The following is a 57671-nucleotide window of genomic DNA, read 5'->3' on the forward strand; positions in this document are numbered from 1 at the left end:
TCCTTGCATTTCCAAATACTCTAAATTGTTAAGCGTAAAAACTTGAGTAGAATCTAGCTGACTTTGTCCGCTAATACATGCAAAGCTCAACACTAAAAAAGAAAATAAAAAATGCTTCATTATATTAAATTTTATGATTATCAAATTCTAACAAAAAAACTACAACTTAGAAAATTTTATTGTGATCTAAATTCCACTAGTTTCTATGTAAATATATTTAACATAAAGCTAATAACAAATCTATTTCGTTCAAAATACTTGTAAAAAACACACATTACAACAATTGTATTATTGCACGCTTCATCATTTATACTAGTTTATTTTGTATTGGATTATTTTTACACTGAAATACGACAGTTACTTCTTTACCCATAATTGATTTTTTTTGAAAAAGAACAAATGATATAAGCTTTACTCGAACCATTAATTAGTTAATTCTTTAAAAACAAAATGAATATAAATCAGAAAATATCATTAAAAGAGAAAATCGGCTACGCGTTAGGTGATGGAGCTGCAAATATTGCTTGGAGAGGTGTAGCTACCTTCTTATTTATATTCTATACTGATGTTTTTGGTCTAAGCCCAGTTACGGTTGGTGTTCTATTTCTAGTAGCCAGATTTAGTGATGGAATCAGTGATATCTTAATGGGTGTTATAGGAGACAGAACCAAATCTAAATATGGTAAATTCAGACCTTGGATATTATGGACAGCTATACCTTTGGCTGTGATACTCTCGCTATTATTTACAAGCCCAGACTTAAGTGCTTCTGGTAAAATTGCTTACGCCTATATTACCTATATCTTTTTCACGTTACTATACACAGCCAACAACATCCCATATGGAGCTCTTATGGCAGTAATGACCGGAGATGATAAAGTGAGAACAACGTTAGGTTCTTATAGAATGGTAGGAGCATTTGCAGGAGGTATGCTTGTTCAAGGTGCCTTATTGTTTTTAGTAGCTCATTTTGGGAATGTGAACCCAGACATTGAAATTCATAAATTAGCTGATGAAAAGTTTAAAGTAGAAGTTTCTACATCGAGAGATGTAGAGAGTGTCAACATCAAAACAGAAGACGGTATCGCAACATTTGTTTGGGAAGATGCGAATATGGATTCTACAGAAAATATTCCAACCCATGGAAAGAGTTTTGCTATGCAAGCTGATAAAAAGTACGCATTTATTGTATCAGGAGAAGAAAATATTACCAAAAGTACTATTTCAATTATTGATCAAAAGAAAGGGTATAGTAATTCCATGTATGTAATGTCTGCTTTCCTAGCACTATTCATGTTCATTACATTTTATACCACAAGAGAAAGAGTACAACCTCCTAAAGCTCAAAAAAATAATTTAAAACAAGATTTAAAAGACCTTATTTCTAATAAACCTTGGGTTGTGCTGTTGGTTATCGGACTCTTATTCAATGTTTACAATTCCATAAAACAAGGTATTGTTGTTATCTATTTTACACATTATTTAAATGATCAATTATTAGCGGCTTCGTATTTGGTTGGACTCATGTTAGCCTCTGTGGCTGGTGCCATGCTTACTTCTCCTTTAGGAAGAAAACTAGGTAAACGTAATTTATTCATATATGCATTACTATTTTCTGGAGGTGTAAATGCATTACTGATGTTTTGCGGCCCAGAAGATATTAGTGCCATTTTCACCATTGGTATTGTTTCAGAGTTTGCCTCTGCAATGTTCCCAACTTTGTTTTTTGTGATGTTGGGTGATGCTGCAGATTTTTCAGAATTTAAAAATGGAAGAAGAGCAACAGGTCTTATCTATTCAGCAGGTTCGTTTGCCACTAAATTTGGAGGCGGAATTGCAGGAGCAATAATTGGATTAGTATTAGGGGCTTTTCATTATAATGGACAAGATACAACATCTATAAAAGGAGCAATTCCAGGTATTATTATGCTTATGAGTTGGGTTCCAGCAATAATAACGGTAGTAACTGCTGCATTAATGACCTTATATCCTCTTAACCAAAAGAAACTTGATGAGATTACTGTAGAATTAAATTCCAGAAGATTAAAAGAACAAAACAACTAATACGATTAAAGATATATATTATGAAATACGGACATTTTGATGATGCTAACAGAGAATATGTAATTACAAACCCTAAGACTCCTTATCCTTGGATAAATTATCTTGGTAATGAAGATTTTTTCTCATTAACCTCAAACACAGCTGGAGGTTACACCTTTTACAAAGATGCCAAATTCAGAAGATTAACTCGCTACAGATATAATAACGTCCCTGTAGATGATGGTGGTAAATACTTTTATATAAAAGACGGTGATACGGTATGGTCTCCAGGATGGAAACCTTCTAAAACAGAACTAGATAGTTATGAATGCCGTCATGGTATGAGTTACACAAAATTCAAAGGCTCAAAAAATGGCGTAGAGACTGAAGTTATTCAGTTTATACCGCTTGGATTTTGGGGAGAGATTCAAAAAGTAACCGTTAAAAACACATCTTCAGAAGTTAAAAAATTGAAATTATTTTCTTTTGTAGAATGGTGTTTATGGAATGCTGAAGATGATATGACCAACTTTCAAAGAAATTTTAATACAGGTGAAGTTGAAATTGAAGATTCTGTAATCTATCATAAAACTGAATTTAAAGAAAGACGCAACCATTATGCATTTTACTCAGTTAACCAACCTATACATGGTTTTGATACCGATAGAGAATCATTTATTGGTTTATATAATGGTTTTGACGCACCAGATGTTGTTACCGAAGGAAAACCTAAAAACTCTGTTGCTCATGGCTGGTCACCAATAGCATCTCATTATATTGAAGTTGAGTTACAACCAGGTGAAGAAAAAGACTATGTATTCATGTTAGGTTATGTAGAAGTTGATAAGGAAGATAAATGGGAAAGTAAATCAATCATTAATAAAAAACCTGCAAAGGAAATGATTGCCAAGTTTGATACTGTTGAAAAGGTGCAAGCTGCTTTAGATGAACTCAGATCCTATTGGGATAATCTTTTAGGTAAAATAAATATCCAATCTAACGATGATAAATTAGATAGAATGGTAAACATTTGGAATCAATACCAATGTATGGTTACCTTTAATATGTCTCGTTCTGCTTCATTCTTTGAATCAGGAATTGGACGAGGAATGGGATTCCGAGATTCTAACCAAGACCTTATTGGGTTTGTACACCAAATTCCGGAAAGAGCAAGAGAACGTATTTTTGACATTGCCTCAACGCAATTTGAAGATGGCTCGTGCTATCATCAATACCAACCTTTAACTAAGAAAGGTAATTCAGCCGTTGGAGGAGACTTTAATGACGATCCTTTATGGTTAATCCTTTCAACGACAGAATATATTAAAGAAACAGGTGACTTTTCTTTATTAGATGAAATGGTGCCGTTTGATAATGATGCCTCTAAAGCAAAACCACATTTTGAACATTTAAAAGTGTCTTTTTACCATGTTGTTCATAATCTTGGTCCACATGGACTTCCTCTTATTGGAAGAGCCGACTGGAATGACTGCCTGAATCTAAATTGTTTTTCAGAAGACCCAAATGAATCTTTTCAAACTACAGGAAATAAAAAAGATGGAAAAGCAGAGTCATTAATGATTGCTGGTCTTTTTGTAGTTTATGGTAAAGAATATGTAAAATTATGTCGCAGAATAGGAAAAGAGGAAGAAGCTAATGAAGCTGAAAATCATGTAAACAATATGATCGAAGCTGTAAAAAACCACGGATGGGATGGCGATTGGTATTTGCGTGCCTATGATTATTATGGAAACAAAATTGGATCTAATGAAAATGAAGAAGGAAAGATTTTTATAGAATCTCAAGGCTGGTGTACTATGGCCGAAATTGGAAAAGAAGAAGGAATGGTTGAAAAATCATTAGATGCTGTTAAAGAACATTTAGATTGTGATTATGGTATTGTTTTAAATAGCCCTGCTTTTACAAAATACCATATTGAATATGGAGAAATTTCAACATACCCTGCTGGTTACAAAGAAAATGGAGGCATTTTTTGTCACAATAATCCATGGATAATGATAGGAGAAACAGTATTAGGTCGAGGTGATCAAGCTTATGACTATTATACAAAAATAGCTCCTAGCTTTTTAGAAGATATATCAGAACTGCATCGCGTTGAACCGTATGTATACTGTCAAATGATTGCCGGTAAAGAGGCTTTTAAGCCTGGAGAGGCTAAAAATTCTTGGCTTTCTGGAACTGCTTCTTGGAACTTCTTTGCAATTACTCAATATATATTAGGGATTAAAACTGATTATGATGGATTAAACATTAATCCTTGTATTCCAAAAAAATGGGATGGTTTTAAAATGAAAAGAGATTTTAGAGGTGCTACCTATCATATAGAAGTTAAAAACCCTGATCATGTTAGTAAGGGAATAAAATTAATTAATGTAAATGGAAAAGCTATCGATTCTACTATCGTTCCTATCCTAGAAAAAGGAAAAGAACATACTATAGAAGTAATCATGGGATAAACTATTAAAAATATTACAAAATGAACACATTCATCATTCAAAGACACAAAGTAATACATTCTATAATTGCTTTGTGCTTTTTACTAAGCTATTCGCTTACAAACGCTCAACAATCAAGCAGTATTCATTCAAAAAATACTGAAGTAAAAATTGACAGTATAATTTCTTTATTAACATTAGAAGAAAAGGTATCGCTAGTCCACGCTCAATCAAAATTTAGCACTCCCGGAATTCCTAGATTAGGGATTCCTGAAATTTGGATGTCAGATGGACCACATGGTGTTAGAGGAGAAATTAATTGGGACAATTGGGGCTATGCAGATTGGACAAATGATTCAATAACAGCATTTCCTGCTTTAACTTGTCTTGCCGCAACCTTTAACCCGAGTCTTTCCAATGATTATGGAATAAGTGTTGGTGAAGAAGCACGGTATAGAAAAAAAGATATCTTATTAGGACCTGGAGTAAATATTTACCGCACACCTTTGAACGGACGTAATTTTGAATATATGGGTGAAGACCCTTTTCTTGCCTCAAAAATGGTAGTTCCTTATATAAAAGGAGTACAACAAAATGGTGTTTCAGCTTGTGTAAAACATTATGTTCTTAATAACCAGGAAGAATGGCGTGATCATATAAATGTAAAAGTAAGCGAAAGAGCGTTGCATGAAATCTATTTACCTGCCTTTAAAGCTGCCATTATGGAAGGCGGTGCATGGTCGCTTATGGGTTCATACAATAAACACAACGGACAATATTGTAGTCATCATGATAAATTAATCAATACAATTTTAAAAGGTGACTGGGGTTTTGATGGTGTTGTAATTACCGATTGGGGAAGTGCACATGATACCAAAGAGGCAATTCTTAATGGATTAGATATTGAAATGGGTACAGGAACTGACGGTTTAACTACAAACCAAAAAAATGCCTATGACAATTATTATCTGGCGTACCCTTTTTTACAATTATTAAAAAGTGGTGAAATTGACGAGAAATATGTAGATGATAAAGTACGAAGAATTTTAAGGTTGATGTATCGAACAACCATGAGTTCTAATAGACCGATGGGTAGAATGAATAATGTGGAACACCACGAAGTTGCAAGAAAAGTAGCTTCTGAAGGTATCGTATTATTAAAAAATGAAAACAATTTCTTTCCTATTAAAGATGATAAAAATATAACTATAGCTGTGATTGGTGAAAATGCCACACGTTCTATGACTATAGGTGGTGGTTCTTCAGAATTAAAAGCACAGTTTGAAATTTCACCATTGGAAGGCCTTAAAAAAATCTACAAAAACGCAACTATAATTCATGCTATGGGTTATGCCTCAGGACCATCTGCTTATGCGAAAGTGCTACCATCTACATTAGATGCTGAGAAACTTAAAACAGAAGCTATTGCTACAGCTCAAAAAGCGGATATTGTTTTATTTGTGGGTGGATTAAATAAAAATCACCATCAAGATTGTGAAGGTGGTGACCGGTTAAAATTCGGACTTCCTTTTGGTCAAGAAGATTTAATCGATGAACTTTTAAAGGTTAACAAAAACATGGGTGTTATTCTAGTTAGTGGTAACGCTGTAGAAATGCCTTGGTTAGAGCAGGTGAACGGATTAATGCAATCGTGGTATTTAGGAAGTATGGCTGGTCAAGCCATTGCTGATGTTGTTATAGGCAATGTAAACCCTTCTGGTAAATTACCTTTTTCTTTTCCTAAAAAATTAAAAGATAATGCAGCTCATTTTTATGGTGATATTTCTTATCCTGGCGACTCTATTAATCAAGAATACAAAGAGGGAATTTTAGTAGGCTATAGATGGCACGATACTAAAAAAATAAAACCATTATTTCCTTTTGGATTCGGATTATCATATAGTTCTTTTGACTTAACCGACATTACCACTGACAAAAAATCATATACTCCTAAAAGTCAAATTAAAGTGACTTGCACGGTATCCAATACTGGGACTAAAGATGGTGCCGAAGTAGTACAAGTATATGTGGGTAAATCTAAATCTAAAGTCCAAAGAGCTTTCAAAGAACTGAAAGGGTTCAACAAAGTAAATCTCAATGCTGGTGAACAAAAAACTATTGAGATTTTAATAAATACTGATGACCTTTCTTTTTATAATGAATCTACTGCCAATTGGCAACTTGAAACTGGCAATTACTACATTTATGTGGGTAACGCCTCAGATCATATCACAAAAAAAATTAAATTCACAATTAACTAATAATCATCACATGAAAATCAACTTTAAAATCACCGTATTCCTACTCCTATTTATGGTTTCAGCAATTGGTTGCGAAAAAAAAGAAGAAGTAGAAGAACAAGTTAATGTAGAAACATTAACATTAAAAAGTGCATTTTCAGACGACTTTTTTATTGGGTCTGCCGTAAATGATAATCATATTAACGGAAAAGACACGCTGGCTTTACAATTAATTGGAAAAGAGTTTAATACACTTACACCAGAAAACATTATGAAATGGATGAATATTCATCCTGAAGAAAATACTTTTAATTATGACATGTCTGATCAATATGTGGCTTTGGGTGAAAAAAACAACATGCATATCGTTGGCCATACTTTAGTTTGGCATAGCCAACTAGCTCCGTATATAAATACGATAAGTGACAGTGCTACAATGGCTGACAACCTTAAGAGTCATATTAACACAATAGTTGGTAAATACAAAGGAAGAATACATAGTTGGGATGTTGTAAATGAAGCCTTAAATGAAGATGGTACCTTACGAGAATCTATTTTCTTAAAAGTAATGGGTAACGATTATATTAACTATGCTTTTCAACTTGCTGCTCTGGCAGATCCAGCAGCGGAACTAAATTATAATGATTACAACCTTTGGAAACCTGAAAAAAGAGCAGGTGTAGTTCAACTCGTGAAAGACTTACAAGCAAAAGGCACAAAGATAGATGGCGTTGGCATGCAAGCACATTGGAGCTTAGAAGGGCCATCAATTGAGGATATTGAAAACAGTATTCTTGCCTATTCAGATTTAGGTGTAAAGGTAATGTTCACGGAATTAGATGTAACCGTATTGCCAAATCCATGGGATTTAAATGGAGCGGCAGTGGAACAAAATTATGATAAGTTTGAAGGAGATCCTACGATGAACCCTTATCCGAATACATTACCTGATTCAATACAAAACAAACTAGCTAAACGATATGAAGACATTTTCAACTTATTTTTAAAACATAAAGATAAAATAAGCAGAGTAACTTTCTGGGGAGTACATGATGGCCAATCTTGGCTCAATGACTGGCCTATAAAAGGAAGAACAAATCACCCGCTTTTATTTGACAGAAAATTGAATCCAAAAAAAGCGTATCAACAAATAATAGGGCTTAAAAAACAAAACTAATCAACACATAAAATTATGAGTTCTATTTCACAAAAATTATCCATAAAAGAAAAAATAGGCTATAGCTTAGGTGACCTTGCCGCAAACTTGGTTTTTCAAACGCTAATGACTTACCTCGCCTATTTTTATACCGATATTTATGGGCTTGAAACAAATCATGCCTCGGCTATTATTCTAACAGTAGGTTTGGTTGCCGCTTTCGGTTTTAATCCAATTATAGGAGCACTTGCAGATAGAACAACCTCTAAATGGGGGAAATTTAGACCTTGGATATTATGGACAGCTGTACCGCTTGGAGTTGCGGCTCTTTTAGCATTTAGCACACCTGATTTTGAGTATAAAGGCAAGGTTATTTACGCCGCAGCAACGTATTCTCTTTTGTTATTACTATATGCTGCTAACAACTTACCCTATTCCGCATTAAGTGGTGTAATTACCGGTGATATGGGAGAGCGAAATAGCTTATCATCATATCGATTTGTAGCCGTAATGTTCGCTCAATTTTTTGTGCAAGTATTCATGCTACCTATCATTGAAACAGCTGGTGCTGGAGACAAAGCGGTTGGTATTGAAATTGTAATGACTTGGCTAGCTATTATTGGTACTATTATGCTCATCATAACTTTTCTAACAACAAAGGAACGTGTAATACCTAAACCTGAACAAAAATCGAGCTTAAAAGAAGATATTGGTGATTTAACCAAAAATAAACCATGGATTATCATGTTGGTTTTAACAACCTTAATTTTTATTACTCTCGCTATGAAGGGCGGTTCGTATGTATATTATTTTAAAAACTTTGTTGATGCTAAAGAATTAACTTCTTTTATTAGCCCAATATTAGATTTTTTAACTAGCATAGGAATTAACTTCTTTGGAGAAGACCCAGTTTCTGCTGGTTTTGGTCTGTTTAATGCTGGTGGAATTATTTTTATGATTGTTGGTATCGGTTTATCTAAAAAATTAGCAGATAAATATGGCAAAAGAGATGTTTTTAAAGTGTTCTTATTTATATCAACACTATTTATTATTTTCTTTTATTTTTTCTCCTCAAAATCAGTGGAGTTAATGTTTATCTCTCAAATATTCCATGGTTTTTTCTATGGAATTACAATTCCGTTACTATGGGCGATGATCGCAGATGTTGCTGATTATTCTGAATGGAAAACCAATAGAAGAGCTACAGCCATAATTTTCTCCGCCATGATGGTTGGTTTAAAAGGTGGACTAAGTATTGGTAGTGCATTATTAACATGGATTTTAGGTCTTTATGGCTATGTTACAAAAGAATTAGCTACTGCTGGCGAAGCTATTATACAACCTGATAGTGCCATACAAGGGACTAAAATGCTCGTAAGTATTTACCCTGCAATTCCTTTTCTAATAGGTGTTGGACTTTTGTTTTTCTATGAAATAAATAAAAAAATGGAAGTACAAATTGAAACAGATTTAAATGAACGAAGAAATTAAAATTTAAAATTATGCCAGAAGAAAGTATAGAACATATCGATTTTGATGCTTTAAACAAAAAAGCGATCTCTCAGCCCCTAGTCTCACATATTTATACGGCTGATCCATCGGCACATTATTTTAATGGGAAAATTTATATATACCCTTCACATGATGTTGATGCCGGAGAAGCCTTTGATGATCTTGGAAGTCATTTCGCCATGGAAGACTATCATGTAATTTCAATGGACAGTATTGACAGTAAAGCTATAGACAATGGCATCGCCTTACATGTAAATGATGTACCATGGGCAGAAAAACAAATGTGGGCTCCTGATGCTAATGAAAAGGATGGTACTTATTATTTATTTTTTCCAGCGAAAGCCTATGATGGCATATTTCGTATTGGTGTAGCTACAAGTTCATCACCTACTGGTCCATTTAAGGCTCAACCTAAAGCTATTAAAGGGAGTTTTTCCATTGACCCTGCTGTTTTTAAAGATGATGACGGAAGCTGTTATATGTATTTTGGAGGCCTTTGGGGCGGACAATTACAGCGATGGAGAACTGGAACATTTAATGCTGCAGAACCTGATAGTCCCACTGCCTTTCTTCCTAATGATAATGAACCTGCATTATTACCCTATGTTGCTAAAATGACGGATGACTTATTGGAATTTGCAGAAAAACCTAAAACAATAGAAATTGTAGATGAAAAGGATGCATTATTATTAGCAGGAGATAATGAGCGTCGCTTTTTTGAAGCCGCTTGGTTACATAAACATAACGGAAAGTATTATTTCTCTTATTCTACCGGTGATACGCATTTTATATGTTATGGAATTGGTGATAATCCCTATGGTCCGTTTACGTATAAAGGAAGAATATTAAATCCAGTTGTAGGTTGGACATCGCATCATTCGGTTTGTGAAATTGAAGGAAAAACCTATTTATTTTACCATGATTCTTCTTTATCTAAAGGAGTAACACATTTAAGATCAGTAAAAGTTGCTGAAATTACCTATTTGGAAGATGGAACAATTGTAACATTAGATCCGTATAAAGATTGATAAAAACATAAATTTAATTTTATGAGAAAAGTTATACCATTTCTAATCATCGCAATTGCATTGTGGAGTTGTAATACCAAAAGCAAAGAAAACAATACGACCCTACAAAAAGAAATAGAACAAAGCTATTACAATAATCCAATTTTGGCGGGTTGGTATCCTGACCCTAGCATTACGGATGATGGTAAAGGAAATTATTACCTTGTTAATTCTACGTTTTCGTATTTTCCGGGCATCCCTATTTTTCATAGTACGGATCTAGTAAACTGGAAACAAATTGGTAATGTTTTAGATAGACCTGAACAATTAGAATTGGAGGGTTTAGGAATGTCTAGAGGAATTTTTGCCCCAGATATCAGTTATGATAATGGTATTTTTTATCTTACCTGTACCGTAGTTGATGGCAAAGGTAATTTTGTAGTAACCGCAGAAAATCCAGCAGGTCCATGGTCTAACCCCACTTACTTACCTGAAGTTAATGGTATTGACCCTGCCCTATTTTTTGACGATGACAAATCATATATTATTTATAATAGTGATGCTCCTGATAACAAACCGTTATATCAAGGTCATCGTACCATTAGAATGTTTGAATTTGATAAAGAAAATTTAAAAGTAGTTGGTAAAAATAGAATACTAATTAATGGAGGTGTTGACATTTCTAAAAAACCAGTATGGATTGAAGGCCCAAGAATGTATAAGTTGAATGGTTATTACTATTTAATGGCAGCAGAAGGAGGAACTTCAGTAGACCACTCTGAGGTAATCCTGAGAAATAAAAACATCAATGACGAATTTATACCCTATAAAGACAATCCGATACTTACGCAAAGACAATTAGATCCCAATCGAAAAGACCCGATAACATCCGCTGGACATGCTGATTTAATTCAAACTAAAAATGGGGAATGGTATGGCGTATTTTTGGCTACAAGAGATTATGAAAACGATCATTACAACACGGGTAGAGAAACCTTTTTAGCTCCTGTAAAATGGGTTAATGATTGGCCAATCTTTGATTTAGATGGTGAAACTATTAAATATCAATATCCATTACCAAAAGGTGTAAAAATCAACAAAGAACTTTTCAAGCTTAATGGAAACTTCACTTATACTGAAAATTTTGACAATGATAAATTAGGTTATAATTGGATGTTCTTAAGAACTCCAAAAGATACTTGGTATAGTCTAGAAGAAAAGAAAGGTTATTTAACCATAAACACAAGGCCAGAAACACTATCTGGCATAAAAAATCCGAGTTTTATTGGGCATAGACAGCAACATTTAAAAGGTTCTGCTAGTGTAGCGATGGACTTTTCCACTCAGACTCCTAATGAAAGTGCAGGTTTAGTTGCCTTTCAGAACGAAGCACATTTTTACTATTTATGCAAATCAATTAAAAATGGCAACCCTGTTGTTGAATTGATAAAAGGCGGTGAAAAAGAGCCGACCGTAATTGCTTCTGTTGATTTACCCAAAACAACTTCTACAATCCAATTAAAAATAGAAGCGAATGTAGACACCTATAACTTTTCTTACGCTATAGGAAACGACTGGAAAATCCTTGCAGCAAATAGTGACGGGAAGTACTTAAGCACCAAAGTAGCGGGCGGTTTTGTTGGAGTTACCTTAGGGATGTACACCACTTCAAATGGAAAAGAAAGCATTAATAAAGCGTATTTTGATTCTTTTACCTATACTGGAAATGATGCTATCTATGAAAATTAATTGATTTTTTTAATGTATTAATATCATCGTTTTTATAACAATAACTCAGACTTTCGAATCCGTAAGTTTGAGTTACTTGTTTATATCAACAGCATAAATAATTCCTGAGAGCATGTCAGGAACGAGTAATCGTTTGTTATGTTCTTCTAAATAAAAATCGGCCGCCGATTTTAATCCGTCAATCAACACAGTGGCTTCTTCTGTTTTTCCATTTATTCGCCACACTTTTCCTTCACTCCAACTACTCACATAATAATTACCTGCACTGTCTTGCTCTATACCATCCGCACCCCTAAACACACCTTTTAAAGGTGTTAAATTACCTCCTTTGTTTACCAACACATTTCCTAGAAAAAATGAAGTAACCATAATATTGTTATTATTATCCAGCCCTACGCCATTTGGATTCAACATAAGAGGTGATGTATCTTGCACCAAAGACACTTTCCCTTGTAAATCTACATGGTAAACTCGACCTAATTCTGGTACTAGCTTTGCCTCATCACTATCTAAAGGCCAAAGGTTGTTCTTTTCATCTCGCATATATTTGGTTGCTCCCATATCTACCACGTAAAAACCTTTAGCATCCGCATCAACGGCAACATCATTTAAGTACAATACTTCTTTTGGAAAATCCTCTTTTTTCACAAAAACACTCGTTTTTCCATTCTTGTCTACTTTCCAAACGCAATCTAGATCTGAAAAATAGAGGTTTCCCTCTATAAATACAATCCCCTTTGGTTCATCAAACCCTTTTGCAAATACACGTACTCCCGCTTTTGAAATTTCAACAATCTCACCATCTCCTTTCTCTTTGCCATTCATTACAGATACATAATAATTATTATTAAATCCTTTGGTTATACTTTCAGGTTTAATCCCCACTTTAACAGGAAATTTAATATCAGACTTAACATTACATGCTACTAATAAAAACAATAGAAAGAAAAATGATAAAAATTCTAGGCTCCCTTTACGTTTTCTTAAAATTTGAATAACTACTTTTTTCATATTCATTGGAATAAAATTTAACAAAATTATTTTAATACATAAACTGATAGGTCATTTCAGTACTTTCATTTGTTATACGACCACTAAAAACAACCCTAAAAAAACGAACTTTTAAAAAATAACAACCAAATAATTTATTTATTAAGTGTCCAGTATATTGCACCAAAAATGTGATTCAAAAAGTTTTTGTCTTTATACGTCTCAGGTTTATGACCTAAAGCTGTGTAAAACGATCTTCCTCCTTCATACTCCTGACACCATGAAATAGGATGTTTCTCTCCCATACCTTTTAACGGAATATCATCATAACCCGCAGTAAAATCATAAGAAGCTTCATCAACAGTCAATAGAATATTTAGTTTATCTAAATTCATATTTTCAAAATTATACCACTCATCACTACGAAGCCATTTCTTTGGCAGATGCCATGTTGCAGGAAAATCAGTATTCTCTACGTTTACTATTGCTGCTTGTAATTTTGGATGATTCACAAATTTTGCTCCAACAAGACCATCAAACCAAGTATTATCGTTTTCACCATCTGCAGTTCCGTGTATGCCAACAAAGCCTCCGCCTCGTTTCATAAATGCTTTTAAAGCATCCATATGTTTTGTAGTCAAAAAATTGGCATTGGCGTTCATAAATATAACTACATCATATTCTGGTAATTTTTCTATAAGATCATCTGGCCTTTGTGTCCAATCAAACTTAAACTGATTTTCTGCTGCCATTTCTTCAAAAGCTTTAACCGCAACCGGGATGGTATTGTAATGCCAAGTATCATGTTGGGTAAATAATAAAACACTAAACTGGTCTTGAGCATTCGTTTTAATCATTGTAAAGAAAAATATAGTTAATAAAAGATACTTCATTGTAAAAGGTTTCATAATCAAATGTTTATTTTAATAATTCATAATAAATATATTCCCAAGCTAAACCAACACTAAATAAAGGCGGAAAGCTATATGCTTCAACTTCGGATAAGATATATTGAACTCCAGCTAATTCTTGATAGTTAAAAATATCTTTGAAATCTATTTTTCCACTTTCACCTAATTCTTTATAATCTTTTACATGCCAACTTATAAATCGGTTGGGATAGGCTTTAAAATAACTAACAGGATTTACACCGCCAACCTGCATCCAATATATATCCGATTGAAAATAGACATACTCAGGATTGGTGTTTTGAAGAAAATAATCATAAATGGTTACGCCTTCTACCTTTAAAAATTCATCAGCATGATTATGATACACAAACTTAAGTCCGTTCTCTTTACAAAGTTTTCCAACTTTATTATAATAATTAGAATACTCTTGAAGTTCTTTGATCGTCTTGATGTCTTTTAATTTACTATTTGAGGTAGATAGATATTCAACACCAGCTTTTTTATGGTCTTGTATCGTTTTATTCCACCACGTATTTATTACAGTATCATCATTTTTATCTTCGGGATCGAAAAAAGTCATAGAACCCAAAAATTTCATTCCTGATTTTTCAACCATAGCCTTAAACTGTTTTGGGGATTGACCGTAAAAACTACCATTTTTATATACAAAAGTTTCAACATAGCTATACCCCATTCTGCCTAACTGAACTAAGGTTTGTTCTGGGTTTTTAAGCATTTCTTTGTGAACAGAAACGAGCTGAATACCAATGTTTTTGTCTTTAGGATTATTCTTAATGTATCTGGTTTTCCATAAACTCTTTTCATTAGTATCAAACCCTTCTAATATAACATCCGTATAATTTTGAAAGTTAAAATCAACCTTCATTGTGTTATTACCATTAAGGTCTTTGTCTTGCATCGTCCATTTTTTTTCTGAAGCAAAGATTCCCTTTCCAGTAAAAAACACACCTTGTGTATTATGACCTGCAGCAAAAATAGTATCGGTAAAACTATCATAACCAATAATTTCATGAAGCAAAGGATTGTATTGGTTACTACTATCTTTTTGTAAAACTTTAACTGTGAGCGAATGATTATTAAAATTATTCATGCTACTCATTTTTATCTCTGGAAATTTTGCTACACTATCTGTACTGGGATTAACAGCACTTATCCATTGACCAGCGTATTGTCTTAGTCTATCTTTTTGAGACGATATACTGTCATTTTCTTGAGCAAGACCGACAAAAGCCTTTAGAAAAATAACTAAAAATATAACTTTTTTCATATGTTTTATTTATTATCAAGGTGAATAAACCATGACTTCTCCATTTCCGTTTTATATGCATCCAATACAAATGGATTTTTTTCTATACGGGCATCTTTCCAATCATGCCATGGAAAACCACTTTTGTTAGACCAATACACCCAATCCCAATTGATGTAGCAAAATGCTTTTATTCCTGGGTTGTCATGAAGCATCTTGAAAAAAGGTTTGAACCATTTATCCCAAGAAATTTGACCATCCAAAACTCCAACAAATCGTGGTGTGGATTCACCTATCATCACTGGTTTTTTATGTGCATGAGCGGCATCAAAAAAGTTTTGTAAGCCAATATGATCAAATTCTTCAGGGCTAAAAATATCAATACCCCACCAATCTACATATTCGTCACCAGGATAATATGCCATTAACTTTTCAAGCCCTATAAAGTCAGCCGAACCACCACCAGAACACCAAACCGTAGCCGATTTTATATTCTTTTCTTTAAATGCCTTTGAAATAGTTATGAATACTTTTTTAAAACTTTCAGGTGAATAGCCGTTCCAATCGCCCTCAAACTCGTACCCTATTCTGGTAAAAGAGGGTCTGTCTAAATCCAAAAGCACTTTATAGAATGCTTGTAATTGTTTTTCATATTTTCCATCAGCTACTTCTTTATCTAAGCCTGCCCCAGTATCCTTACCACCAGTAAATCCTAAACCAATTTGAGGCATTATCCCTTTGGGCAAACTGTCTAAAACATGTTTTAAATCTTCTCCCCAACGTTCAATCCTTTTTACGGGTGAGGTTATATTAACATATGTCATATAAATTGCAGGCATTTTATCTTGTCCAACAGCATTTACGTAATCCTTAAATCCATTTTTATCTTGACCTGCACCATGATAAATTCCTGTTTCGGGTTCATATTTAGCATTGTAATTAAAACGAGGTTTTGCCTCTTGACTAAATCCATTTTGCAAAAACAACAACAGAATAATTAAACTTACTTTACGCATAATTAATAAACTTTTAGTTTTATATTTTTTTAAAAATATGTTTAAATCAAAATAATTTGTGAGCTTTTTATACACTAGGTTACAGATTAATCTTTATCTAAATTCTTAATTTCAAATAATTCTTTTCTACTACGTTTTTAAAATCGTTTTTTAACAGCTCGGTAAATTGGCTATCAATATTCGCCATAGTCGCAATAATTAAAGTATTCGTAGACGCCACAGTATTTGAAATAGTATACTCATGATTTAAAAAACCACATAGATCTTTAACAATTTCTTCTTTAGCTACATTTAATATTGCTGCATTGCCAGTAAATGAAATTGAATTTAGGGTATTTTCATAGGTATTCAGTGACGCTTTATTTTCTATCTTTTGATACTATCAGCCCAAGGTCATAGCGATTATCAGTATATCTATTTAAACTTAAAAACGCACAAAGAAATATCAATAAACTTCTTACTTAATTTGTCCTATTAATTATATTTAAATGTCCGTTAGTTATTTTCCTTTAGGCCTTCTAAAAATCCAAAGTAAGCAGGTTTTTCCTTTAAATTTTCATCATATATACTCGGCCAATCGTTCAAATTAAAGAACCCATTAATCCATGTATCTCTATCTGTAAAATCCCAAAACGTAATTCCGTACTGTTGTTCTTTAGGAACAATAGTACGATACATTTTGGCAAGGTTCTTATATTTTTCTGCTTGAGCTTCTTTCATTTCGTCAGTCAATTCATCATATAATTGAACACCGCCTAATCTAGAATCGTCATGTGTATTAAAAATAATATCTACTTCTGATAAATGTATTTTCAAACCTGTAGCTGCCGCTTTTTTTAAAGCATTTGCTATTGTTTCATCAGGAATATCCATTCGAATATGCATTTGAAATCCAATTCCAGAAATAGGAACTCCCTGTGCTTTTAATTCTTCCACCATTCGAAGTGTTCCATTTAATTTAGCAGTGTCGCGTTCAATATTAAAATCATTATAGAATAATACAGCATCAGGATCTGCTTCATGAGCATAAGTGAAAGCCTTCGCTATATAATCTTTACCCATCGCTTTATACCAGATTGTTTCTCTATAGGCTCCACCTTTCGTTTCTAAACCTTCGTTTACCACATCCCATCCATGTACTTTACCCTTATATCTACCCACATATTTATGAATATATTCTTTCATAAATTCAGCTAACCACAAACTGTCTTTCTCTGCCTTTTCTATCACCCATTTAGGTGTAGAACTGTGCCAAATTAAATTGTGCCCAAAAAGTCGTTGCTCATTCTTTTCTGCATAATTTAAAATACTATCAATTCTAGACCAATGATACGCTCCCTCTTTTGGAAGAATTTGATTCATTTTCATATCACTAGTTGCCGTGATACTATTAAAATTTGCCTTTTCTAACAGTTGTAGTTCTGAATCAGAAAGTAACGTTGTGATACGAACAGCGGTACCAATTGGAAAATTTGCGGCATCTTTCAAACCCTCTTGTGAAGGTTCAGACTCCTTGCAACCTGTTACAAGTAACAAAATAATTGACAACATTAATACCAAATTGTATACTTTTTTTGAAATCATCATTTTACTTATTTTGCTTTACATACTGTACATAGTCATCATTTTTTACCGAAATAATGTAATTATCACCTTTCACTTTAATTGTTTGGATATCTTTTACATCTCCAGGCATAAAAAAGCCACTTTCAGAGGCTGGAATAGCCTCAAATGCCCCTTTATTGTTTCCTTTTAAGTACAAGCCATAACTTGCATCATTACGAGGTGTTTCTACTTCAGACATATGAAGATTACCTGCCAATAAGACATCTAATGCACCATCCTTATCAAAATCGTCAATTAAAACTTTATTAACACTTGATACTTGAGCTTCTACTGGAAGTTGGTGAATCACAAATTTGTCTCCTTGATTTTCAAGATAAATACTAGCAAAAGATTTTACTTGATAATGTAAAGAAGCATTTAATGCTTGCTCTGAATAGATGTCTACCAAGGTGGCTTCGGAAAATGTTTCGTAATTTTCGAATTTCTTTTTTATTGATGGTATTTGCTGTGAAGAGCATCCACGGCCTCTTACGGGATATTGTTTTCCTCCATTATAATAACTTAGTACAATATCACTTTTATTATTTTTGTCAAAATCATTAACAAAAATATCAAAGGTTTCATTTTCATTTGCTTTGTATTTATAGTTTAATCCATTATTACCTAGGATATAATCCATATCACCATCATTATCAAAATCACCTTGATTGATACTCCACCACCAACCCGTGGTGTCTACGGTGAGCCCAAGCTCTTCAGAAACATCACTAAATCCTGTTTTGGTATTTTTAAATACACGAATTGGCATCCATTCTCCAACAACGATGATGTCTAACATCTTATCATTATTGTAATCTGTAATAACGGCACTTGTGGCCATACCCAAATCGGTAAATTCTTTTGGCATCATTTCAGTAAACACATCGAACTTTGCAATTCCATTTTTACTATTATTCTTCAGTAAATAACTACTTGCAGGTAACGGATAATTACCAGGAGTTTGACGCCCTAAAACCAATACATCTTCTTTACCATCAGCATCAAAATCTGCATGATATACTTTAGAACCACTGGTAATCATTTTAGGCAACGCACCTTCATTTGCTTTGGTGAAATTTCCTTTTCCATCATTTAAATACAATCTGTCTTGTAGATTTTTTGAATCAGCTTGATACTCATATCCTCCACTGACTACATACAAATCATTATCTCCATCTCCATCAGCATCAAAAATTGTAGCTCCAAGATCTTCGCTATTCTCATCGAAATCAAGAGTCGATTCTTCAAATCCACTTTCATTTTGTAAGAAAATAGCTCCTTTTTTACCTTTAGAAGCACCAATGTAATAATCTTCTAAGTTGTCATTGTTTAAATCGCCTACAGCTAGAGCAGGACCAAAAGTTGACATTTTATGTGGTAATAGTACTTGGGTTTCAAAATCGTCATTGATATTCTCTTCATGTTTATAAGATGGAAATAGAGTACTATTATCCGTCATAAATAATTTATCAATAGTTGTGACTTCTACCTTTTCTTCGGATGCTTCACTATGCTTTAGAACTATTGTTTCGTTGATGGTTGGATTCGTTACAACTTGTACTTTACCATCTGTCCAAACCACTTTTAATTCATCAATTTTTTCTACTTTACCAATTCCAAAATGTAATTCTGGAGCTACTGAAGATTGAAATCCTCTCGACAACGTCAGTTCTTGCATTTGTGTATTATCTCCAGTTTTCAGATACACTCTGTTCCCAATTCCCAATTTATTTTTAGAATCATCTTGAAATTTTACAGTAATATAATTATTAGCATTGGCATTATTATTCTTAAATAGTGAAGCATTATCATCTATATTATTTGTAACTATTTCTAAATCGCCATCATTATCTAAATCGGCATATACAACACCATTTGAAAAGCCTTTAAATTCTATACCCCAATCTTTATTGGTTCTTTCGAATTTCATATCTCCAGTATTCTTAAACATAAAATTGTCTATTTTTTCTGAAGGAATTTCTAAACTCAGTTTTAACATGGTATCATTTTCAACCTTAATATTATCTAATTTATTAAAGTAGTCATTATTGTTAATTTCTCTTCTTGTTCCATTTGAAATGAATAAATCTTTAAATCCGTCATTGTCAAAATCAGCAAATAAAGGACCCCAGCTCCAGTCTGTAGAAGAAACCCCTGCTAATCTGGATATATTTGAAAAGTATGGTACACCATCGTTAAAAACACCTGAGTTTACCTGAAGACAATTTTGCATATATTGATAATGAAAACCTGCATTAACCACATCCCAAAACAATTCAGGGTTCATACTTGCCATATTCGCTTTCTGTCTTGCATTACTATTAGCATCCATATCGTTTTGGAAAATATCAAGATTTCCATCATTATTAAAATCTGCTATATCAGAACCCATACCATAAAATGACGTATGGGCGGTAGCATCTTTAACCACTTCTTTAAAAGTACCATCTTGTTGATTCAAATACATAAAATCTGGTGAATTAAAATCTTGCGAAACATATAAATCTGGCCAGCCATCATTATTTAAATCGCCTACTGTAGCACTTAAGGTAAGTCCAAAAGCTTTTAAACCTGAAGCTTCGGTTACGTTAGTGAATGTATCTCCATCATTTCTGTATAAATGATTGGATTCAACATCTTTTACATTATCCATTTTGAACTTATACACAAAAGTCTGTGAAGTAAATTTGGTTGGAGGATAATTGGCAACATATAGATCTAAATCTCCATCTCTATCATAATCTAAGAAAGTTGCTTGTACACCATTCCCTATATCATTTAATTTATAGGCTTCAGCCATTTCCGTAAAAGTACCGTCTTGATTATTGATAAATAATTGATTGTTTTTAGGACTAAACTTACCTCCTACCGAACAGTAGATATCTAAGAACCCATCTCCATTAATATCTCCCATGGTTACACCCGTGTACCACCGATCATCTCCAGATACACCGGCCTTTTCTGTAATATCTTCAAATTCTAAATTCCCCTTGTTTAAATATAATTTATTTGAGACTTGGTTACCTGTAAAATAAATATCTATGAGACCATCATTATTGATATCTCCAGCGGCTACACCTCCTCCCATATACAAATAGGAATAGGAAAAGTAGTTTAAAGAGTCATTCTCTGTTAAATTGTTGGCAAAGTTTATTCCAGTATCAGACTCACTTAAACTGGTAAACATTTTTTCTTGGCTTGTTTTCTCTGATTCAGTACAATTTAATAATAACAAGACACCAAAGAAACTTACGAATATTTTAATTTTATTAATCATTTTAACAATTATAAATATTATACTTTTTTTGAATTTATTTTGCATTAAAGATAATTAATGTAGCTTTATTATGAGCTAAAAAAGCATCCTTTTTTGCTGATATTACAGTAATTTAGATTAACTATAATTAGTTGTTTAATCAATAACTATTTTTTAAATCCAACGTAAATTATTGATTTAATTACTATTCGAATTTTAGAGTAACACCATGGCATTTATTTTACTACAATAAACAAAAACAGCGTATTAAAATTTAATACGCTGTTTTCAAACTAACTCAATTACTATATTATTTTAAATATTAATAACCAGGGTTTTGATCTGCATCAGTCATATTTTCATTTGAGCTGATCTCTGCATCTGGAATTGGTAATAATTCACTTTTACCCGCTTGAAAATTAGTTCCAGCCAATTCAGTAGAAGCTATGCCCCATCTTATCATATCATTAAAACGAACTTGCTCACCAGCCAATTCTACTTTACGCTCATGAACTATAGCATCAAAAACTTGGTCTTTAGTTAGCGTTGTTGCTAACCCTGTTAAACCAGCTCTTAATCTTACTCTATTAATATAACCCACTGCATCTGCTTGTGTACCTATTTCGTTTTCACATTCAGCCATCATTAATAACACATCGGCATATCTTATAACTTTCATATTGATACCAGATTCTTGATCTTCATTGGCGTCTTTATAATAGTTCTGATATTTTTTCCAAACAGCTCTACGTTGCTCACCTGCAGTTACATCGGCAGCTGTAATTACACCACCTGCAAAAGTATCACCAACAGAATAGAAAGTATCAGCATATCTAGAGTCACCTGCTTCATACTCATCTAATAAGTCTTCAGATGGATATACATTAAACCAGTCATTAAAACCATACTCTTGCCCTCTAAAAGTAACTTCGTTTGGACCTGCACCAGAAACACTTGAATTCCATTTTGCACCTGCTCCTAAATCGTCATCAAATTCAATTTCAAAAATAGATTCAACCCCGTGCTCTGTTTCTTCTTTGAAATTGTCGAAAAAATTAGGTTCTAAAGAATAACCAGACAATTTATTAAATTCTGCCATTGCCAAACCGTGCTCACCTCTATATAAATACACTTTACCTAGTAATGCAATTGCCGCTCCTTTAGTTGCTCTACCTTTTTCTTCATCTGCCTTATTTAATAATGAAGTAGATGCATCTTGTAAATCTGTAATAATTTGTGCATATACAGCATCTGCCGAACTTTTAGGAAATCCTTCACCACTTTCAGAGATTACTGTAATTAATGGTACATCTCCATATCTAGTTACTAGAAGGAAGTAGTAAAATGCTCTAAGAAACTTAGCTTCACTAATAAACTTAGCTTTTGAAGCTGCACTTAAAAACGAGTCTGGAATTTCATTGATTGCTTCTTCATTACCTATTACGAAGTTAGCTTTATTGATTCCTCTAAAACAACTTTCCCAGTAGTCTCTTATTGGCCCATGACTTGAATCAAAAGAAAAATCTAAGTATTGTTTTTTATCCAATTCCAATTGAGGATTACCTCCATTTTCGTGAGCCATGTTATCCATCATAAAAAACATATGACGAACATACAATCCTCTTGTTTGAACATTGGCATATACAGCGTTCACCGCTGACTGTACCTGAGCTGCATTCTTAAAGAATGTTTCAGGAGACAATTGATTTGGATTTGTTAACTCCAAATCTTTTTCACTACATGCATTTACAAGCAATAGCATAGTGAAAATTGTAAAGATTATTTTATATTTTTTCATAATTTAAATGTTTATTTTTTAAAATGTTACTTGTAAACCTAACAAAAATGTTTTTGGCTGTGGATAATTACCTCTATCAATTCCTGTTTCAAAAGCTGTATTATTAATTACGGTAGAACTACCAATCTCTGGATCTAAACCTGAATAATCAGTAATTGTTACTAAATTTTGTCCACTTACATAAACTTTAAAATTAGAAAATAAACCTTTTCCAAAAGTATCTTCAGGGAAGGTATATCCGATAGATAAGTTTTTAAGCCTTGTATAAGATCCGTTTTCAACAAAACGATCTGAAATTGAAACGTTTTGAGGTGCACCTGCAGCTCTAGGAATACTATTAGAAGCATTGGTAGGTGTCCATCTATCTAATACAGCAGTACCTGAGTTAAACAATCTCGGCATACCTTCTAAATCATAAATATTTGTATTAAAAATTTCATTACCTGCTACTCCAGTAATAAACATATTAAGATCCCAATTTTTATAGTCAGCACTTAAGTTTAAACCGTAAGTTACATCTGGGTATGGATTACCAATTATTGTTCTATCTGAAGAAGTAATATCTCCATCACCATTATGATCTACAAAACGAATATCTCCAGGTTGTACTATAGTCTGTCCCGGATTAGCTGTAAATACAGCATCAACCTCAGCTTGCGTTTGATAAATACCATCTGTCTCTAAACCGTAAAAATAAAATAACGATTCACCTACTGTTATTCTAGAAATATCATTTTGTTCAAATGTAGCTCCAGTAATTTCCTCTAAAACACCTAAAGATTTAACTTCATTTGTACTAGTTCCTAAGTTCAAATTAGCAGACCAACTAAAGTCTTCACCATAATGATTATACCCTAAATTTAATTCAAAACCAGTGGTTTCAACAGAACCTACATTTTCAGTAATTGTTCCTACATTAAATCCTAAAGAAACAGGAGTTGTTCTACTCATCAATAAATCATCACTTGTATTTTTATAATATTCTATAGAACCTGTGATTTTTTCATTAAACAATCCAAAATCCAAACCGATATTAACCATAGTTGTTTCCTCCCATTTTAAATCAGGGTTTGCTAATCCGTTTGCCGTTGTACCTACTGCAGCTGCACCGCCAATTGGATAAATAAAATCACTTGTTAATGTTGAACTGTATAAGTAATTAGAAATATTATCGTTACCTACAACACCCCAACTACCTCTTAGTTTTAAGTTACTGAATTTTGTATCAGCCATAAAATCTTCTTTGGCCATATTCCAACCTAACGCTAATGATGGAAAAGTACCCCAACGGTTATTTTCACCAAAACGTGAAGAAGCATCTCTACGGATAGAAGCTGCAAAAATATACTTGCCATCAAAATTATAATTAACTCTAGCTAAATAACCAATTCTATTGGTTTCATAAGAACTACTGCTTAATGCAGAAGATTCATTTGATAGTTGGTCAACTTCATCACTAATAGGGTTTCTACTTTCAGCTGCAGTATTATCAATAGTATTTTCATATTTTTCAGCTACTAACAACACATCAAAATTATGAACATCAGCAATGGTTTTTTCATAGTTTAAACTATTGGTAAAGGTTACCGTTTGACCTACTCCGCTATTTTTATTAATTAACGCAAAAGTCTGAGTATGTGTAGCACCTTCACTATCATCATTATAAGAAGGTATAAAGCTATTGTTATTATAAGTGTAATAATCCAATCCTACTTGAGTTCTAAATTTCAGACCATCAATAATTTCATATTCTCCATAAATACTACCTGTTATTGCAGTCGTTTTATTTAAAGAATTTCCTAAAGATTGAACCCTTACTGGATTTTCAGAATCTTGACCATCTAAAGAAGAATTTGGACCTTGATAACCACCTAAATTGTCAGCATTATAGACACTTAAATAAGGTGCCATTTTTATAGCATGCTCAATTAAAGACCGTGCACCGGCTTGACGTTCTGGATTTTGACTATTAAACGAAATCGCCATCGTTTCTCCTATTTTCAGCTTACCAACAGAAAAATCACTGTTAGCTCTAAAAGAATATCTTTTAAATCCAGTTTCAATTACAGTTCCTTCTTGATCTAAAATACCCGCTGAAAATCTATAATTAGAATTTTCATTTCCACCAGAAACGCTTAAATCATAATTTTGAATCAAGCCATCTTGGAAAATTTCATCTTGCCAATTTGTATTCACACCAGACGAACTGCTTGGAGAAGCTGGCACAACACCAAAAGCATCTGAAGCATATTGTAAATATTGTTGTGTATTTAACACATCATATCTTTGCGTTACCGTTTGAATACCTGCAGAAGTATTAAAGGAAATTTTGGCTTTACCTGATTTTCCTTTTTTAGTAGTTACCATAACTACACCATTAGAACCTTGCGATCCATAAATTGCCGTTGTGGAAGCATCTTTTAAAACGTTTACAGATTCAATATCATTGGTACTAATTCCTGCTAAGCTACCCGTAATAACACCATCAATAACATATAATGGACCATTATTACCTACCGTACCCAAACCTCTAATTCTTACCACTGGAGATGTTCCAGGAGAACCACTGTTTATTACAGTTACACCAGATGCTCTTCCTTGCAGGGCTTGTTCTGCGGTTGCAACCGGAATTGCCGCTAGCTCATCTGAATCAATTGAAGCAATTGCTCCCGTAACCTCGGCTCTACTTTGTGTTCCATAACCTACAACAACAACCTCGTCTAAAGATTCAGCTGATTCTAATAAGGTTACATTAATAGTTGTTTTGTCACCAACAGTAATTGTTTGTGTACTCATTCCAATAAAACTGAATGATAATTGATCTGTTGCACTTACATCTTCAATTTGATATTTACCATCAAAATCAGTAGTTACACCATTACTTGTTCCAACCACGAGAATTGTAACTCCCGGCAGTGTCATCCCGTCACTATCTATCACCGTTCCACTCACGGTTTTAGTTTGTGCAAGAACACTTTGTGTGCAAATCATCACCAAAGCGATCATTGCGATTTTAAGCTTCATCATATTTAATTATATTTAAGTTAGTAAAATTCTTAGTTTGATATTTCTTTTTGGTAAAAAACATATACAATTGTATTCATAATATAAGAGAATTGCGTCCTGTACTACCCTGACCTTAATGGTATGCTTTTTACTAAAGTTCAAATATAAAGAGTAGTACTATAAATTATATAATACAAATCATGCATGCCGTAATACATTTGTTGCAAAATACCCTAAACATGGTTAAAATAGCGTATTAACATATTGAATGCATCATTTGTATTATTCAAAAAAAGTCTCAAAAATTGTGTCAATTGACATAATTTTCATTGTTTTTTTACGGATTTTACATTTTATACAACGCAAAAAAAGTGTTCATTACTCCAATTTTTAGGTTTATTTCACAAGTAATTATCGAACATTACGATAGGATGAAACAAATTGTAGATATACATTTTTTGTTCAACTGAAGTTAATTGTACAACTTCTATTATTATTTAACCTTAACCTCGGTAGGTAAAATTCCGAAGTGAGCTTTAAAACATTTTGTAAAATAAGAAGGAGATGCAAAACCTACTTGATAGCAAATTTCGCTTATTGTGGCACTGCCGCTTTCTAGCAATTGATTTGCTCTTTGCAGCCTAATATTCCTTATAAATTCATTAACCGTTTGCCCAGTAAGCATTTTAACTTTTCTATATAACTGACTGCGACTGAGATTTAACTGAGATGCTAGAATTTCGACACTGAGATTTGAATCACTAATATTATCATTAATGTAAGTCAAAATTTTCTGAATAAATTCTTTATCTATGGATGTTGCATTTTTATTTTCTTCTGCTCCGCTGATTTCACTAAAATATTTATTAAAGATTAATTTCCTACTATGTATTAATTGTGCCAATCTTAATTTAACCAACCTCATATCAAATGGCTTTTTCATATAGGCATCTGCTCCAATTTCAACACTTTCTATTCTATCATCTAATTTAGACTTCGCGGTAAGCACTAAAATTGGAATATGACTGGTTCTAATATCACTTTTAATTTTTTTACAAAACTCTAACCCATCCATTTCAGGCATAATAATATCAGTAATAATAATATCTGGCAAATTTTCATGAGCCAACTTTAAACCCTCAACACCATTGTTAGCTACTATTATTTTATAATACTCCTTTAATTCACCTCTTAGATAGTCTCTTAATTCTACATTATCCTCAACAATTAAAAGCGTATCCGTTTTTATGATTTTATCCTCTAATTCAATTTTACTATGCTCTTCAGAACCCTGTTTTAAGAAAGGTTGCTTATTTCTAACAAACACTTCCGGCTCACCTACAATAGCCAGCTCACTTTTATCTAAATGCTCTTTACCAAAGGGCAATAACACTTTAAAAGTTGTTCCACTACCTATTTCACTTTCAACATCTATAACACCGTGATGTAACCTAACAAAACTTTGAACAACCTCCAGACCAATACCTGTTCCTCCATAATATGCTTTATTTAAGTTATCTACTTGATAAAATCTTTCAAATATTTTTGTTAATTGCTCTTGTTCTAAACCTGGTCCTGTATCAGCGACGCTAATCATTACATATTCTTTAATAGTTAGATTATTATTTAATTGCTCTACCGCATTGGCATCTCTCATTGAGATTTCTAAGGTAATGGCCCCTCCTTCTGGAGTTACTTTAAATGCATTGGATAAAATATTAAAAATAATCTTTTCAAGCATATTTTTATCTGCCCATAAATCTAACTCTAAAACATCTGCATCTACATTCAGATAAATATTTCTCCGTGTAGCCTCCTCTTTAAAGTAACTCACTATATCTTCACAAAATGAAATTAGATTAATTTTATTGGCTTTTATTTTTAATTTATGCTGCTCTAATTTTCTAAAATCCATTAACTCATTGGTCAATCTAGATAATCGTTTTGCATTTTTTTCAATAATTTGTAATTTGTCTTTTACATTTCCAGAAAGGTCTGCGACTTTATCATTGAGGAGATTGGCTAACGGACTTAGAATAAGTGTTAACGGCGTTCTAAACTCATGCGAAATATTTGTAAAAAATTGAAATTTCTTGTCATTCAGGTCCTCTTCTTGCAACCTTTTATCTCTTTCATTAGCAATAACACGCTTTTCTCGTATTCTATTTTGGATTATGCTGTTAAATAAATATATAATCAATAACAACAAGGCAAAGTAGGTTAAAAATGCCCAGGTAGTTTTCCACCAAGGTGGTAATATTTTAATAGACAAACTTAAGGGTACTTCATTCCAGATACCATCATTGTTAGCCGCTTTTAATTTAAAAACATACTCTCCATGATTTAAATGCGTATATGTAGCACTGCGTAAATTGCCCACATAATTCCAAGAACTTTCTAAACCTTCCAAGTAATAGGCATACTGATTTTTTTCAGGTCTTGTATAATTAATAGCGGCAAATTCTATTGTAAATACAGATTGTGAATTATCTAATATAATACTTTCTGTTTCTGCAATAACTTTTTTTAAGGGAGAGTTTTTTTGATATGGCAGTACTGATTCATTAAATAATTTAAACCCTACTAAATATAATGAAGGTACACTATTGTTAATTTTTATGTCTTTCGGATTAAAATAATCTACCCCTTTGTAATTACCGAAATACAGAATACCTTCTTTATCTCGTAATGCAGCATTAAAATTAAAATCGTTGGAAAGTAGACCATCATTAACTGTATAATTGATAAAAGTATTACTCTTTCTATCTAATTTTGAGATGCCTTCATTACCTGTTAGCCATAAATCTCCTTCTTTACTTTGAATAATTCCTGCAACATTTTCCTCTTGTAAACCAGATAGTCTATTGTACCACTCTAGCTCATCATTATTAATATTGTATTTACATAAACCGGCCCCTCTAGTACCAATCCATAAAATATTATCAGTACCTAAGTGTAATGATAAAATATGATTAGCACTGGCATAATTACCATATTTTGCAGACAACCTTTTTTCCATAGAAACTATTGAAAACTGGCCATTTGGTAGTTTTTTTATCCTAAATAACCCCTTTGTAGTACCTAACCATATGTTACTTTCTGTATCAATCAACACTTTTCTAACATCACTTGTAGTAATACCATTTTCAACAAAAGGTTTTGACTTATAGTGCGTAATTTCTTTACTAACTGGATCAAAAGAGTGAAGTCCTTTAAAAAAAGTTCCTATCCAAATAGTACCGTTAGGATCTTCACTTATGGTTAAAATGGTATTTGATGTTAGCTTACCTTTGGTGTTATTTACATTGTAATTGATAAATTTAGTATGCCCTTTTTTAAGCAAAAAAATGCCACTATCCCAACTTCCTGCCCATATATTCTCTTTACTATCAATAAATATGGTTTCAATATAATCACTCGTTAATCCAGAATAGGGATAATTGTCGACTTTATTAATGTGTGTGTATTTATCTGTTTTCGGATTATAAATATCAATACCTCCACCATCCATACCAATCCACAACCTTTCTGATTTATCTTTTACAATTCCCATAACGGAATTTGCTTTTAACGAATTTGGATTACGTGAAAGGCTCTCTATATTTCTAAACTTGTCATACAAATTATCGCTTACGGCAACACCACTATTATAGTACCCCATCCAAATTCTTTTATTTGTATCTATAAATAATGACCATATAGAATTGGAATGGATACTTTTTTCATCTTGTTTGTTAATCAAATAATTTTTTATCACCTTTCCTGAGGTCTCCAAATGAAAAAGGCCATCATTCTCGGTACCAATCATAAGTGTTTCATCTTCCAATTGAACCATTGACATAATCATCTTATCCGATATTGTATAATGTTTAGGTTCAATTAATTTATTTCGGCCATTACCAATCCTAAATTTATAAATACCCTCAGATAAAGTACCCACCCAAAGGTTATTCTCTTTATCTACTAACATCGTTTCAATAAAACTATCTATAGGCACATTCTTCTCACCATCATTTATTACCGAATCCACTAATGAATTTGTTTCAATGTCAACTTCTTTAAGTCCTAAATTTGTACCTACAAATACCCTTCCAGATCCGGCTAACTGAATACAATTAATGTTAATTATAACGGATTGATTATTTAAATTTGAATTAGAAACCTTCTCGACCTCAAAACTTTCCAAATTCAACCTAAATAATCCTTGCCCATAAGTTCCAACATAAAGATTACCCAAACTATCTTGCTCAATACTGCGTATGGAAGCATTGGTTCTTTTAATGTTACCTAGAGAAATTTTTTTAAATTGGTCTAAATCTTGATTGTACAAATTCAGTCCCTCTTCTGTTCCAACCCATATTCTATTTTTAGAATCTACCTTTGCACAATTAACGAGACTATTACTTATAGAGCTGGTATCATTTAATTTATGTTTGTACGAAATATGATCAATACCGTCATATCGTATCAATCCAGTTCCATTAGTTCCCATCCAAATAATACCGTACTGATCTTGAATAATTGTAGAAATGGCTACATTAGAAATACCATTTTTTATATTGACAAAACTGTAGTCCAATTTTGGCAATTGTGCAGACAGATTACTTGTAAAAAAACAACAAACAGCAAGAAATAATAACATCAGTTTTTTCAAACTTACTCTATTAACTGCACTGTTACTATCCTTTAGCATAAATCTGTAATTATTTTTTAAACGTATTGAAAATTTTTATTGTATTAAAATAAGCGGATTCTAAAATAAAAAAAATACTTAATATTTCATTGCTAATATTAAGTACCTCTTCGTAAGCATATACATATTCGGCATAATAAGCACACCTATCTTGGCAAAAAGGATGAACTATCACTAAATCGTTACTTATTAACAATAAGCTACTTAACAGAGAATTTATAAGTAGTATTGGACGTGTAAATATCATCAACATTCAATACCACCGATGGAAAATTGGGCTGATTAGGAGAATCTGGATAATGCTGTGTTTCCAAACAAAACCCTGTTCTTTTACCATGGTTACCATTTAGGAAATTACCTGTATAAAACTGAACTCCGGGTTCATCTGAAAAAACCTCAAGAACTCTTCCACTTTCTTCATGATATGCCTTTGCAATTAATCGCGTACCCTCATTTTGATTATTCAAAACCCAGTTATGATCATAGCCAGAACCAAACTTCATTTGTTCGTTTTCAGCTTCAATATCATCGCCAATTGTTTTAAATGTTCTAAAATCAAAAGGTGTTCCACTTACCACCACAGGTTCTCCTATTGGAATCAAATTTTTATTAACTGCCAACATTTTATCTCCTAGTATTTGTAATTTATGATCTAAAATATCATTTTTAAAATTACCCGATAAATTAAAATAGGAGTGATTTGTTAAATTAATTATTGTTTTTTTATCTGTAGTCGCCTCATATAAGATATCTAAAGCATTATCAGAATTTAAGGTAAATGTTACGGTTGTATTTACATTTCCTGGAAATCCCTCTTCCATGTCTTTACTTAGATAGTTTAAAACCAAAGAAACAGAATTTTTATCTGATTTAGTAGTGGCGTTCCAAACTACATTATCAAAGCCTTTATCGCCACCATGCAAACTATTTGGAGCATTGTTTAAAGCTAAGGTATATTCTTTTCCATCTAAGGTAAATTTACCATTTGCAATACGGTTTCCAAAACGCCCAATAGTGGCTCCCAAATAAGAATCACCATTTATATATTGGGGTAACGAATCGTAACCTAAAACAACATTCTCTATTACACCTTTTTTATTAGGCACTTTAATAGATTTTATTATTCCTCCATAATTTATTATTTCAACCTCAACACCATTTTTATTTTTTAAGGTAAAACAGTCTATAGAAATTCCATCAGGAGTAGTTCCATACTTACTTTTATTAATAGTCATAGCATGATTTTTTAAAGCGTCATCCTTTAAATTTAAACTGCTTTTTATATCCTTTTTACATTGAAATAAAAAACAAACGGAAATTACAATTAATAAGTTACCAATAAATTTGTTCTGACGTTTCATTATATAAAAAAGTTAACCGATGAAATTTGATTCACCGGCTAACTCATTAAAAAAAATTCTTAATTACCTTTAGCGTAATCGGCTAAAAACTGAGCCAATCCACTATCTGTTAGAGGGTGTTTCAATAATCCCGTGATTGATGATAAAGGTCCAGTCATTACATCTGAGCCTATTTTTGCACAGTTAATTACGTGCATTGTATTTCTAATAGAAGCGGCTAATATTTGAGTTTTGAAACCATAGTTATCATAAACAAGTCTAATTTCTTCTATTAAATTCAATCCATCTGTTGAAATATCATCTAGACGTCCTAAAAATGGAGAAACATAAGTAGCTCCTGCTTTGGCAGCTAACAATGCTTGCCCAACTGAAAACACTAATGTTACATTTGTTTTAATGCCTTTATCTGAAAAGTATTTACAAGCTTTAACACCTGCTGCAATCATTGGTAATTTCACAACAATTTGAGGATTTAAGGCTGCTAACTCTTCACCTTGTTTTACCATTCCATCATAATCTGTTGCAATAACCTCTGCAGATACATCACCCTCAACGGCTTCACAGATATCACGGTAATGTTGTAAAATATTTTCAGCTCCAGTAATTCCTTCTTTCGCCATTAATGATGGATTTGTTGTTACACCATCTAATACTCCTAAATCTTGAGCTTCTTTAATCTGGTCAAGATTTGCTGTGTCTATAAAAAATTTCATATAATTTGTTTTTATAAGGTTTTTAAATATTCTAATACTTCATTGCTTACTTTCTCTCCAGTAAATCCGAATTTTTCATCAAGCACATTTGCCGGAGCAGAGTACCCAAAGTGATCTAATCCGAAGACACTACCGTTACCTCCAACTAATCCTTGTAGATTTACAGGTAAACCTGCCGTTAAACCAAACAATGGCTTATCATTAGGAATTACACTTTTTTGATAGTCTTTAGACTGTAATCTGAACAAACCTTCTGAAATTATTGAAGCAATGCTCACTTTTAATCCATTTTTAGACTCTAAAATTTCAGCTGCAGCAACCAAAGTGGCAACTTCTGATCCGTTGGCTATTAAAACAACATCTGGATTTTCAACTTCTTTCACTAAATAACCTCCTTTTTCTGACGCTAAAGCTTCACTATATCTTGAAGAACCAATTGCTTCTAAATCTTTAATACCTTGTCTTGAAAGTATTAAACCTGAAGGTGTACTTTTATTCTCCAACGCCATTTTCCATGCTACGCTTGTTTCTGCTGAATCAGCAGGTCTTAAGGCTAAAAAACTTGGATCACCGCTATGATTTTTTAATTTTTCTAACAATCGCAATTGAGCTTCTTGCTCAACTGGCTGATGTGTAGGTCCATCTTCTCCTACGCGGAAAGCATCATGTGTCCACACATACTTTACAGGTAACTCTTGAATACAACTCAATCGAATGGCTGGTTTCATATAATCTGAAAACACAAAGAATGTTGCTACTACTGGGATAATTCCACCATGTAATGCAATACCATTTGCAATACAAGCCATTGTTAACTCCGCAACACCTGCCTGTAGGAATGAACCACTAAAGTCTCCTTTTTGTAATGCATGTGTTTTCTTTAAAAAGCCATCCGTTTTATCACTATTTGATAAATCTGCAGATGACACAATCATATTTTCCACATTTTCAGCTAAATACGCTAACACATTAGAAGAAGCTGCTCTCGTTGCCAATCCTGCTTTTTGCTCTATAGATTCAAAATCTAATTCTGGTAACTCTCCAGATAAAAAGAAATCTAATTTTTTAGCTAATGCTTCATTTTCACTTTTCCAAGTCGCAATTTCTGATTTCTTTTTCGCCGCTTCAGCAGTTTTTTGTGCTATCAAGTTTTTATAAAATTGCTCTACATCAGCAAAAATATCAAATGGACTTTCAGTATTTGCCCCTAAATTTACCATTGTTTTTGCGTAATCTGCCCCCGTATTTCCAATAGGCTGACCGTGTAATTCACAATAGCCTTCAAACATACTTCCATCAGCGGCAACACAACCTTTACCCATTATGGTTTTACCAATAATTAAAGTAGGTCTTTCTGTCTCATTATTTGCATCAGTTAATGCTTTTCTAATTTCATCATGGTTATGACCATCTATAGTCAATACATTCCATCCCCAAGCTTTATACTTCATTTCAGTGTCTTCACTTGTCACCTCATCTGTAGAACTTGACAATTGAATATCATTAGAGTCATAAAACATAATAAAATTACTTAGGCCTAGATGTCCTGCAATTCTACCTGCTCCTTGCGAAATCTCTTCTTGAACACCACCATCAGAAATAAAACCATACGTTTTATAATTCATCCAATCTCCAAATCGAGCTTCTAAGAATTTAGTTGCAATAGCTGCTCCAACACCCATAGTATGTCCTTGACCTAATGGCCCAGAAGTATTCTCTATTCCTCTTTTTACATCAACTTCTGGATGACCAGGAGTTATTGAACCCCATTGTCTAAAATTGGCAACATCATCTTTCTTATAATTACCTAAAAGATAATACTGAGCATACATTAATGTTGATAAATGGCCTGCATCCATAAAAAAACGATCTCTAAACGGCCATGTCATATCTGTTGGATCATACTTAAAAAATTCTGAATATAAGATATGCATAAAATCTGCTCCACCCATTGGACCACCTGGGTGTCCCGAATTTGCCTTTTCTACCATTGCTACTGCTAATGCACGTATATTATCAGCTGCTTGTTGATCAATTTGTTTATTCATGTTTCTATTCTTAAATTAACATCGTTTAGTTCGTTATCTTTATTTTTTTTGTTATTACCTGAGTCGATGATGCATCTGCAATTCCATTAAAAGAAGGCTGTTTACCTCCAATTGAGACGGTAACCATTCCTTTTCTAATTTCTGCTTCTCCATTTTCTTTTATATAGGCATATTTCTCTGAAGAAATATTAAATTTTACAATTTTTGTTTCACCAGCCTTTAACTGAATCCGCTTAAAACCAACTAGTGATCTAATTGGAGTTTTTTCGTTACTCTCATCTAACGACACATATAATTGCACTACTTCATCTCCATTTAACGCTCCTGCATTAGTAACTTCCACTGATACTGGTATTTGTTCCCCAGTTTTTACGCCACTTGGCACAGCAAAATTTCGATATGTAAAGTTAGTATAACTTAATCCATGACCAAAAGGAAAAAGAGATTTTCCTTTAAAAAATTTATAAGTTCTATTTTCCATGTCATAAGATTTAAAATCTGGCAGATCATCAACGGACTTATAAAAGGTAACTGGTAGTCTTCCTGCAGGGTTATAATCTCCAAATAATACATCAGCAATTGCATTACCACCAAACTCTCCGGGATACCATGCTTCTAAAATTGCTGGAATATTTTCACCTGCCCAATTTATTGCCAAGGCACTTCCATTCATTAAAACCAAAATAGTTGGTTTACCCAATGCTTGAATTTCTTTCATTAGTTTAATTTGCGACTTTGGTAATGTAATTTCAGAGCGATCTCCTTTATCAAAACCCTCTAAAACGACCGGCATTTCTTCGCCTTCAATTTCAGGAGACAAGCCTAAACAAAGTATAATAACTTCTGCTTTTTTAGCGACTTCAATTGCAGGCTTTAATAAATCCTTATCTGTTTTAGCCCACAATAAATGTACTTGCGAATCTGTATGATGGTTCGTATATTCAATTTTTACAGTATATGCTTTTCCTTTTTCCAAATCCGCATCAAAATACCCCGTTTTAGGTTCGTGTTCATCAGTAAAATCAATTCTTAATGAATCATTAAAGTAAACTTTACCTCCAGTTCTCGCTTTAAGACCAATTCTATATTTACCTGTTTCTTCTGGAATTAACTCCCCTGTCCACTTGACTGAAAAATTATCACTTTTCAATTCTTTTATGGGCTTTTTTATTAACCAGCTAAAATCTACCATAACATCATTTCTACTAAATACTGGTTTCCCATCAAAATTTTCATTTTGATAATACTCACCATTTAAACCATTTACTTCTCCATTTTTAAGATTAGCTGATGGAATTGCAGTCAATAATGGCCAACCCGCAGCAATTTCACTTCCTTGAGAATAATACACTTTTGCATTTGGCAACTTGCTTGTTATTGCTTTTAAAGGTGTTATTTTATTATGTGGAGTTCCGTGGTAATTACCTAATAGAACTTGTTCAAAATCTGCATTTGGGCCAATAACAGCAATGGATTTGATATTTTTATTTAAGGGTAAAATATTATTCTCATTTTTTAACAATACCATTGCCTCTCTTGCTGCTTTTTCAGATAATGCATAATGCTCTGGACTACACACGACACTATAAGGTATTTTTGCCCATTTTACATTTTCATCTCCATCAAACATTCCTAATTTAAAACGAGCCATAAACAATCTCGATAACGCTAAGTCTATTTTATCTTCTTTAATGATATCTTTTAAAACCGCTTCCGTTAAGTTTGGATCAAAAACACTACCGCAATTTAAATCTGTACCTCTATCAACCGCCAATGCAGCAGCTTCTTCTGGAGTGTCAACAAGCTCATGTTTGTTTGGCTCCCAAAAATCACTAATTGCCCAACAGTCAGAAACTACATATCCGTCAAACTTCCACTCGTTACGTAATATATCTGTTAATAATAGATTACTACCACAACAGGCTTCATCATTATAACGATTATATGCACACATTACAGAATGTACTTTGGCGTCATTAACCGCCGCCTCAAATGCAGGTAAATAGGTTTGACGTAAATCACGATTAGAGGTGTGATAATTATCCTCATGTCTTGACTTTTCAGGACCACTATGTACCGCAAAATGTTTTGCTGTTGCTATAACTTTTAAATATTTTGGATCATCTCCTTGTAATGCCTTAATAAAATTAACTGCCATTTGACTCGTTAAAAAAGGATCTTCACCATATGTTTCTTGACCTCTACCCCATCTAGGATCTCTAAATATATTGATGTTAGGTGACCAAAATGTTAATCCCTGATAAATACCTCTTCTATTACTATTTGCAAAACTATGATGCTTTGCTCTTGCTTCATCAGATATTGCTGAACCTACCTTAAACATCAAATCCGGATTCCAAGTAGCACCCATACCGATTGCCTGAGGAAAAACAGTAGCTTCACCGGCTCTAGCAACACCGTGAAGGCATTCGTTCCACCAATTGTAGGTAGGTATGCCCAAACGAGATATTGCTGGAGCATCATATCTCATTTGAGACACCTTTTCTTTTAAGGTCATTTGAGAAATTAAATCAGCCACACGCTCTTCATTCGAAAGCGATGTATTTTGAAATTTAAATTGGCTTTGACTGAAGGAATTTAACACTCCAAAAAAGAACATTATAACTAATGCTATACTTGGTTTTTTAAAATGTGAAATGAGTTTCATAAACGTTGTGATAAATTAAATAGTTAGATTTTTTTGATAATAGCTCCAAAGCTTTTCCGTTTCAATTTTGAATTCACCTTTGGTTTCTGGTACAAATTTACACCTAGGTTTATCTAATACTTATCACAAATCAATCAACCTATAAGACAAATGATGCGTCTAATTAATTTACAATTAAATTTATAACAATTGTGGTATTTCAAAATACACAAAAGTGCTAAATTTATAAATAATTTAGCACCCTAAATAATGATTAAAAAACGCAGTTGAAGAAATTTGATTAAGGAAAGTTATGGTAATCTTTTGAAAACGTTTTTATTTTGAAGTGTCCGTTTAATCTTCAAATCAACCCCAAAATAAGGTATGCGAAATGAAGTTAAATTCATTATAAACTTAAGCTTTAAGAAATTCTAAGTTGTAGTAATTTAAAAAAGGATAAATTATGTTTTAGACATGACACCAATAACCATGACTGACCACTTATAACAACTTCTATTTAAAAATATTTCAGCCCATTTTACAATCCAAATAAAAATCATTAGGATTGTAAAGTTCACTGTGGATAAAACATATAAGCCTACCCACTGAAGTAGTTGAGTTTTAAATTTACTAAGTTCCTCTACGTTTATGAATCAAGTAATTTTAGCTCCTCAGCTGACTTGTTATTTCTTTAAAAGTATTCATTACTAAACCAACATCTACCGAATAAGAAATATATTGTACTCCAATATCTTTCCACATCTTTGCTTTTTCTGGAGACTCAGTAAATGTTCCAATAAACTTGCCATACTTTTTAGCTATTTCTACAGCACTTTTCATGGCATTAACTACTTTAGGGTCGTTAACCTGACCAGGAACTCCACAAGACTGAGATAAGTCATAAGGCCCCAAGAAGATCACATCAATCCCATCTACTTGTGCAATTTCCTCTAAGTTGTTAATACCTTCCATTCCTTCAATATGAATAATGGTAGTAATATCATCATTTGCTTTTCCAAAATGATCTGGAGCACTAATGTTTGTATATTCTGCTGCTCTTACATAACGACACATCCCTCTTTCTCCCTTAGGATAAAACTTAGTAGCCCTTACTACCTTTTCAGCATCAGCTTTTTTACATATTTGAGGTATTTGAATGCACTTAGCACCAACATCTAAGGTTCTAAGAATTAGTGTCTCAGAATTTTCTGTAACCCGCACAACTGGAGTAATTCCTCTAGCTTCAGCAGCTCTAATCATATTCTGAAGCGATTCAATACTGAAAGGACCATGTTCCATATCAATAATTACAAAGTCAAAACCACTTAATGCAGCGATTTCTACAATTGCAGGATCTTGAATTTTACAAAAAGGACCAAATACCGTTTTACCCTCCTTTAAACTATTTTGTAATACATTTTTACTCATAATTATAATGCTGAAGTTACACGTTTTTTAACTAAATAATCTTCTAAAGCGAGATGAGAACAGTCATGTCCAAGACCACTATTTTTAAATCCACCATGTGGTAAATAAATAGCATATTTTACACCATTAATTTGAATTTCTCCAAATTCTAGATCTTCTGTAAATCTTTCAATTCTCTTGTTATTATTTGTAAAAATGTAAGAAGCTAAACCAAATTCTGTATCATTTGCTAATTCTAAAACTTCATCATCAGTATCAAAAGGCATTACACCTGCTACTGGTCCAAAAATTTCTTCTCTAAACAATTTCATCTCTGTTGTAGTGCCTGAAACTATTGTTGGTTGAAACCAGTTTCCTCCTTCAGGTAATTCTTCAGGTATCTTACCACCATATTCTAATGTAGCACCTTTACTTACAGCATCTTCTATTAATTCAAACATTCTATCTCTAGCATCTCTAGATGCTAAGGGGCCCATAAAAACATCTTGATTTTCTTTAATACCAAAACCTATTTTTAATTCTGAAGCTCTTTTTACATACGCTTTTAAAAACTTATCATAGATACTTTTGTGAACAAAAATTCTATTTGCAGCCACACAAATTTGACCTGTATTACCAAATTTCAATCCAATTGCAAGGTCTAGAGCTAAATCTAAATCTGCATCCTCAAAAACAATAAAAGGAGCATTTCCTCCTAATTCCATTCCTAATTTTTTGATTGAAGTTGTACTATCTGCAATTATTCTTTGACCCGTTTGTGTAGAGCCAATCATCGTAATTACTGCTGGTATTTTACTTGTAGTCATTGGTGTTGCAACTTCTCTACTAGAACCTGCTAAAATAGTAACAACTCCTGCCGGAAAATTGATACTATGTAAAATTTCACCAACCATATAGGCTGATAATGGTGCTAATGTGGACGGTTTTATGATTAAAGAACAACCAGAAGCTAATGCTGGCCCTATTTTATAACCAACATTTAATAACGGAAAGTTCCATGCTAAATAAGCTAAGGCCACTCCTGCTGGTTTAGAAATCATTTTATGCGTATGTGTTCCTTCATAATCAGGAATCTGTTCTTCCCTCATATTTTTCATTGCATTAGGATACCATTCTAATGCTTCTGTTAGTCTTAAAATATCTTCTTCAGAACCTGCATAGGTTTTTCCCATTTCATGCACCATGGCATTTCTTAACTCGTCTTCTTTTTCTAAAATCGCATCACGCAATTTAAGCATCCATACTGTTCTTTCTTCTAATGAAAGTTTAGACCAAAATTTAAAACCTTTTTGTGAAGATATCAATGCTTTTTCGGCATCTGCTTTTCCCGCTTTAGCTACCTGAGCAATTACTTCTCCTGTTGCAGGGCAAATAACATCTTCTCTTTCCCCACTAACCGCATCAACTAATTGACCGTCAATGTATAATTTTTTATACCCGAAATTTTGAGTTTTCATTCGTTTTTTATTTTAATATTTTTCAATTACATCTTGTTTAGATGTTTCACAGATTGTATACTTACGTAAAACCTCCTCATCTATATCAATACCTAATCCTGGCCTATTAGGAACCTCTAACATACCATCTTTCATCTTTAATTTTGGAAACGATAAATTGTCTCTTAAACCATTTTCTGTTTGATCAAATTCCATCAAAAAATCGGGTTGATACATTCTTCCAGGAATAGATTCTATATTGGCTATAAAATGCAAAGCTACATGCAAGCCAATTGAAGTACCCCATGTGTGAGGTATTAAATCAATACCATTTGTACTTGCTAAAGCAGCTATCCTTTTTGCTTCAGTTAAACCTCCACTTGCACAAATATCTGGTTGAAGAATGTCTACTGATTTATTTTTGATTAACTCATTAAAGCCAAATCTTAAATATTCACATTCGCCACCAGCTATAGGAATACTTGTTCGTTGTCTTAACTCGTTATACTGTTCATAAAACTCAGGTGAAATTGGCTCTTCAAACCAAGCGATATCATATTTTTCTATTTTTATTGAAAGTTCAACGGCTTCTCTAAACGTATAGGCATGATTAGAATCGACCATAAGTTGTATATCTGGCCCTATAGTTTCTCTAATTAATTTAACATTAGCTACATCTTGTTTAATACCAAGACCAACTTTCATTTTTATAGCTTTATATCCTTGAGAAACATAAAGTTTAGCTTCTTCAACAAAACCATCCGAAAAATCGTTATGATTTGTAAAATATAAACCTGTTGCATAGGGTTGTATTTTTTTTCTATGAGCTCCACCTAATAAAGTTGAAACAGGAAGATTTAAAATTTTACCTTTTAAATCCCAAATAGCAATATCAATTGCACTTAAAGAGGCCATGTAAACACCACGTCTAGAAAAATCTAAGGTCTTTCGGTACATTTTGTTCCAAATGACTTCGTTTTCTAACGGGTTTTCACCAATAACGGTGGGTTTTAAAAGTTTAATACCAGCTTCTACCATTGTTGCAGGACCATAAGCTTCGCCCCAACCATACTGGCCATTAGATGCTGTTACTTTAACAATACATATACACCGTTCGGAATATTCCCATTGCGAAAAGAAAAAACTTTTTGATAGTGTGTCTTTAAGGACAAATGCTTCTATTTTTTCAATTGTCATAATTATAATCTTTATTAATGCAGCCTTAATGAAGCAAACAATTAACCTTTAATTTTAAGAAATAAAATTAACCATTTCTTCCTCGTTAATATTCACAATTTTATCTTAAACTAATCATATATTACCCCTTTTATCATCTTAAAAAATCAATGAATTAAGGTATTAGACTAAAGGTTTTATCAAAATGAGGCATACTATCTTTTCTCCATTCTATGCCTGTTTTTTCATCGTGAAACCATTTTGGTTGCATATGTGTTTTACTCCATTCTTCCGTCTTTAACACGAGTTCCTTTAAGATGTCAGGATGACTATCACTTAGGTCATTTTTTTCAGCTAAATCTTCATCTATATTAAATAATTGCCAAGGTTTCTGTTCAACTTTTAATGCTTTCCATTGATTATGCCTTGCACCAACATCGGTATACCCTTCACGATGACGTAAAACATAAATATTCTCATCTTTGTGTGCATTTTTTCCAGCTAAAAAGTCATTCCAAATATCTTTTCCATCTAGCTTTTTTCCTTCAGGAATTTTAGCATTTGCAAGTCCTGCAAAAGTTGGATAAAAATCTAAAGCAGATACGGGATAGTCAAAACGTTTTCCAGCTGGCACTTTATTTGGCCAATGAAAAAACATAGGCACTCTATAACCACCCTCTTGAGTACTGCCTTTACCTTTACTTAAAGGATAATTGGTAGCTCCTTGAGTTGTTTTACCTCCATTATCACTTAAGAAAACAATTAGCGTATTCTCAAACTGTCCCGTTGCCTTTAAGGCCTCTTCAATTTCATTTACACCGCGATCAACAGCATAGACCATAGCAGCATAGGTTCTGCGTTTTTCATCTTTAATAGCCGCAAATTTTTCTAAATCTTCCTTCTTTGCTTCTAAAGGAACATGTGGTGCATTATAAGAAAGATACAAGAAAAATGGCTTTTCTTTTTTTGACGCATCCTTCACAAACCGAATTGCTTCATGAGATAGTGCATCTGTTAGATATTCAGTTTCACGCACCTCTTTACCATTATGTTCTAAAGGCACTAAATATTCAAAAATAACTTTTACACCTTGCTTTTTTTGTTTTTCATATGTAGCTAAATACTCCTCTGGAAAATATTTATGTCCACCACCAAGGAATCCGTAAAAATCATCAAAGCCACGATTATTAGGATGATATTGAGGCGTTGAACCGAGATGCCATTTACCCATAACTCCCGTTTCATAACCAGATTCTTGTAAAACCTTACTTATAAATGTTTCATTCAAATCAACACCCTTTCCAATGGTTTCACTATTAGGTGGTAAGTTAAATTGGGCCCCAATTTTATGAGAATATCGCCCAGTCATTAAACTAGTTCTACTCGGTCCACAAAATGGATGTGCAACATAAGCTGAAGAAAAAATGGTTCCGTCTTTAGCTAATTTGTCTAATGCCGGAGTCTTAATGTCTTTTGCTCCATTAAAACCAACATCCGAATACCCAAGATCATCACAAAGTATCACTAAAATATTAGGTCTTTCTACAATTTTATCTTGCTTATCAACTTTCGCTATTTCTTTTGATTTTGGCTGAGAACAGCCACCTATGAATGTAGCAACCCCAATTATAATTAATATAAATTTTTTCATAATCATATGTTTGTTATTATTTTCCGTATTACTTTTTTTGCCAAACTCTTATATACTCAATTTCAAAATCAACAGCACCATCTTCTCCAACTTCTTCCTTTGAATCTGGAACGCCATGCCATGGAAATGTTTCTTGATCAAACCAGATTTTTACCGGTTTTGTAATCACAAAATTATCCTCAGGTCCATTACCTCCATTATTATTTTTTACATCGTCATGGGCATTTATTGTTTCTTTTGAAACATTACGAAACAACTTGCCATCAATATAAATTGCAACCCCTTCTTCACTCCATTCATATCCATAAACATGAAAATCATCAGCTACTCTAAATCCTAAATCGTGATATTCTGTATACGTAGTTTTACCTCCACCTGCAGAAGACCAATCATGAATAGACCACCACAATTCTCGTTCTTTTCCGTTGGCTTCTTTTTCTGCTTGTTTATGATCTCCAAACATTTCGAAAAAATCGAATTCAGAACCATTTCCTGTTGCCCAAAACGAACTTGTAACTTCGGCATCAGCGGCTTTGCTTTTTACTTCAATATACCCATACAGCAGTTCCTTTTTTGTAATTACCGCTGCAGTAGTAATATACTCATATGGATCTCCATCTTTATCAACTTTAGGATTAAAATTATAATTGGGTTGCCATCTGGTTTCTAACTTCAATTTCCCATCTTCTAATTTTACATTTTCTGTTGAAAACTGAGAGGGAGCTCTCCCTTTAAAATTAGATTGAAAGACTCCATTTCTTCCCTGAATTAACCATTTTGATTCATCTAATTGGACAGCATCAAACTCATCACTTAATGCTTCTATGAATTTCCAATTTCCATTATTAGATAGATCAGAAGCGGGTTCAAACTTATTTATTTCCACCGTATCAATCTTATTCTGATGCTCACTTTTTTGGCATGAAACAAAAAACAGTACCAGAATAAAAACCGTAATAGTTGTGCTTTTCATTTCTAGTGTTTATTACGGATTTACATTGGCCATATTACCTTTCCAACCTTTATTAAATTGTTCCAAAAGTTTTGCAACAAGTTCTGGGTTTTCATCCGCTATATTCTTCGTTTCATTAGGGTCGTTTTTATGGTCATAAAGCTCAAAAAATACGGGTTCTGCAGCTGGGTCTCTATAATCTCTCCATACCATAAAACGATATTGTTCTGTTCGCATAGTGTACCCCATTAAATAATTTTCAAACAAGTCTCTATCCCATTTATCACCTTGTTGTTTTTTTATTTTCCCTTCAACCTCTTCAATTAAAGGTCCGAAATAAGTTTCTCGCATACCTTTAGATAATGGGTTTGCAGCCCATTCACGTAATGCTGGCGTTGGAAATTGGGTAAAAGCTGCTGGTTTCCACTCCTTATTAGGATTAGTTAATAACGGAACAAAGCTTTGCCCTTCTAAATGTTCTGGCAATGGAAGACCTGCCAATTCTGTAATGGTAGGATAGATATCAACAAGCTCTACCAAGGCATTAGATTTTGCACCCCGTACCGATTTTGACATATCTGGTGTCCATATTATTAATGGAACACGTGTGGCAATTTCATAATTAGTTGCTTTACCCCAAATACCCATATCTCCTAAATGCCATCCGTGATCACTCCAAACAATTATTATCGTATTATCACGAACGCCAGCTTCATCTAAAGCATTTATCATTTTTCCTATTTGAGCATCGACATAACTTACACTAGCCAAATAAGCATGTTTTAAAGTTCTTGCCATCTCATCACTTATTGGCCCTTTTTTAGGAATACCATATCTTGCTCTTAATTCAAATGATGGATGAAGTCCCATTGCTGCACCATCTTCAGGTCCAGAAGTTTGTGTTGCCAATTTAATATCATCAGGGTTATACATATCCCAATATTTTTTTGGTGCCAACCAATCTAAATGTGGTTTTTTCATCCCCATTCCTAAAAAAAATGGTTTATCAGGATTTTTCGCTAACATATCCTTTAGAGTTACTATAGCCAACTCCGCATTATATCCGTCTTCGTAAAATGTATCTGGAACATCAGCTTTTTCATAAGCAGGTCCTTTACCCAGACCATTTCTAGGTGCATTTTTACCATATTTTTCTATTACCTCAGCCGTACTTTTTCTAAAAAGCTCTTGATTTTCAGGAAGAGCATATCCTCCCGGCGTTTTACTTTTTTCAATAGTCATTTTATTATATGCAGGCTCTCTACTCCATGATAATTTGGCATCGCCATACTTCTCGTTATGGTAAATTTTCCCGGTGCTAGTTGTTTCGTAACCATTGGCCCAAAAATATTGAGGTAAGGTTAAAATATCTGGGTTAAGATCTCTGAAATAAGTAAAATTCTCTATTACTTTAATAGTTTCAGGCCGTGCCCCTGTCATTAAACTAGCTCTTGAAGGGCTACAAATAGGCTCTTGACAATACGCATTGTTAAACAACAACCCTTGGCTCGCTAATTTATCTAAATTTGGAGTTATGGCTATCTCAGAACCATATGCTCCTATTTCGGGCCTCAAATCATCAATAGCCAGAAATAAAATGTTAGGTTTTTTATTCGGTTCTTCTTCCGTAACTTCTTTAGTTTTACAACTAACAATTAACACAAGTAGAAAAAGGATATTTACGATTCTCATATTATTTAGTTTAATTATTTTATATTAACACTACTGTATTTTCAAATTTACTTCATCAAGATTATGTTCATTAGAATTGCTATCTTTAATTAAAATAATAGCTTTAGAAGCATTCTTGTGTTTTTCTAACGTATAACTAACCCTGAAAGCACTTAAAGGATTTACCTTTTGGAGAAATATATCTTTAATAATACTATTTGACTTATCCATTAAACGAACTACTGCATCTCCTTCATAAAAAACACCATAACTTCCCTTTAATTTATTGATTTTAGTATCAAAACTTAATTTATTTGTGATAACACCTGTTTCATTTACGTCAAGAACAGGAAATGAAGAAACTTTTGCAGCTCCATGAATTTCTTTATAGTCAAAACTTTTACCTGGTTGGAGCGTATACAAGGGCGTTTTTACCTCAGTTTCAAGATAGCCTGTTTCCATACCACTCATAAATATGGATACATTTAAACCATGGTCATATTCTAATGAAGGATTATAGGGTTCTAAAATTTTAGCAAAGACTGTGTTATTAATTTTATTTACATAGCATACCCAAGACTTTGATGAGATGATGTGAAATCCACTCATTAAATAATAATCATAATGCATTTCAAAAACTCCAGGTGCAACTTCACCCGTCCAGTTGGTACCATTATTATAAAAACGTTTTACATCTTCTGGGTTATTTTTATCAATAGGCATTCTGTTCCTGTTAACATACCTCCATCTCGAATCAGCTGTGCCCATAATTTCATACTGCTTATCATTTGGAAGTTTATATTTTTTATCGAAAGGAACATAGGCTAAAAAATTTTCGCCGTCTTCTAATTCTGGTTTACTACGAGAAACATGCTGACTAGACGTCATAATTCCTCTTTTTATCGTTTTATCTCCTGCGTTTTTTAGCGTGTGGTTGATATAAACCAAACTACTATTCGGTTTAATATATAGACTTCTACTATATTGCAATTGTTCATCAATTGTAGCTGGTTGATTAAATAATTTCGTTTTGCCGTTATAGGTTGGAACAGGTAAGTTTTGAATACCAGAAGTTACTTTTATACTTTTATAACCTTCAGCATTGGTAGTTATTTCTGCATTATAAGGACTATCACCAATAATTGCAGGCGGTGGCCAACGTTGCGTTTTATCTCCATTACTATTGATAGCACAATTTTCTATCGGTAAGGGTACCAATCTATAACCACCAAAATTTCGCCATTCGTTTTTCTTTACTAAATCTGTTGGAGTAAAAGACTTACCAAACATCTTAGGATTTAACCATAATGATGGGACGTCTCCTAAATTATATTCAAGAATTCTTCCAGCAGCCTTAGGCACAACCGCTATACTTATATATTTGTTTTTTGCTACAAAAACACTATCCCATTGCCAATTATTATAATTCTTTTCAACTGAAACCGTAGCTTGCTGAGCTACACAACAATTGATAATTATTAAACTGAAAATAGTAAATAGAATATTCTTCATTTTAGAACTCTTTTTAAGTACTCAAATGTAAATCAGATTTACTCGAAATGACTTATTAATTTTACCTCTAAAGCGTACTATATTAACCTTAACTTAAAATAATTATTCTTTGGATTTTACCTGAAGTTTTGCTTGAATTTCTTCAATGGTTAAATTTTTTGTTTCTGGCAAATACTTAAATAGTATCAGCAAGCCTATAAATACTAGTCCTCCGTAAAACAAAAATATGGTACTGGCCCCCATATTTGCGAGTTGCCAGGGAAAGAAAAATTGAGTTAGTGCACTAATAGTACTCGAGAGTAAAGCGAAAAATGGTATGGCTATACCCCTTAAAGAAATTGGAAAAATTTCAGACAACAGCACCCACATTATCGGTCCGACAGAAAAATGAAATGCTGCAATAAAACTTAAAATTCCTATCAAGATTAATGTGGCATTTAATACGGCAGACTTCTGTAAAAACACACTCGAATTATCTCGTGCAGAAATCTCTCCCATCACACTTTTAACTGCTTCTTTAAACTCAATATCTGTGGCAAATTGTTTGCCTACCAAAGTGGTTAATTTATTTACATCCTGAATATCTTGCATTTCTGCAATAGCTTCATTAGTAACTTCATATTTTGCAGTACCAAATCCGTAAGCACAAACTCCTAAGCTTAAAATAACCCAAATCAATCCCCAAATCATCATAGGCCGTCTACCCATTTTATCTATTAGTACTAATGATAAAATAGTAAAAATTACACTCACTAACCCTATCCAAATGGCCTGCTCAAATGCGGCATTTTGACCTAACCCTAACTGCTCCATCACGGTTGGTGCGTAAGTTAGTACGGCATTGATACCTGTCGATTGCTGAACGATAGCCATGGTAAAGGCCACGATAGCCACAATACGCATTTTTTTACTGAAGATCTCTTTTAATTGGGTTCCAACTGACCTGTCTTGATTACTATTTTCAACACTTTCTTTCATTTCAGCAACATGTGCTTCAATTTCACTTTCTGGAATAACTTTGGCTAGGGTTAATTTTGCTTCATTGTACTTCCCTTTGTAAACTAACCAGGCCGGACTTCGAGGTACCATATATAATAATCCTAACCATATTAAAGCTGGAACAATTTCAATACCTAGCATCCATCGCCAAGTATGTTCTCGTAAACCCCATGTTGTAACCCACTCTGCATTAGAATTGGTAGTTTGTAACAACCAATAATTTATAAAATAAGCTGCGGTTAAACCAATTACGATATTTATTTGGGTCATAGACACTAACTTCCCTCGCCATTCTGCTGGTGCTATTTCACCAATATACATGGCTGCTAATGTAATGGAACTGAAAGCCAATCCTCCAAGAAAACGTGCAGCAAACAAGGTTGCAAATGAAGGTGCAAAGGCAGAGCCCAACGCTGAAATTAAGTACATGGCAGCAATAATTTTTAATGTTGCTTTTCTCCCATATTTGTTACTAGACCAAGCCGCAAGTGGCAATGCTACCAATACACCAATACCTGGTCCAAAACCTAAAGCTCCTACCTGCCAAGGGTTTAAATTAAATTCAGCTGTAATGAATTTAAATGCTCCCGAAATTAATGCGGCATCAAGACCAAACACAAAACCTCCCATGGCAACGATGGTAGAATATGTAAAGGCATTTCTTTTGAATGAACTCATAGTGATTGATATTTAGTTAGTTTGTTTTTAGATTGATTAAATCCCAATCTTAATCTTTTTATTTACTGTTGAAATTGTCTTATTTTCAGTTTCCCCATTTGTCCAAGTTACTTTCACCTTAATTGTCTTGCACTTACTTAGACCAAAATTCACAAAATTATTATGACTTAGCGAATAAGAAGCTCCAGTGCTACCAACACGTTGAATTTGATGATTTCCACATGACTCAATTTCAACTAAAGCACCTAAGGCAGATGCTTTTTCGGTTTTAGAATTACCAACCTCAACCGTTATATAATTATTATCTTTTGCTGCAGATAATTCATTTTTAAACAAATGCCATTTGCCGCGTTCGTTACCTAGTACAACATCTACTTTTCCATCTTGGTTATAATCAAATGTTTCAACTGCCATACCAATGGCTCCTAATTCTGGAGAAATAACATTATGTTTTTCCAATTTTTTAAACCCTGAATCTTTTGAATTTAAATATATAATGGACGCGTTAGCGTGAATTAAATCACCTCGCTTAACCACTAGTAAATCTTGAAATCCGTTATTGTCAAAATCTGCAACACTAACAGCCATTGTATGCTCTTTATTTGACAAACCAAATTCCTTAGTAACATTTTTAAATCGCTTTCCTGTATTTTCTAATAGAATATCATTAAAGCCTTCAGGATGTTTTCCTTCTGGATAATTCTCTACACCATGAACAACTCCTGTGGCAGGAGCCCAAAGAAAACCTGCTATTCGCCATTTTCTATTGCCCACATAACCAATATACCAACCTTTTTTTTCACTATAATCTGCATTATCTGGAAAACCAAGTGCATCACTATTAACCAATCTAATATTTTTACCTGAATGGGTTTCACCTTCAAACTCATAATCATAAGAAGCCTCTCCAATAAAATATGTATCATTGTTCGGCCATTGCGATTGGAAATTTTCTAAATTTAAAACATCTCCTACTTCCAAGTCTTCTAATTGAAAAGCACCACGTTTGGTAAAAAAACCAAGAGTCTTGGATTCTTTATCAAAAAAAGTTTCACCAATTGCGAACTCATTACCTCGAGTAATGAATAAATCAAAATCGCCATCATTATCAAAATCAATTTCAGCAATAGCGGTAACATCTTCAATTTTTTCAGGAAATAGTTTATTCGATACATCTTCAAACGACAAATCTCCATTTCCTGAGTAAGCCTTTAATGGACCATTACCATATAAGATAATATCAAAATTATTGTCACCGTTAAAATCAGTAACTAAGGTTTTTTGACCGTTCATTTTTATTGCAGGTAATGTTGAATGTAGAATTAATTGCCCTTTGCCGTTATTTTCATATATATAATTTTCACTTTCTACTTTTTTTGTAGCATCCGGAAAAGCAAAGTTTAGTAAGTCTAAATCACCATCGTTATCACCATCAATAAATGCAACTGTACGACCTCGCATCATTGCTAAAGGCTCTTTAAAATCGCCTAATTCAATAAAATTACGATCTTTAGTAACTCGAAATATCTTAGAATTTCTAGCATTACTACCAGAGCCTCCACCCCGTGACATGATAATTTCTAAATTACCATCTTTATCAAAATCACCTACAGAAATACCATGTAAATCTCCCATAATAATATCATATGGCTTAGTGAATTTACCATTGTTATTCCATTGCACTTGCACTGCATAACCATGATCATTTATAAGTAAATCTAGATGCCCGTCTTGATCTAAATCTGCAATTACAGGCGAGTCCCATTTACGCAAGTCTTTTTCTTGTCTTGGAAATTCTTTAAAAACTTCGGTAAAAGTATTTTTTAGTACATTCGTTTGTGCAGTAAGGCAAACTTGGATTAACAGGAGCATTAAAACACTACAAACGCTACTCTTTTTCGATATTGTAATATTGCTTATTAAGTACATAAAAGTGTATTTTATTATTAATTATTCCAAACGATTGGCATAAAAACAGTCATTTCTGCTTGCCCTCTATTACTCCAAGCGAAATAAGGAACTAGTTGTGTTTTATGAGATTTCCAAGATGGTTTTTTAACCGCCTGATACATATCATCTTTCTTATCTTCTCTAATTAAAAGTTCTGTATTAATTACAGTTACGCCTTCTAAAAAACCATCCTTATGCACTGCTTCAAATTGATCATTACCGTTAAAATACACATCTAAGATTGATGTATCTTTAGGTAAATCTGGAGTTTCTATACAATAAACAATTGGACCTCTTTTTACAGCCACTTGGTTTCTTACTTCTTCTATTCTATTATGACCTTCAATTAAAGTCACTTCCATTGGCATATCTAAGGTAATAGTATCGCCAGCCTTCCAAGCTCTACTTATAGTTGCGAAAGTACCTGGTTTCACTTCAACATTTACCTCTTTATCATTTATTTTTAATGTGCTACCAACAGCCCATTTTGGAATTCTAACTTTGATTTCAAAAGCGGAATCTTTACATTCATCAATTGTAATTTTTACCAGACCTTTCCAAGGATACTCTGTATCTTGAGATAGTTTTATTACAGAACCATCTAATAGTGTTGTATCTAAATTATTTGCTCCAAATAACACTACAGCAACTCCATTTTCAGATAAATTATAAGCCCATCCCGAACTTTTACATATTGTTCTTACTAAGTTTGGCGGACAACAAAAACATTCTAAATAGGGTTGTCTTACAGGACTTTCTGTTACATCTGCATGTGCATCATAATCTCTTGTATCATTAACCATTCGTAAAGGGTTTGAATAGAAATACTCTTTTCCTTCTAAACTTATACCTGACAAACCACTGTTATACAATACCAATTCAATAATATCTGCATATCTCGATTCTCCGTAAATCCCCATCATTCTGCTACTAAACATAGCATTACAAAGGTTGGCACAGGTTTCATTATATGCTGTCATATTTGGCATCATATACGCATCGATAAAACCTTCTTCAATCATATCTAAACTAGTTGACGCACCATAATGTGCTTGGCCAACAGCACCAGTTACATACATTTTTTTACCTGTAACATTTTCCCATAACTTATCTAATGCATCGATTAAGGCTTTCTCTCCAGTTTCAGCATAAACATCAGCTGCACCTGCATAATAATACAAAGCTAACACCGCATGACCCACAGCCTCCTTAGACTCTCTTAATGGAGTTCTTTCTTGCACCATATCACCAATAGGATAACCTTCAGTTGTATCATCGTGTTTTATTTCAAAGGTTCCCCTTCTATTAATAAATTTTTCAGCTAGCTTTAAATATCTTTTATCTCTTGTAGTTCTGTACAACTCTACCAAGCCCATTATTTGCGTTTGATTAAATCCAAAACGCTGATAATGCTTGGTATCTGGCATAAAATATGTATATAACAAATCAGCCGCTTTAATAGCAATATTCAAGAAGTTGGGCTGTCCCGTTAAACGATAATGTACAGTACCGGCAATAAACAAATGTCCATAATTGTACATTTCATGGTATTTTCTGTTCTCAAAGCGGTCTACACCTTTTGTGATTTGAACATACGAATGTATATACCCATCATCCTCTTGAGCTTTACCAATAATTTCGATGTATTCATCTAATTCTTTTAATAAAGAAGCTTTTTTAGTCAAGCCATATATGTACATTTTGGCTTCCATAAATTTATAGAAGTCACCATCATGCCAAAAAAAACCTTTATGTTCGCCTTCTTTTTCTCCAGCAGCGATTTTAAAATTGTTTAATCCATGACCAATGTCACCACACAATAAATCTCCCATGTATGGAAGCATTTTTTCTTCAGCATTCTTAACTTTTTCTGACCAAAAACCTGAAGTCCATTTACAATCGCCAAAATTGATACTTTTTAATTTTACAAACGGGCTTTCTGAAGTGTTTGTAATTGCCTTATTATGAAGTTTTGAAACTGTGCTCATCAATGTATATTCTTAATGTTTAACTTTTTTTATGGCTATATCATCCATAAATAATTTTGCCGCCTTCGTTTTAGGGAGGTCGCTTTTCCTAATTTCTAAAGTTAAAGAATCATCAAATTCAGATGCCTTTGCTCTTGAAATTTTTTGTTCTACGGTAACCCATTGTCTTCGCGGTAATTCTTTTAACCCATCGAATACTACTTCAATTTTAGGGTTACCTAAAGTTACATGAATTTTATTTGCTACCCGACCTTGATCTAACCAAAGCTTCATAGATAATATAAAATCTCCTGCAGGAATCCTTAATGCTCCATCAGGTGATTTTGCTTCTACTTTATCAACCTCTAAATGCTCATTTTTTCCATAGCCTGAAAACCTCAAACTATTTACACCTGTATGATAATCGCCATGAACAATAGCTAAGTATTTTATAGAATCTTCTTTTATTAACCAAAATTTTTGATATTCATTTGGTGTAGAATCTTCTGGCACCATAGTCAACGGTCTTGGATTCTCTTCAAATAGTATCGGACCTTCAAAACCATAAAATGCTCTATCTTTTGCTAATAAATTATCTGAAGGTTTTTGCCAAACACGCATATAATCAATTTCAAAATCTACAGGTAACTCTTCTTTATGCGGCAAGCCTAACCATTTGAATATTTCTGAATCTAACCATACTTCCATTGGATTATTTAATACCCAATCTGTACCAACATCGTCTTGTGTAAAATGATGTACTTGTTTTCCATCAATAAAAAGCTTTAAGAAATCGATACCCCATTCTGCTCCATATACATGAAAATCATCAGCGGTTCTATAGGGTAAATTTTCTGTATGTTGAAATACATTAGTTGGACGTTGTGCTGGCGGACTCCAATCATGGCCTGTCGCTAAATAAGAATCTTCTCTTATATTTCCTTTTTTGTTTTTGGGATTGCCCATTAACTCGTAAACATCTAACTCTTGCTCATAACCAATAGCCCAAAACGCACCTGTAATTGCCGCATTACCTACTTTGGACCTTACTTCCATATATCCATTTAAAAATCTTTTTTTTGTAAGTACTCCTGCCGTAGTAATTGGCAATGGTTTACCTTCGTAAACCCCGTAAGTAGAAGCCCCCATATTACCATCAGCATAGGCTTCTTGTGCAAATTTATAATTTGGTTCCCAAGCCGTTCTTAGTTTCAATTTACCATCTTCTACTATTACATTATGTGGTACAAATTGTGATGGAGCTCTACCTTTCCAGATATAATAATTTCCATTTAAACCTTCTACGAACCATTTTACCGTATCTATTTCGGCACCTTCAAACTCATCACTAACTTCTTCATTTAAAACCCAACCTCCAGTATTTTCTTGATCTGAAAATGGCATAGGTGTAGATTGTTCATTGCTATTATTAGTGATACCCTTTTGTTTCTGTGCTGAACAACTCAAATAAGTCATTGTCATTACACTGAACGCTGCTAAAAAGATGTATTTTTTCAAGTTCATAGTTTAGTTTGCTTTTTTAATAACAATATCATCAATAAATAATTTAGCTGCTTTTGTTTTAGGTAAATCTTCTTTACGAATTTCGATCGCTATACCATCATTTTTTGTAGATGCTTCAGTTCTTGAAAATGCAGTTTCCACGTTTATCCACTGTAGTCTAGGCATTTCCTTTAGTCCTGTAAACATTAAATCCGTTTTTGGACTCATTAGTGTAACATGAATAGTATCTGTAATTCTACCTTGATCTAACCAAACTTTAGCTGACAAGTTATAGGTACCTGCAGGTATATTTAAAGCCCCTTCTGGTGTTTTAGCAACTACTTTATCTACATTTAATGAATCATTTTTTCCAAATCCAAAAAATTGTAGACTTTCTACTCCACTAGCATAGTGTCCTTCTGTTATTTTTAAATATTTAGACGACCCTTCATCAAATAACCAAAATTTTTGATAATCATTTGCATCAGCGTCTTCTGGCACCATTGTTAAAGGTTTTGGATTTTCTTCAAATAAAATTGGCCCTTCAAAACCGTAAAAAGCACGATCTTTTTCCAATAAATTATCAGAAGGTTTTTGCCAAACCCTCATGTATTCCACTTCGAAAGTTGCTGGTAATTCTTCTTTATGAGGTACGCCTATCCACTTGAAAATTTCTGAGTCTATCCAAATTTCCATAGGATTGTTCAATACCCAATCTGTACCTAATTCGTCTTGCGTAAATCCGTGAATAAATTTTCCGTCTCTGTAAATTTTAAGATAATCTTCACCCCATTCAACACCATAAATATGAAAATCATCTGAGGTGACGTAAGGTAATATCTCATCATATCCAAATGCTTTTGTAGGTCTCGTTGAAGGCGGACTCCAATCGTGAATAGCAGTTCTATTCATATTGTTAGTTATTGAACCTTCTTTAGCAATTTTTGGTACTCCCATTTGTTCATACATATCTAGCTCTTGCTCAAAACCAATGGCCCAAAACGCTGCTGTCATGGCTGCTTTTGGTGCTTTCGATTTTATTTCCATATACCCATTCAAGAACCTTTTTTTACTTACTATAGCTGCAGTTGTTACAGGTAGTGGCTTACCTTCATGAACTCCATAAGTATCTTTGTTGGCTCCATCTGCATAACTTTCTTTTACAAAATTATAATCTGGTTCCCATTGCGTTTTTAATTTTAAATTCCCATTTTCAACCACAACGTTATGTGGTGCGTATTGAGAAGGTGCTCTTCCTTTCCAAATATAATAATCACCATTTTGACCTTCAACAAACCACTTCGTGGTATCAATCGCTGTCCCTTCAAATTCATCACTAATTTCTTCGTTTAGTACCCAACCTTCTTTATTTTCTGGGTCAGAAAAAGGATTAATGGTAGCTTCTTGATTTGTCAGATTTGTTTCTTCTGATTCATTTTTAGTTAAACCGTCTTTTTTCTTTTCTTCACAACCAATCGATATAAGCCCTGTAAGACCTACTATTAAAATAAGATTAAAAGTTCTTTTAAATATCATATTATGTGTTTTTTGATTGTTAAATTAGTACTCTCATTCTTTTAAAGATTGAAAATGTCTATTAATTCTTTATAGGCTCTGACGTTTCTTTTTTTACCAATTCAGGTGTTCTATAGCGATCCATCCTATCTAAATCGTTTTTTTCAAATTTCCGTTTTAACATCCACATAGGACGTTCTAGTGTTAACTCCCATTTAAAGAGCTTTTTATACATATCTTTTACGCGTTCAGGATACTTATTAGCCAAATCTTCTAATTCTGGAGTATCTTTACTCATATCGTAAAGCTCAGCAGGTCTATCAGGAAAACGGATAAACTTCCAATCTCCTTCTCTGTAAACACCCCGATTTTCTTTTTTCCAATATAGTGTTTCATGAGGTCGAGTGTCGTTTTTGCCTGTAATGTAAGGTACAAGATCAACTCCATCCACTTCTTTCAAATCTGCGACATTACCACCACCGGCAGCATAAAAAGTGGGTAATAAATCTAAAGTACTTACGGGATAAGAATATTTTATATTACTTTTTATATGTTTTGGCCAACTTATTAAAAAAGGCACTCTTAACCCTCCTTCTAATTGATTTGATTTTGTTCCACTTAATGGTAAGTTTATTGATGCATTTTTATCCGTTGGACCGCCATTATCGTTAGAAAATACAATGATAGTGTTATCCTCTAAACCTAGTTCTTTTAACTTATCTAACACTTTGCCACAGGCACGGTCTAAAGCCAATGTCATAGCGGCTACTTCCTTACGTTTACCTGTTAAATTGGGGAATTTATTTAAATCGTCTTCAGTAGCTTCCATGGGCGTATGCACCGCATTAAATGCTAAATAAATAAAAAATGGTTTGTCTTTATTTCTTTCCATGAAGGATATTGCTTTGTCTGCAAAAACATCCGTTGCATATGCTTTTGGCTCTTCAAAATTTCCAAAACCATTTTCCATCCTTTTATCTAAATGTCCTTTTGGCACTTCTTTATAAGCAAAGTAACTTCTATCACCACCTCTAAATCCGTAAAATTCATCAAAACCTCTTTTTAAGGGATGAAAACGATCAGCATCACCTAAATGCCATTTTCCGTACATGGCATTAGTGTATCCTAAATTCTTTAAATAATCAGCCATGGTAACCTGATCTAATGGCAACCCCATGTCGTCTCCCAAAAATTTGGAATTCTCGCTCATATAACCCGGTACGTTGATTTCTTCATAACCAAAACGTTGCTGGTATTTACCTGACATCAGACCTGCTCTAGAAGGGCCACAAACAGAAGCTGACACATAACCTTGAGTGAATGTTACTCCACTTTTTGCTAGTTTATCCAAATTTGGTGTCTTCATAATTGTGCTCCCTTGAAAACCAAAATCAGCATAACCTGCATCATCAGAGAATAGGAAAATTATATTCGGTTTTTCTTGAGCATTGATACTAAAACACGCAAGAACAAAAACTAAAAGGGTTACTATATTTTTCATTTCTTTTTAATTGTTTAAAATTCTATTACCTATAAATTGCTTTACATAAAGCATGTGGAATTTCTTATGTCAAATTAAACGAAATTTGAGGTTTTCCTAATAATTAAATTTACCCTGTGTTTATCTTATTTTACCTTTTCACTGAAGCTCTCATTATTTAAAAATAAAAGAAACATGGATTCAATTATTTTCTAATTAATATTTTTTAAGGAATCATTTTTTTTAGACAAAAAAACCGAGGGCGAAAACCCTCGGTTC

The 57671-nt window shown here is 33.2% G+C and carries 35 protein-coding genes (1 of these 35 only partly in view); 7 read left to right on the forward strand and 28 right to left on the reverse strand.

What is annotated here, in order from left to right:
• Window positions 1-120, reverse strand: partial view of a glycoside hydrolase family 9 protein gene (locus JBL43_RS04865; protein ID WP_198840346.1) — the start only. The gene continues 2379 nt to the left of window position 1, outside the view; only the first 120 of its 2499 coding nucleotides appear in the window; its start codon is at window positions 118-120; its stop codon lies beyond the left edge, outside the window.
• A 330-nt stretch (window positions 121-450) separates the two neighbouring features.
• Here JBL43_RS04865 and JBL43_RS04870 point away from each other — a divergent pair, with 330 nt between their 5' ends.
• The 7 genes from JBL43_RS04870 to JBL43_RS04900 are packed head-to-tail and all read left to right on the forward strand — an operon-like array spanning window position 451 to window position 12163.
• Window positions 451-2064 carry an MFS transporter gene (locus tag JBL43_RS04870; protein WP_198840347.1) on the forward strand — a complete coding sequence of 538 codons (1614 nt, stop codon included), beginning with the start codon at window positions 451-453 and terminating at the stop codon, window positions 2062-2064.
• A 20-nt stretch (window positions 2065-2084) separates the two neighbouring features.
• On the forward strand, window positions 2085-4520 hold the full coding sequence (locus JBL43_RS04875) for a glycoside hydrolase family 94 protein (protein ID WP_198840348.1): 2436 nt from the start codon (window positions 2085-2087) through the stop codon (window positions 4518-4520).
• A gap of 20 nt (window positions 4521-4540) precedes the next feature.
• Window positions 4541-6760, forward strand: coding sequence for a glycoside hydrolase family 3 C-terminal domain-containing protein (locus tag JBL43_RS04880; RefSeq protein WP_198840349.1), 2220 nt, complete (start codon window positions 4541-4543; stop codon window positions 6758-6760).
• A gap of 10 nt (window positions 6761-6770) precedes the next feature.
• Window positions 6771-7916: an endo-1,4-beta-xylanase gene (locus JBL43_RS04885; protein WP_198840350.1), complete on the forward strand. Its 1146-nt coding sequence runs from the start codon at window positions 6771-6773 to the stop codon at window positions 7914-7916.
• 15 nt (window positions 7917-7931) lie between these two features.
• Window positions 7932-9386, forward strand: a complete 1455-nt coding sequence (locus tag JBL43_RS04890; protein ID WP_198840351.1) for an MFS transporter — start codon at window positions 7932-7934, stop codon at window positions 9384-9386.
• 11 nt (window positions 9387-9397) lie between these two features.
• On the forward strand, window positions 9398-10435 hold the full coding sequence (locus JBL43_RS04895; protein WP_198840352.1) for a glycoside hydrolase family 43 protein: 1038 nt from the start codon (window positions 9398-9400) through the stop codon (window positions 10433-10435).
• 21 nt (window positions 10436-10456) lie between these two features.
• Window positions 10457-12163 carry a glycoside hydrolase family 43 protein gene (locus JBL43_RS04900; protein ID WP_198840353.1) on the forward strand — a complete coding sequence of 569 codons (1707 nt, stop codon included), beginning with the start codon at window positions 10457-10459 and terminating at the stop codon, window positions 12161-12163.
• 72 nt (window positions 12164-12235) lie between these two features.
• Here JBL43_RS04900 and JBL43_RS04905 read toward each other — a convergent pair whose 3' ends face one another.
• From JBL43_RS04905 to JBL43_RS05035, 27 genes are all read right to left on the reverse strand, one after another.
• Window positions 12236-13180: an SMP-30/gluconolactonase/LRE family protein gene (locus JBL43_RS04905; RefSeq protein WP_233098689.1), complete on the reverse strand. Its 945-nt coding sequence runs from the start codon at window positions 13178-13180 to the stop codon at window positions 12236-12238.
• A 128-nt stretch (window positions 13181-13308) separates the two neighbouring features.
• Window positions 13309-14061, reverse strand: coding sequence for a ThuA domain-containing protein (locus tag JBL43_RS04910; RefSeq protein WP_198840354.1), 753 nt, complete (start codon window positions 14059-14061; stop codon window positions 13309-13311).
• Window positions 14062-14071: 10 nt separating this feature from the next.
• Window positions 14072-15352 (reverse strand): sugar phosphate isomerase/epimerase family protein, encoded by a 1281-nt coding sequence (locus tag JBL43_RS04915; RefSeq protein WP_198840355.1) that lies wholly within the window; start codon window positions 15350-15352, stop codon window positions 14072-14074.
• Between the two features lie 5 nt (window positions 15353-15357).
• Window positions 15358-16347 (reverse strand): glycosyl hydrolase, encoded by a 990-nt coding sequence (locus JBL43_RS04920; RefSeq protein ID WP_198840356.1) that lies wholly within the window; start codon window positions 16345-16347, stop codon window positions 15358-15360.
• 97 nt (window positions 16348-16444) lie between these two features.
• A complete protein-coding gene (locus tag JBL43_RS20425; RefSeq protein WP_198840548.1) occupies window positions 16445-16717 on the reverse strand; it encodes an alpha-glucuronidase family glycosyl hydrolase in 273 nt (90 codons plus the stop codon).
• Window positions 16718-16842: 125 nt separating this feature from the next.
• Window positions 16843-17934: an endo-1,4-beta-xylanase gene (locus JBL43_RS04930; RefSeq protein WP_233098690.1), complete on the reverse strand. Its 1092-nt coding sequence runs from the start codon at window positions 17932-17934 to the stop codon at window positions 16843-16845.
• A 1-nt stretch (window position 17935) separates the two neighbouring features.
• Window positions 17936-21229, reverse strand: a complete 3294-nt coding sequence (locus JBL43_RS04935) for a VCBS repeat-containing protein (protein ID WP_198840357.1) — start codon at window positions 21227-21229, stop codon at window positions 17936-17938.
• A 301-nt stretch (window positions 21230-21530) separates the two neighbouring features.
• Window positions 21531-23006, reverse strand: a complete 1476-nt coding sequence (locus JBL43_RS04940) for a RagB/SusD family nutrient uptake outer membrane protein (RefSeq protein WP_198840358.1) — start codon at window positions 23004-23006, stop codon at window positions 21531-21533.
• An 18-nt stretch (window positions 23007-23024) separates the two neighbouring features.
• Complete coding sequence (locus JBL43_RS04945; protein ID WP_198840359.1) at window positions 23025-26033, reverse strand: SusC/RagA family TonB-linked outer membrane protein; 3009 nt, start codon at window positions 26031-26033, stop codon at window positions 23025-23027.
• A 472-nt stretch (window positions 26034-26505) separates the two neighbouring features.
• Window positions 26506-30705, reverse strand: a complete 4200-nt coding sequence (locus tag JBL43_RS04950) for a hybrid sensor histidine kinase/response regulator transcription factor (protein WP_233098691.1) — start codon at window positions 30703-30705, stop codon at window positions 26506-26508.
• Between the two features lie 200 nt (window positions 30706-30905).
• Window positions 30906-32066 carry an aldose epimerase family protein gene (locus JBL43_RS04955; protein ID WP_198840360.1) on the reverse strand — a complete coding sequence of 387 codons (1161 nt, stop codon included), beginning with the start codon at window positions 32064-32066 and terminating at the stop codon, window positions 30906-30908.
• A gap of 59 nt (window positions 32067-32125) precedes the next feature.
• The gene (gene fsa / locus JBL43_RS04960) at window positions 32126-32779 is read right to left on the reverse strand and encodes a fructose-6-phosphate aldolase (RefSeq protein WP_198840361.1); all 654 of its coding nucleotides are present in this window, start codon (window positions 32777-32779) and stop codon (window positions 32126-32128) included.
• Between the two features lie 11 nt (window positions 32780-32790).
• Window positions 32791-34827: a transketolase family protein gene (locus JBL43_RS04965; RefSeq protein ID WP_117881665.1), complete on the reverse strand. Its 2037-nt coding sequence runs from the start codon at window positions 34825-34827 to the stop codon at window positions 32791-32793.
• Between the two features lie 25 nt (window positions 34828-34852).
• A complete protein-coding gene (locus tag JBL43_RS04970) occupies window positions 34853-37495 on the reverse strand; it encodes a glycoside hydrolase family 3 protein (protein ID WP_198840362.1) in 2643 nt (880 codons plus the stop codon).
• Window positions 37496-38137: 642 nt separating this feature from the next.
• Complete coding sequence (locus tag JBL43_RS04975; protein WP_198840363.1) at window positions 38138-38902, reverse strand: HpcH/HpaI aldolase family protein; 765 nt, start codon at window positions 38900-38902, stop codon at window positions 38138-38140.
• A gap of 2 nt (window positions 38903-38904) precedes the next feature.
• A complete protein-coding gene (locus JBL43_RS04980; protein ID WP_198840364.1) occupies window positions 38905-40359 on the reverse strand; it encodes an aldehyde dehydrogenase family protein in 1455 nt (484 codons plus the stop codon).
• A gap of 12 nt (window positions 40360-40371) precedes the next feature.
• Window positions 40372-41535: a mandelate racemase/muconate lactonizing enzyme family protein gene (locus JBL43_RS04985; protein WP_198840365.1), complete on the reverse strand. Its 1164-nt coding sequence runs from the start codon at window positions 41533-41535 to the stop codon at window positions 40372-40374.
• 154 nt (window positions 41536-41689) lie between these two features.
• Complete coding sequence (locus tag JBL43_RS04990) at window positions 41690-43165, reverse strand: sulfatase-like hydrolase/transferase (RefSeq protein ID WP_198840366.1); 1476 nt, start codon at window positions 43163-43165, stop codon at window positions 41690-41692.
• 28 nt (window positions 43166-43193) lie between these two features.
• A complete protein-coding gene (locus tag JBL43_RS04995; protein ID WP_198840367.1) occupies window positions 43194-44138 on the reverse strand; it encodes a family 16 glycosylhydrolase in 945 nt (314 codons plus the stop codon).
• 12 nt (window positions 44139-44150) lie between these two features.
• The gene (locus JBL43_RS05000; protein ID WP_198840368.1) at window positions 44151-45809 is read right to left on the reverse strand and encodes a sulfatase; all 1659 of its coding nucleotides are present in this window, start codon (window positions 45807-45809) and stop codon (window positions 44151-44153) included.
• A gap of 30 nt (window positions 45810-45839) precedes the next feature.
• The gene (locus JBL43_RS05005) at window positions 45840-47300 is read right to left on the reverse strand and encodes a hypothetical protein (RefSeq protein WP_198840369.1); all 1461 of its coding nucleotides are present in this window, start codon (window positions 47298-47300) and stop codon (window positions 45840-45842) included.
• 102 nt (window positions 47301-47402) lie between these two features.
• A complete protein-coding gene (locus JBL43_RS05010) occupies window positions 47403-48977 on the reverse strand; it encodes an MFS transporter (RefSeq protein ID WP_198840370.1) in 1575 nt (524 codons plus the stop codon).
• A gap of 36 nt (window positions 48978-49013) precedes the next feature.
• Complete coding sequence (locus tag JBL43_RS05015; protein ID WP_198840371.1) at window positions 49014-50906, reverse strand: FG-GAP repeat domain-containing protein; 1893 nt, start codon at window positions 50904-50906, stop codon at window positions 49014-49016.
• A gap of 17 nt (window positions 50907-50923) precedes the next feature.
• Window positions 50924-52915 (reverse strand): glycoside hydrolase family 127 protein, encoded by a 1992-nt coding sequence (locus tag JBL43_RS05020; protein ID WP_198840372.1) that lies wholly within the window; start codon window positions 52913-52915, stop codon window positions 50924-50926.
• Window positions 52916-52927: 12 nt separating this feature from the next.
• On the reverse strand, window positions 52928-54418 hold the full coding sequence (locus tag JBL43_RS05025) for a family 16 glycosylhydrolase (protein WP_198840373.1): 1491 nt from the start codon (window positions 54416-54418) through the stop codon (window positions 52928-52930).
• A 3-nt stretch (window positions 54419-54421) separates the two neighbouring features.
• On the reverse strand, window positions 54422-55933 hold the full coding sequence (locus tag JBL43_RS05030) for a family 16 glycosylhydrolase (protein WP_198840374.1): 1512 nt from the start codon (window positions 55931-55933) through the stop codon (window positions 54422-54424).
• Window positions 55934-55994: 61 nt separating this feature from the next.
• Window positions 55995-57413, reverse strand: coding sequence for a sulfatase-like hydrolase/transferase (locus JBL43_RS05035; protein WP_198840375.1), 1419 nt, complete (start codon window positions 57411-57413; stop codon window positions 55995-55997).
• Window positions 57414-57671: the final 258 nt, after the last annotated feature.

Source organism: Aureibaculum flavum (assembly GCF_016406085.1).
GTDB lineage: Bacteria > Bacteroidota > Bacteroidia > Flavobacteriales > Flavobacteriaceae > Aureibaculum > Aureibaculum flavum.

Excerpts from the sequence above, each read along its gene's own strand:
- JBL43_RS04870 (WP_198840347.1), top strand. The coding sequence starts at position 451 with ATGAATATAAATCAGAAAATATCATTAAAAGAGAAAATCGGCTACGCG.
- JBL43_RS04875 (WP_198840348.1), top strand. The coding sequence starts at position 2,085 with ATGAAATACGGACATTTTGATGATGCTAACAGAGAATATGTAATTACA.
- JBL43_RS04880 (WP_198840349.1), top strand. The coding sequence starts at position 4,541 with ATGAACACATTCATCATTCAAAGACACAAAGTAATACATTCTATAATT.
- JBL43_RS04885 (WP_198840350.1), top strand. The coding sequence starts at position 6,771 with ATGAAAATCAACTTTAAAATCACCGTATTCCTACTCCTATTTATGGTT.
- JBL43_RS04890 (WP_198840351.1), top strand. The coding sequence starts at position 7,932 with ATGAGTTCTATTTCACAAAAATTATCCATAAAAGAAAAAATAGGCTAT.
- JBL43_RS04895 (WP_198840352.1), top strand. The coding sequence starts at position 9,398 with ATGCCAGAAGAAAGTATAGAACATATCGATTTTGATGCTTTAAACAAA.
- JBL43_RS04900 (WP_198840353.1), top strand. The coding sequence starts at position 10,457 with ATGAGAAAAGTTATACCATTTCTAATCATCGCAATTGCATTGTGGAGT.
- JBL43_RS04905 (WP_233098689.1), bottom strand. The coding sequence starts at position 13,180 with ATGAATATGAAAAAAGTAGTTATTCAAATTTTAAGAAAACGTAAAGGG.
- JBL43_RS04910 (WP_198840354.1), bottom strand. The coding sequence starts at position 14,061 with ATGAAACCTTTTACAATGAAGTATCTTTTATTAACTATATTTTTCTTT.
- JBL43_RS04915 (WP_198840355.1), bottom strand. The coding sequence starts at position 15,352 with ATGAAAAAAGTTATATTTTTAGTTATTTTTCTAAAGGCTTTTGTCGGT.
- JBL43_RS04920 (WP_198840356.1), bottom strand. The coding sequence starts at position 16,347 with ATGCGTAAAGTAAGTTTAATTATTCTGTTGTTGTTTTTGCAAAATGGA.
- JBL43_RS04930 (WP_233098690.1), bottom strand. The coding sequence starts at position 17,934 with ATGATGATTTCAAAAAAAGTATACAATTTGGTATTAATGTTGTCAATT.
- JBL43_RS04935 (WP_198840357.1), bottom strand. The coding sequence starts at position 21,229 with ATGATTAATAAAATTAAAATATTCGTAAGTTTCTTTGGTGTCTTGTTA.
- JBL43_RS04940 (WP_198840358.1), bottom strand. The coding sequence starts at position 23,006 with ATGAAAAAATATAAAATAATCTTTACAATTTTCACTATGCTATTGCTT.
- JBL43_RS04945 (WP_198840359.1), bottom strand. The coding sequence starts at position 26,033 with ATGATGAAGCTTAAAATCGCAATGATCGCTTTGGTGATGATTTGCACA.
- JBL43_RS04950 (WP_233098691.1), bottom strand. The coding sequence starts at position 30,705 with ATGCTAAAGGATAGTAACAGTGCAGTTAATAGAGTAAGTTTGAAAAAA.
- JBL43_RS04955 (WP_198840360.1), bottom strand. The coding sequence starts at position 32,066 with ATGAAACGTCAGAACAAATTTATTGGTAACTTATTAATTGTAATTTCC.
- fsa (WP_198840361.1), bottom strand. The coding sequence starts at position 32,779 with ATGAAATTTTTTATAGACACAGCAAATCTTGACCAGATTAAAGAAGCT.
- JBL43_RS04965 (WP_117881665.1), bottom strand. The coding sequence starts at position 34,827 with ATGAATAAACAAATTGATCAACAAGCAGCTGATAATATACGTGCATTA.
- JBL43_RS04970 (WP_198840362.1), bottom strand. The coding sequence starts at position 37,495 with ATGAAACTCATTTCACATTTTAAAAAACCAAGTATAGCATTAGTTATA.
- JBL43_RS04975 (WP_198840363.1), bottom strand. The coding sequence starts at position 38,902 with ATGAGTAAAAATGTATTACAAAATAGTTTAAAGGAGGGTAAAACGGTA.
- JBL43_RS04980 (WP_198840364.1), bottom strand. The coding sequence starts at position 40,359 with ATGAAAACTCAAAATTTCGGGTATAAAAAATTATACATTGACGGTCAA.
- JBL43_RS04985 (WP_198840365.1), bottom strand. The coding sequence starts at position 41,535 with ATGACAATTGAAAAAATAGAAGCATTTGTCCTTAAAGACACACTATCA.
- JBL43_RS04990 (WP_198840366.1), bottom strand. The coding sequence starts at position 43,165 with ATGAAAAAATTTATATTAATTATAATTGGGGTTGCTACATTCATAGGT.
- JBL43_RS04995 (WP_198840367.1), bottom strand. The coding sequence starts at position 44,138 with ATGAAAAGCACAACTATTACGGTTTTTATTCTGGTACTGTTTTTTGTT.
- JBL43_RS05000 (WP_198840368.1), bottom strand. The coding sequence starts at position 45,809 with ATGAGAATCGTAAATATCCTTTTTCTACTTGTGTTAATTGTTAGTTGT.
- JBL43_RS05005 (WP_198840369.1), bottom strand. The coding sequence starts at position 47,300 with ATGAAGAATATTCTATTTACTATTTTCAGTTTAATAATTATCAATTGT.
- JBL43_RS05010 (WP_198840370.1), bottom strand. The coding sequence starts at position 48,977 with ATGAGTTCATTCAAAAGAAATGCCTTTACATATTCTACCATCGTTGCC.
- JBL43_RS05015 (WP_198840371.1), bottom strand. The coding sequence starts at position 50,906 with ATGTACTTAATAAGCAATATTACAATATCGAAAAAGAGTAGCGTTTGT.
- JBL43_RS05020 (WP_198840372.1), bottom strand. The coding sequence starts at position 52,915 with ATGAGCACAGTTTCAAAACTTCATAATAAGGCAATTACAAACACTTCA.
- JBL43_RS05025 (WP_198840373.1), bottom strand. The coding sequence starts at position 54,418 with ATGAACTTGAAAAAATACATCTTTTTAGCAGCGTTCAGTGTAATGACA.
- JBL43_RS05030 (WP_198840374.1), bottom strand. The coding sequence starts at position 55,933 with ATGATATTTAAAAGAACTTTTAATCTTATTTTAATAGTAGGTCTTACA.
- JBL43_RS05035 (WP_198840375.1), bottom strand. The coding sequence starts at position 57,413 with ATGAAAAATATAGTAACCCTTTTAGTTTTTGTTCTTGCGTGTTTTAGT.